The sequence below is a fragment of the Kitasatospora sp. NPDC127111 genome, assembly GCF_042677465.1.
Taxonomy (GTDB): domain Bacteria; phylum Actinomycetota; class Actinomycetes; order Streptomycetales; family Streptomycetaceae; genus Kitasatospora.
Window position 1 is genome coordinate 1 of sequence record NZ_JBHXTG010000035.1, and the last position, 57671, is coordinate 57671.

Genomic DNA, 57671 nt, shown 5'->3' on the forward strand with positions numbered 1-57671 from the left:
CGGCCGGTCCGACTTCCCACTCCCGCCCGCGGACTTGCCGCTGCGCTCCCCCGCCTCCCGCACGTTGCCAAGAGGTGACTTCGCGAAGTGCGGCGCGGGCCGGGCGAAACGTTTCCTCTTGCCGCACCGGGCCGCACGCTCCCCCCGCTGCCCGGTACTCGCTCACCTCGCACGTTGCGAACAGCACCTCGGCTCTGCGACGTGCACGCTTTGCGACGTGCACGAAACACCTGCACACCTGCGCCGCGCCCAGGCGGGCATCGGGCCCGAGCCCGAGCCCGAAGGACCCGCGCCGCGTGCATCGCGCGCTCGCGCTGCGCTGCGCCCGCGCCGATCCCCGTACCGCGCCCGCGCCCGGGCGTTGTCCCCCGCGCTGCGCCGTGCCCGCGCCGATCCCCGTACCGCGCCCACGCCGCGCGGGGGCGTTGTCCCCCGCGCGGCGTCGTTCGGGGTGCGGAGAGGGCGTCGGCGGCCGAGAGTCGGCAGGAAGGCGCCCCGCTGCCGAGCGGCGCGGGCGCGGCGGTGCCGGCGAGAGGAGCGGGATGGGCGCGAGCAGGCCGGCGCCCAGGACCGCCCTCCTCACCACGCTCTGCCGGGTGATCGCCCTCGTCGCGGCCGCCGTCGTCACCTGGACCACCCTGGGCGGGGCCGCCGCCGACCGGCCGGCCCTTCCCCTCCTCCTCGGCGCCTGGCCGTCCACCGCGACCCGGGCGGGTCTGGTGCTCGCCGCCCTCGCCGCCGTGGCCGTGACCGGCGCGCTGATCGCCCGTCACCCGCCCCCGGGCGTGCCCGCCCCCGCCGCCGTCGGCCCGCTCGCCGCGGCCGCCCTGCTGGTCGGCGCCGAGCTGCGCGGCCACCCCGTCGACGCCGTCCTCGGCCTCGCCACGACCACCCTCGTCCTGCTCGACGTCCTGCCGCGCAGCCCCGCCCGCCCGGCGGGTCTCGCGCTGGGCGCGGCGATCGCGCTCCACCCCGTCCTGCTCCTCTTCACCGCCGTTCTCCCGCGCCCCGGCCCGGACCGGCGCCGCCTCGCGGCCGCCCCCGTCCTGACCGCCCTCGGGGTGGCCGTCCTGCTGCACGGCGTCGTCCGGCTCGCCGACCCGGCACGCGCCGTCCGCTTCTGGCACCGGTTCGACGACCCCGCCGCCACCGGCGACCCCGGCAACCTGACCGCGCTCGGCGTCCTGCTCCGGCTCGGCCTGCACGGCCCGCCGCTGCTCGGCGTCTGGCTCGCGGTCGCGGTCACCGCCGCAGTGCTCGCCGTCAGGCGCTCCCACGCCTTCGGCCGCGACGGACAGCCCCTGCTCGCGGCCGGCGTGCTCGGCTGCGCGACCCTGGTCGCCGCCCCGGTCGCCGGGCCGGGGGACCTCGGCTGGCTGCTCCTCGCCGCCACCGGCCGGCTCGGCCGCCGCCCGGAGGACCGAGCGCTGTGGCCGGTGATCGCCGTCACGGTCACGTTCCTGCCCAGCACCATGCTCGACCCGGGCATCGAACCGGTCAGCGGCCTGCTGCTGCGCAAGGCCCCGATCCTGGTCGCCCTCGCCGCGGCCGCCGCGCTCGCCTTCCGCTCCCGCACCGACCCGCTCTGGCACCTGACCCGCGCCCCCGGCCCGGCCCCGTACCACCGGCCCGCGCTGCCCGGGATCCCGCTGCTGCCCGCGCCACTGCGGCCGGTCTCGCGCCCGAACCTGGTGCTGGAGCTGCTCCTCATCCAGGTCGGCTACGGCGTCTACACGTACATCCGCAACGCCGCCCCGGACCGCGTCGCCACCGCCGCCGCGCACGCCCGCAGCCTCTACCGGCTCGAACAGACGCTGCGGATCGACATCGAGCCGACCGTCAACGGCTGGGCGCTGCGGGCCCCCGGCTGGCTGCTGGACGCGGCGCAGCAGTACTACAAGGTGCTGCACTTCGCGGTGCCGCTGGGCGTGCTGGTCTGGCTCTACACCTGGCACCCGTCCCGCTACCGCACCGCCCGGACGGTCCTGTTCGCCGCCACCGGCCTGGCGCTGCTCGGGTTCTGGGGCTACCCGCTCGCGCCTCCCCGGCTGGTGCCCGGGCTCGGCCTGCGCGAGGACCCGTCCGGCATCCCGGGCGACGCCCCGCTCGGCGCCCTGACCGCGCTGACCAACCAGTACGCGGCGATGCCGTCGCTGCACATCGGCTGGGCCTGCTGGTGCGCCCTGGTGGTGATGACGACCGCCCGTCACCGCCGACTGCGCCCGCTGGCCGCCCTCTACCCGGCGGTCACCTTCGTCGTCGTGGTGGCCACCGCGAACCACTGGGTGCTGGACGCGGTCGGCGGCGTCGCCGTCCTGCTCGCCGGCTGCCTCACCCAGTACCTGCTCACCGCCCGTCTCCTCACCGACCCCGCCCCTCCCACCGCACCCGCCCACGCCCCACTCGGCGCCCTCACCGGGCAGGAGCGCCGCACACCCCGGGAGTAGGAAGTCGGCCGCTCCGACTTCCCACTCCGTTCCTGCCCGTAGCGCCGGTTGAGGTGCCGTGCGGGTCCTCGCCGGGCGGGAGTGTCGGGCGCTCTGGGAGTGGGGAGTCGGTGGGCCCGACTTCCTGCTCCGCGTTGCCCTGCGCGGTGCCCGCCCACGCCCCATTCGACGCCCTCGCTGGGCAGGAGTGCCGCACGCCCCGGGAGTGGGCAGTCGGTGGGTCCGACTTTCCACTCCGCGTTGCCCTTCGCGGTGCCCGCGTGGGTTCCGCTCGGTGCCGTCAGTCGGCGGGTCCGACTTCCTGCTCCGCGTTGCCCTCTGCGGTGCCGGCCCACGCCCCACTCGGTGCCCTCGCTGGGCAGGAGTGCCGCACGCCCCGGGAGTGGGAAGTCGGCCGGTCCGACTTTCCCCTCCCGTGGCTCCGGTCGAGGTGTCGTGCGGTGTCCTTGTCGGGCAGGAGCGCCGCACACCCCGGGAGTAGGAAGTCGGCCGCTCCGACTTCCCACTCCGTTCCTGCCCGTAGCGCCGGTTGAGCTGCAATTCGGGTCCTCGCCGGGCGGGAGTGCCGGGCGCTCTGGGAGTGGGAAGTCGGCGGGTCCGACTTCCTGCTCCGCGTTGCCCTGCGCGGTGCCCGCCCACGCCCCACTCGGCGCCCTCGCCGGGCAGGAGCGCCGCACACCCCGGGAGTGGGAAGTCGGTCGGTCCGACTTTCTACTCCGTGTTTCCGCTCGTGGCGCCGGTTGAGGTGTCGTGCGGGTCCTCGCCGGGCGGGAGTGCCGGGCGCTCTGGGAGTGGGGAGTCGGTGGGCCCGACTTCCCACTCCGCGTTGCCGCCGTGGCGCGGGTCGAGGTGTCGCTGGGTGTTCTTGTCAGGCGGGAGTGTCGGGCGCTCTGGGAGTGGGGAGTCGGTGGGCCCGACTTCCTGCTCCGCGTTGCCCTGCGCGGTGCCCGTCCACGCCCCATTCGGCGTCCTCACCGGGCAGGAGTGCCGCACACCCCGGGAGTGGGAAGTCGGCCGGTCCGACTTCCTGCTCCGCGTTGCCCTGCGCGGTGCCCGCCCACGCCCCACTCGGTGCCCTCGCTGGGCAGGAGTGCCGCACGCCCCGGGAGTGGGAAGTCGGCCGGTCCGACTTTCCCCTCCCGTGGCGCCGGTCGAGGTGCCGTGCGGTGTCCTTGTCGGGCAGGAGTGCTGGACGCGCCGGGAGTGGGAAGTCGGTGGGTCCGACTTCCCACTCCGCGTTGCCGCCCGTGTGGCACCGGTCGAGGTGCGGCTCGGTGTCCTCGCCGGTGGGAGGGCCACATGTTCTGGGAGTGGGAAGCCGGCCGGTCCGACTTCCCACTCCGCGTTCCGGCCCGCATCCCGCTCTGCCGGGCTCCGCCGGAGACCGCACGCACCCGGCCGCACCTCCCGCTCCCCGCGCTCGGGAGTGTCGCGGCACGCTGGCAGAATTGGCGTGTGATCGACGCAAGACGCCTGCGGACCCTGCGGGCCGTGGCGGACCACCGGACGGTGACCGCTGCGGCGGCCGCGCTGTACCTCACCCCCTCCGCGGTGTCCCAGCAACTGGCTGCGCTGGAGCAGGAGACCGGCCACCACCTGCTCGCCCGCGAGGGCCGGGGCGTGCGGCTGACCGCGGCCGGCGAGATCCTGCTCGGTCACGCCGACGCCGTCCTCGCCCAGCTGGAGCGGGCCGAGGCGGACCTCGCCGCCTACTCCGCGGGCGTCTCCGGCGAGGTCACCGTCGCGTCCTTCGCGACCGGGATCTCGCTCGTCCTCGCGCCCGCCATCGGCAGGCTCGCCGATCGCGCGCCCGGCGTCCGGCTCAAGGTGCTCGACGCGGAGGGGGACGCCAGCCTCCCGATGGTTCTGGACGGGCGCGCCGACCTGGCGGTGGCCGTCGAGTACCGGGGCGCGCCGCGGGCCGACGACGCCAGGCTGACCCGGGTGCCGCTGTACGCCGAACCGTTCGAGGCGGTGCTGCCGCTGGCCCACCCGCTGGCCGCGGGCGACGGCCCTATCGCCGTCGCCGACCTCGCCGACGAGCCCTGGATCGGCCCGTATCCGGGCAACCCCTGCCACGACGTCGTGCTGCTGGCCTGCGAGTACGCGGGCTTCCAGCCCCGCCTGGTGCACTCCTCGGACGACTTCCGCGCCGTCGTCGCGCTCGCCTCGGCCGGTGCCGGGGTGGCGCTGGTGCCGCGCTCCGCGCTGCTCGGCGTGGACCTGGCCCGGGTCGCGGTCCGTCCGGTGGACAGCGCGCTCGCCACCCGCCGGGTCTTCGCCGCGGTCCGGGCCGGCGCGGACGGCCACCCGCTGATCCGCCCGGTGCTGGACGTACTGGCCGAGGCCGCCGCGGCCACCGCCTGACGATCGGGGCCCGATGCCCGGGGTGCCGGCCGCCCCCCGGGGCTCCGTCTGCTGATTCGCCCGATGCTGGACGCTTTTGCCGAGGCCAGCGCGGGTACTGCCTGGCGGCTGGGGTTGTGATCCGGGGCACTGGGGCAGTCGGGCCGCCGCACCCGGGGCCCTGCCCGGTGCTGGACGTACTGGCCGAGGCCGCCGCGGCCACCGCCTGACGATCGGGGCCCGATGCTCGGGGTGCCGGCCGCCCCCGGGGCTCCGTCTGCTGATCCGCCCGGTGCTGGACGCTTTCGCCGTGGCCGCTGCGGGTACTGCCTGACGGCTGGGGTTGTGATCCGGGACGCCGGGGAAGCCGGGCGGCCGCACCCGGTGACCCGCCCGTGGTTGGGCGCCGTGGCCGAGGGTGCGGCCTGGCGAGGTCCGGGACTGGTGCACTGGGGCAGTGGGGCTGCCGTTCCCCGGGGGCCTTGCCCGGTGCTGGACGTACTGGCCGAGGCCGCCGCGGCCACCGCCTGACGATCGGGGCCCGATGCTCGGGGTGCCGGCCGCCCCCGGGGCTCCGTCCGCTGATTCGCCCGGTGCTGGACGCTCTCGCCGAGGGCCGCCGGGGGTACTGCCTGACGGCTGGGGCTGCGATCCGGGGCGCTGGGGAAGCCGGGCGGCCGCACCCGGGGCCTTGCTCGGTGCTGACGAGGTCCGGGACTGGTGCACTGGGGCAGTGGGGCTGCCGTCCCCCGGGGGCTCCGTCCGCTGATTCGCCCGGTGCTGGACGCTCTCGCCGAGGGCCGCCGGGGGTACTGCCTGACGGCTGGGGCTGCGATCCGGGGCGCCGGGGCAGTCGGGCCGCCGCACCCGAGGGGCGTGCCCGGTGTTGGGCGCCGTGGTCGAGGCTGGCGCGGGTGCGGTCTGGCGAGGTCCGGGACTGGTGCACTGGGGCAGTCGGGGCGCCGGACCGGGGCCTTGCCTGGTGATGGGCGCCTGGGCCGAGGCCGCCGTGGCCACCGCCGGACGTTCGGGCCCGATGGCCAGGGTTGTCGGCCGCCTCCGAGGCTCGGTCCGCTGGTTCGCCCGGTGCTGGGCGCCTTGGCCGAGGCCGCTGTGGGCATCGCCTGTCGGCCCGGCCCGCCAGTCGGGCCCGCCGACACCCCAGAGGCCCCGCCCGGTCCTGGAGCCCTCGCCGCGCCCCCCGCCCGCCTCCCGGCCCGCCGGCCGGGCGCCGGGCCCGCGGCCCGCCGCCCCCCGGGGACCGAACCCCCGTGCCGGGTCGGCGTCAAGGCCGTTGCACGGCCGTGGCATTGGCATTATCAGGGCAGGTACGCCCTCTTGCCGGTGCCGGGTGGGGCCGTCAGCATGAGGGCACCGCGATCGTGTGTCCCGAGGGGGGATCCTGTTGGCGTTCCATGAAGAAATGCCGTGGCCCCCGTGTGCCGAGGCACGGGTGCGTTGACCGGGACGGGCGGTGAGTTACCCCCGGTGTGCCCGTCCTGCGGGGCTCCCCGGCGGCCGGGGCTGCCGCAGCCGCTGGCGGCTGCGCTGCCGCTCACCCGGGCGCTCACCCCGCGGGAACGCGACGTCCTCGAGTTGCTGGGCCTCGGCTACGACAACCGGTCGATAGCCCGGGAACTGAATATCAGCGAACGCACGGTCAAGCGTTTCGTCACCGCCATTCTGGCAAAGCTGAGACTCCGGTCGAGACTGCAGGCCGGGCTGTTCGCGCTGTTTGTCGCGACGGCTCCGGCCGAGGAGGAATTCTGGCCCAAAGGTCTCATGGACGCCGCCCGGGCCGAAGGCCATGATGTTCTGGCACCCGACCCAGGCGAAACAGGAGGGGACCATGACATTTGACGCCCTCGCAGCCCTCCGGCAGGCGGGAAACCCGGTCGACCTGCTGACACCGGAACAGCGGGACGTGCTTTCCGGGCTCACCGAGGACGAAGTGGCCGTGCTCAATTCCGTCAAACAGCGGCTCGACGCCGTTTCGGACGCCGAGGTAGAAGGGCATTCCACCGCCATCAAGTTGGCGTGAGATGGTGGCCGTGAGATTCGGAATTCTCGGGCCGCTGCGCGTGACGGTGGACGGTTGTCCGGTGGACCCGGGATCGCGGAAACAGCAGATCCTGCTCGCGGCACTGCTCTCGCACGCGAATGCGCGGGTCTCGTTCGACGCCCTGGTCGAGGCGCTGTGGGACGACGCGCCGCCGCGGACCGCCCGCAAGAACCTCCAGGTGTACGTCTCCGCGCTGCGCCGGCTGGTCGGCGGCGAGCCCGGGTCCGCCGGGCCGGGCCCGCGGATCAGCCACCAGGCCGGCGGCTACGTCCTGCACGCGGCGGCCGGCGAGCTCGACGCGCTCTGCTTCGAGCAGCGGGCCAGGGCGGGCGCCCTGGGCGAGGCGCTGGAGCTGTGGCGGGGCCCGGCCCTGGACGGGTTCCGGGACGTGCCGCTGATCGGTGCCGCCGCCCAGCGGCTGGACCGGCGCCACCTGGGGGTGTTCGAGGACTGGGTGGAGGCGGAGCTCGCGGCCGGCGGCGGACCGGCCGCGATCGACCGGGTCACCGAGGTCGCCCAGCAGCACCCGCTCCGCGAGCGGCTGCGGATGCTGCAGATGACCGCGCTCTGCCGGGCGGGCCGGCGCTCCGAGGCGCTGGCGGTGTACGACGAGCTGCGCCAGTCCCTGGCCCACGAGCTCGGGCTCCCGCCCAGCCCGGCGCTGGCCCGGTTCTACCGGTCGCTGCTGTGCGACCAGCAGCCGCCGGCCGGGCCGCCGCCGGCGCCCGTCCGTCCGCGCCGCGAGGCCCCGCCGAACCTGCTGCCGGGCGACCCGCCGGCCTTCACCGGCCGGGTGGCCGCCGCCCGGCACCTGACGGACGCCCTGGTCCGGGGCGGCAACCGGCCGGCCGTGGTGACCGGCCCGCTCGGCGCGGGCAAGACCGCGCTCGCGGTGCACGTCGCGCACCGGCTCGGCGAGCGGTTCCCGGACGGCCGGCTGTTCGTCCGGCTGCGCGGCGAGGACGGGCGGCTGCGCCCGCTGGACGACGTGCTGCGCCAACTGCTGGCCGCCGCCTCGCCCGACGGGCCGCCGCTGCCGGCCCCGGCGGACCCGCAGTGGGCCTGGCAGCTCTGGTTGACCGGGCGCCGGGCCCTCGTCGTGGTGGACGACGCCCGGCGGGAGTGCGAGGTGCGGCCGCTGCTGCCGGAGGCCGGGGAGAGCGCCGTCGTGGTGACGGCCCGGCCCGGGCTGATCGGCCTGGAGGGCGCTCACCGGGTCCGGCTCGCGCCGTTCGCGGCGGAGGAGGCGGTGGATTTCCTGGGCCGGGTGATCGGCCGGGAGCGGGTCGACGCGGACCGCGAGTCCGCCGCCCGGATCGTCCGGGCGGCGGGCCTGCTGCCCCTCGGGGTCCGGCTGGCGGCCGACCGGCTGGCCTTCCTGCGCCACGTGCCGTTACGGGAGTACGGCGCGCGGATGGCGGGCAGCCGGGCGCTGCTGGACGAGCTGTGCGGTGACGACCTGGCGGTCCGCGCCCGGCTCGCCGACTCGATCGGTGACCTGCCCGAGGCGGCGCACTGGGCGGTGCCGCGGCTCGGCCGGCTCACCGAGCCGGTGTTCACCCTGCCGCAGGCCGCCGCCGTGCTGGGGGCCGACCCGGAGTCGGCGGTGCGGGTGCTGGAGCACCTGCTGGAGGCCAGCCTGCTCACCGTGCCGAACGTGGAGGGGCTCGCCCACACCGTGCGCTACGAGATGCCGGCGCTGCCCTTCGCCTACGCGCGGGAACTGGCGGCCCGCGCGGCCGACCGCGTCCCGGTGCCGAACCACTGACCGATCGTCATACCGGTATCAAACCGGCACCTAATCGGTGTCATACCGGGGATCCCTACCTTTCTTCTCGGACCGGCGTAGCGGACGCCGCGACCGCAGAGGAGGACAGCATGCCCGAGGACATCAACCCGGAGCCGGCGGAGACCGAGGACGAGGACGTCGACGTCGTCGCGCACGGGGTGCCCGCCGAGGAGGCGGTCGAGGACTGGTGCGTCGTCAACAACAGCTCGGCGCTCTGATCCCGGACGTCGAGGAGTGAGGACCGAGCGGGCCGCGTCACCCGGCCGCCGGCGCGGGTCGCCGGAGCCCGGGCGGCCCGCTCGGCGCCCCGACCGGCCCGTCCCGGAGGCCCCGTGAACATCCTGCTCTGCCCGCTCAGTGACGGCGGTTACCTCTATCCGGCGATCGCGGCCGGGCACGAGCTGCGGCGCCGGGGCCACCGGGTCGGCCTGCTCGGCCGCTCCTCGGCCGCCCCCGTCGCGGCCGAGGCCGGCCTGCCGTTCGCGGCGGCGGAGGACTTCGGCGGCCGGCGGGCCTTCTCCGCCACCTGGTGGGGCACCACCGGGGTGGCCCAGTACCGGGCGGTCGTACGCGCCGCCCGGCAGGCCCGGGCCGACCTGCTGGTCACCTCGGTGCTGTGCAACGGCGCGCTGCTCGCCGCCGAGACGCTGGACATCCCGGTGGCGGTGATCGGACTCTCCGTCCACCTGTGGGACTACCGCGGCGGCGGCGAGGGCGAGCCGCAGTTCGGCCGGACGAGGGAGAACCGCACCCGCGAGTGCCTGGACCTGTACGCCGCCACCCGGGAACAGGCCGGACTGGCCGGGCGGCCGTCCCGGTGGGCCCCGCACCGGTCCGGCGGCCCGCTGCTCGGCGAGGCGCTGCTGCTGCGCGGCGACCCCGGACTGGAGTACCCGGGCGCGGTGCTGCCCGAGCGGGTGCACCAGGTCGGACCGCTGACCTGGGAGCCCGCGGCCGACCGGGCCGAGCTCGCGGAGATCCGGGCGCACCTGGAGCGCTCCGGCAAACCCGTCGTCTACGTCCACCTGGGCCGCTTCTTCGGCGGCGGCACCCCGTGGCCCCGCCTCAACGCGGCCTTCACCGGCGGCCCGTTCCAGGCCGTCGTCGAGCAGGGACGGTCGACCGACCCGCGACCCGCTCCCGGGGCCGACGTCCTGCTCGTCCGCAAGCCGTGGCTGGGGCCGCTCGTCGACCTGGCCGGCCTGGTACTGACCAGCGGCACGTCCGCCCCGGTGCTCGCCGCCCTGCTGCGCGGCCGGGCCCTCGGCGTCTCGCCCAACGGCTCCGAGCAGCCGCTGCTCGCCGGTGCCCTGCTCCGGGCCGGCGTGGCCGTCCACGTCCCGCGAACGGCGGCGCCGGACCCGTCCGGCCCGATCGAGGCGGCCTGGCGCGACGACCTGCTGCGCGAGCGCGCCCGCCGGCTCGGCCGCCGGCTGGCTGCGGCGGACGGCGCCGCCCGCGCGGCCGAGGTCATCGAGCGGGTGGCCCGGCCGTCAGCAACCTCCACACAGAACCGGGAGAACCATGGGTACGCGATCAGCAGGCCTGGACACAGCGGTCGTGGCGGAACTGTCGACGGGGGCGCTGCACTGGATGCGCCTCCACTCGGGCTTTCTTGACTCGCCGTCGGGCCGCGAGCAGCTGCCGCTCACCCCCCGGGTCAAGGCCCTGCTGCAGCTCGCCCTGCTGCGCCGCTCCTGGGAACGGGCCGCGCCGGCGGACCCGGGCCTGGCGGAGGTCACCGGGACCGTCCGGCGCGTCTGGCGCGACCCGGGCTTCCCGCCCCAGCTCGCCGCCGAACCGCGCTACGCCTGGCAGTTCCGGCTCGCGTACGGCGCGCTGGCACCCGCCGGGCTCACCGACGGCCCGCACCGGGCGGTGCTCGCCGAGCTGGCGGCCGGTGGCTTCCCGACCCCGCGCCGGCAGTCGCCCTTCGGCAGCCTGGAGACCAGGTACTACGCCGACCTCGCCGGGCTCCCGCACCGCCTGCGCTCCTACCGGGAGCTGTACGAGGCCGGCCGGCTGGCCCGGCACGGTGCCGGGCGGCCGCTGGCCGAGCTGGACGTCTGCGACGTCACCCACACGGTCTTCCACCTGACCGACTTCGGCTTCCGCGCCCCCGGCCCGGGCGACCCGGACACCGACGTGCTGACCGGCGCGGCCCTGGAGCACGCCCGCGACCGGGTCTGCCGCCTCACCGAGGCGACCGTCCGCCGCGGGGAGTGGGACCTGACCGGCAAACTGGTCCTCGCTCAGCACTGCCTCGGCCTCGACCCGCTGCGCACGCCGTCGGGCGCGGCCGGGCTGCGGATGCTCGCCGACGTGCAGTCCCCCGGCGGCGCGATCCCCGGACGGGGCACCGAGGACCGGGCGGACGCCGCGGCGACCCCCGTGGAGTTCTTCCGCAAGGCCTACCAGTCGACCCTGGTGACCGCCCTCGCCACGCTGACCGTCCTGCACGGGCGCCCCGGCGGGGCGGACCGCGCCGAGGAGCGGTCGCCGGCCGTCCGGGGGGCGCGGTGACCGGGGCCCGGGTGGACGACCGCACCGAGCACGCGGCCGGCGCGCGCATCCTCCGCGGCGAGCGGAACTGGTGGTTCCTCGGCCCGGGCGGCGGGCTGGCCCGCCTGCGCGACGGACAGCTGACCGCCGAGGGGCGGCTGCTGCCCGCCACCGAACGCCGGCTGCGCGAGCACGGCCTGCTGACCGCCGCACTCCCGCGCAGCTTCTCGCTGACCGTGCTGACCAGCACGAACTGCAACCTCGGCTGCGGCTACTGCTTCCAGAACACCGGCCAGGACCCGGACGGCGGCAGCCGCCCGCCGCGGATCGCCCGGACCCGCCTGACCTCGAGGACCATCGACGCGATCCTCGACTTCACCGACCGGCGGATGGCCGCCGCCGGCGTCGAGGAGCTCCGCGTCCTGCTCTTCGGCGGGGAGCCCCTGCTCAACCCGCGCGGCTGCCTGGAACTGCTGGAACGCGCGGCCGACCACGGGTTGGCGTCCGCCTGGATGATCTCCAACGCCACGCTGCTCAGCCCGGCCCTGGCCGCCCGGCTGGCCGGCCTCCGGCTCCGCTCCGTCCAGGTCAGCTTCGACGGCGACCGCCCCGACCACGACCGGATCCGGATCCGGCGCGCCGACGGCGGCGGGACCTTCGACACGACCGTCCGCAACATCGTCCGGGCCTCCGCGGCCTCGCCGCTCCGGTGGATCCTGCGGGTGAACGTCTCCCGGGAGACCTACCGGGGGGTCGACGCGCTGATCGACCGGCTCGCCGCGGCGCTCGACCCCGCCCGCTGCACCCTCTACTTCGCCCAGGTGGGCGACGTGGGCATCGGCTACGGGAACGACCTCCCGCACAGCCGCGACCTGTCGGCCCGCTTCACCCGCTGGCAACGCCGCGCCCTCGATCTCGGCTTCACCGTCACCCGCCCGCAGGCCCACCGTCCGTGCGTCACCTGCGGCTACGGCGACGGCCGTTACGGCGCGGTGGTCAGCGCGGACGGCACGCTGTCGAGCTGCTGGGAGACCGCGGGCCGGGCCGACTGGGAGGTCGGCACGATCACCGGCGGCTACCTGCCCGACCCGGTCACCCGGGAACGCTGGGTCGGCTGCGAGGACCTGTACCGGCGCGCGGAGGACCGCCGCACGCTCGCGGACTTCCACGACACGGTGGACGCGGCCCTGCTCGACTACCTCGACGAGACGGGGCGCCTGTGACCACGCCCCCGGACACCACGCCCCCGGATACCGTGCTCCCGGACACCGCGCGCTCGGACGCCACGCCCCCGGACACCGCGGCCTCGGACGCCACCCCCCTGGACATCACGCCCCTGGCCGCCACGCCCCCGGGCACCGCGCCCCCGGGCACCGTGCCCCCGGGCACCGCGCCGTCGGACCTCCACCGGCTGTCCGCCGGCACCCTCGCCTGGCTGGAGCGCAACCTCGACCGCTTCGACCCGTACGCGCCGGGCCGGGGCCACTCGGAGCACGAGGCGCCGTACGCGCGCGCCAAGGCCGCGCTGGAGCTGGCGCTGCTCCGCCACTGCTGGGCCCGGCTGGGCGCCGGCGACGACCCCCGGCTCGGCCGGGTCACCGCGCTGGTCCGCACCCTCTGGCCGCACCCCGACTTCCCCCGGCTCGTCACCGCCGATCCCCGCTGCGCCGCCTACTACGGGCTGGTCTACGCCGCGCTGGCCCCCGACGGCATCGACGACCGGCCGTGCCGGGCCGTCCTCGCCCGGCTGGCCGCCGACGACCTGTCACCGCGGGGGAGATCGCCCTACCAGCGGCTGGAGCTGCGGTACTACGCCGACAAGGCCGGGGTGCGGCACACCGTCGAGCCGTACGAGGAGCTCATCGCGCGGAACGTCCTCGTCACGCTGCCCGCCGAGGCGGCGCGGCGCGCGGTGCCGGCCGGCGAGGCGCCGGTCACCGTCCCGGAGGCGTACGCCGTCACGCACTCGGCCTTCTACCTGAGCGACTTCGGCCGGACCGGCCCGGGGCTGCCCGCCGACGCCCGGGCGGACGCGGCCGAGCTGGTCAGCCGGCTGCTGGAGCACTGCGCCCGGCGCGACTGGTGGGACCTGGCCGCGGAACTCCTGATCACGCAGGTCTGCCTGGGCCTGGAGCCGCTGCGCACCCCCTGCGGCACGGCCGCCCTCGCCTGCCTGGCCCGGGCCCAGCAGGGCGACGGCGCGATCCCCGGGCGGTCCGCGGGCACCAGGGCGTCGGCGGCCGATCCGGCCGGGGCGTTCTTCGCGAAGGCCTATCACACCACCCTGGTGACCGCCCTGATGACGCTGCTCGTCACCTCGGCGGGTGCCGCATGAGACTCCGGCCGCCGACCCTCATCAACCGCGAGTACACCCGGCTCTGGTTCGGCCAGGCCGTCTCCACCGTCGGGGACGCCGTGTTCGGCACCACCCTCGTGCTCTGGGTGGCGACCGTGCTGGCCAAGGGGAAGCCGTGGGGGCCGCAGGCGGTCAGCGGGGTCGTGCTGGCGACCAGCGCCGCCGTGCTGTTCGTCGGCCCCCTCGCGGGCGTCTTCGTGGACCGCTGGGACAAACGCGCCACGATGCTCGGCACCGAGGTCATCCGCGGTGGGCTGGTGGCCGCGCTGACCGCCGTCTCCTTCCTGCCCGCCGAGGACCTGCCGGCCGGGGTCTGGCTCGGCCTGATCTACCTGACCGTGCTGGCCCTCAACGCGGCCGGCCAGTTCTTCACCCCGGCGCGGTTCGCGGTCGTCGCGGAGTTCGTCGGCGGCGAAGCCGACCGCGCGCGGGCGGCGGGCATCGCCCAGGCGACCGGGCAGACCGCCTGGATCGTCGGCCCGCCGATCGCCGCACCGCTGCTGTTCACCGTCGGCCTGCAGTGGGCGCTGCTGTTCAACGCGCTCTCCTACCTGGTGTCGTACGTCGCCATCCGCTCGGTCGACATCCGGCCTGCCCCGGCCCCGGCCGCCGACCCGGACCGGGCGGGCGACGAACGCCCCGGCCTGGTCAAGGAGTTCACGGCCGGCCTGCGGTTCTTCGGGCGCAGCCGGTTCCTGGTGGCGCTGCTGCTGCTCACCGTGATCGGCCAGCTCGGGGTGGGCGCCCTGTCCACCCTGAACGTCTTCTTCGCCACCGGGAACCTGCACGCCTCCGCCCAGTTGTACGGCTACCTCGGCATGGTGACGGGGATCGGCGGGATCGCCGGCGCGCTGGCGGCCGGCCGGGTGGTGGGGAGGATCGGCGCCCGGCGGACGACCTGGATCGGCCTGATGGTCAGCGGCGCCCTGCTGGTCCTGTACTCCCGGCAGACCGGATTCCCCGCCGCCGTGGCCGTGCTGTTCGTCTTCATCCTGCCGATCACCATGCTGAACACCGCGATGGCACCGCTGCTGCTGGCCGCGACCCCGCAGGAGTTCCGGGGTCGGGTGCTGGCCGTGTTCTACCCGGTCACCCGGCTGGCGGCGATGCTGACGGCGGTCCTGGCCGGCTGGCTCGCCGGCAGCGGCCTGCGGGACTTCACCGGCTCGGTGGCCGGGTTCCGGTTCGGCCCGATCGACACGATCTTCGCGGCCTCCGGGGTCGTCGTCGTGCTCGCGGGCGTCTGCGCGCGGTTCGCCCTCCCCGGCCCGGACGCCACACCGGACGCCACACCGGCCGCCGGGCCCGGTCCTGCCCGGCCGGACGTGGACGACCACCCCGGGGGCGACCACCCCGGGGGCGAGCCCGGGGGCGAAGGCGGCGGCGAGGACGGCGGACCGGGCCCCGGGGCCGAGCGCCCGGGGACGAACGGACGAGCAGGGAAGGGCATCCGGTGAACTGCCCCGCGTGCGGACGCCACGCCGCCGCCGCCGACCGGTTCTGCGCCGGCTGCGGCGCGCCGCTGACGGCCGGCGCCCCGCAGCGCGAGACGCGGCGCAAGGTGTCCATGCTGTTCCTCGACATCGTCGGCTCGACCGCCCTCGCCGAGCGGCTCGACCCGGAACCGCTGCGCCAGGTCATGGACCGGTACTTCGCCAGCTGCGGTGCCTGCATCGCCGAACACGGCGGCGCGGTCGAGAAGTTCATCGGCGATGCCATCCTGGCCGCCTTCGGCGCCACCGTCGCCCACGAGGACGACGCGGTCCGGGCGGTGCGCGCCGCCACCGGGGCGCTCGCCGCGCTGGCCGGCCTCACCGCCGAACTCGACGCCCGCTACCAGGTGAAACTGGAGGCGCGGGCCGGCATCTGCACCGGGGACGTCGTGGTGATCACCCGGGCCGGCGACGACTTCCGGGTCGTCGGGGACTCCGTCAACACCGCCAGCCGGCTGCAGACCGCCGCCCGGCCCGGCGAGGTGCTGCTCTGCGCCGACACCGCGGCCGTGGTGCGCTGGCAGGTCGGCATCGAGCCCGTCGCGCCGCTGCGGCTGAAGGGCAAGGCCCGGCCGGTGCCGGCCTGGCGGGTCACCGGCCCCGCACCGGCCGCCGACACCCCCGCACCGGTCACCCCGTTCATCGGCCGGGCGGACGAACTCGAGGAGCTGGCGCACAGCTTCCGGCGCGCCCGGCTGCGACGGCAGGTCTGCCTGGCCACCGTGCTCGGCGTGCCCGGCATCGGCAAGTCCCGCCTGGTCCGGGAGTTCCTGGCCGGCCTGCCCGACGGCGAGGTGACGGTACTGACCGGCCGCTGCTCGGCCTACGGCCGCGGGATCACCTACCGGCCGCTCGCCGAGATGCTCGGCTCGCTCCCCGGCGGCTGGCCCGCGCTCAGCCGGCTGCTGGCGCAGGACGCCGACGCGGCCGACGGAACGCCGGCGCCCGGCCTGGTCGCCCGCACCCTGGGCACCGTGGTGGACCAGGACGGCGGCACCGGCCAGGTCGGCGTCGAGGACATCGCCTGGGCGGTGCGGCAACTCCTCGAAGTCCTCGGCCGGTCCCGGTCCGTCGTCATGGTCTGGGACGACCTGCACCGTTCCGAGGAGACCCTGCTCGACCTCGTCGACGAGATCGCGACCTGGCTCCACGGCGTCCCCGTCCTGCTGCTCTGCGTCGCCCGTCCCGAGCTGCTGGACCTCCGCGGCGCCTGGGGCGGCGGCAAGCCGTGCGCGACGACCCTGGAACTCGGGCCGATGGACGCGGACCAGACCGCCGAACTGGTCGAGCAGTTGGCGCTGCGCGGCGACGTCCACCCACAGCGGCACCAGGAGGTGAACAGCCGGGTCGCCACCCTGTGCGACGGCAATCCGCTCTTCGCCGAGCAGCTCATGGACGTCTTCGCCGAAACCGCCCCCGGCACCCAGATCCCGCCCACCATCCAGGCGATCCTCGGCGCCCGGCTGGACCAACTGCCCGCGGCCGAACGCGGCTTGCTGGAGCTCGCGGCCGTGATCGGGCGCGAGTTCACCCGGGAGCTGCTGCGCGAGCTGGCCGCGGCGGACGGCCTCGGCGCCGCCGAGGCCGACGAGGCGATGGCGCGGCTGGCCCGGCGGCGCGTCCTGGAACGCGGCCCGGCCGGCACCTACCGCTTCGCCCAGGCCCTCCTGCGCGACACGGCCTACGAGTTCACCCCGAAGACCCGGCGCGAGCGCTGGCACGGCTACCTCGCCGAGCGGTTCGGCCGGGAGCGGCCGCAGGACGCGATGGCCGTGGTGTACCACGTCGAGGCGACGAGCCGGCTACGCCGCCAACTGCGACCGGGGGAGCGGCGGCTGCCACCGCTCGCCGGCCCGGCGGCGGACACCCTGATCGCCGAGGGGATGGCCGCGCTGGCCCGCAAGGACCTGCCCGCCGCCGTCCAACTGCTGGAGCGAGGGCGCGAGTTGCTGCCCGACGGCGACCCCCGGCACACCCCGCTCGCGCTGCACGTCTGCGACGCCGGGAGCTGGCTGCAGGACGAGCAGCGGTGCCGCGAGGCGCTCGCCGCCGCCGAGGCCGCGCTGCCGGGCGACCCCCGCAACACGGCCGTCTGCGCGGTCCAGCGCGGCATCGTCGCACTCCGGTTCGGCCTGGCCCCGGCCGGAGCCGTGGCCGCGGACGCCGCCGCGCTCACCGCGGAGCTGGAGCGCGACCCGGGGAACGACCTCGGCTGGTGCCGGCTCCACCAACTCACCGCCCACCTCGACCTCGCCGCCGAGCGCGCCGCCTCCGCCGAGGCCTCGCTGCGGCTCGCCCTGGCCCGCGCACAGTCCCTCGGCGACCGCTACGAGGAGGACCGACTGCTCTGCGCCGTCTGCGAGTCGGCGCAGTGGGCGCCGACCCCGGTGACCGCCGGGCTGGAGTTGTGCGCCCTGCTCGGCCACCGCTTCGCGGCCGGCCGGGCCCTGCTCATCCCGGTCCTGGTGACCCGGGCCCATCTGGAGGCGCTCGGCGGCGACCTCGACGGCGCCCGCCGCACGGTGGCCGACGCGCTCGCGTACTCCGGCGACGTGCACGTCGACCTGGCCGACGCGGTGGTGCTGGACGCCGCCGGCTTCGTGGAGTCGCTGGCCGGCGCCCACGAGGTGGCCGAGGCGCGCTACCGGCAGAGCCTGAGCGTGCTGCGCACCACCGAGCACGCCCCGGACACCCGGAACACCGAAGTCGCCATCGCCCGTGAGCTGTTCGCCCAGGGCCGGACCACCGCCGCCGCGTCCGCCCTGGACCGGCTCGACGGACTCGATGGGCTCGACGGGCCGGACGGGCCGGACGGGCCGGACGGGCCGGACGGGCCGGACGGGCTCGACCGGGACGGCGGTGAGGGCGGTGACGGCGGTCCGGCGCCGGGCCTGCGCGCCCGGCTGGGCGCGACCGCCCTCCGCGGCCGGATCGCCTCCGCCCACGGGCGGCACGAGGAGGCGGTGGCCGCCGCCCTCGTCGCCCGGTCCCTGGCCGACGGCTCCGACGACCTGTGCCTGACCGGAGAGACGCTGTTCGACCTGGCCGTCGTGCTCCGGGCCGCCGGGGCGGGCGGCCGGGCGAACGCGGCCGCGGCCGAGGCGCTGCGGAGGTTCGAGCAGAAGGGCGCCACGCTACCGGCCGGCCGGGTCCGCGCCTGGCTGGCCGCCGCGGAGCCCGTGGAGGAGGGCGGAGCCGATGACTGACCTCCCGCCGCCCGGGCGCCCGTCGCCCGGGCCCCCGCCGACCGGCCAGCGGCCGGTCGACCAGCCACCGGGCGGCCTGCCACCGACCGGCCCGCCGCCCTGGCGCAGGCCGCCGCGCGACCACTTCCCGGGCGTGCCCGCCTGGAGCCTGCCCGTCACCACGGTGCCGCAGGAGCCCTTCGACATCACCCCGCTCGCCCCGGTCACCCCGGAGTGGGCCTGGGGCGGCTCCGACGGCGCCGGCGTACGGGTCTGCGTGCTCGACAGCGGGGTGGAGGGCGACCACCCGCTCGTCGGCGGGCTCGACCGCGCGCTGGACGTGGTCCCCGGCGAGGACGGCGTCCTCGCCGTCACCCCGACCGAGCCCGTCGACACCTCGGGCCACGGCACGGCCTGCGCGAGCGTGATCCGCTCCCTCGCCCCCGCGGTCTCGCTCACCTCGGTACGCGTCCTGTCCAGCGGCCGGCACGGCAGCGGCGCCGCCCTGCTGACCGGACTGACCTGGGCGATCGAGGAGGGCTTCGACGTCATCAACATGAGCCTCTCGACCACCAAGCCGGACTTCCGCGAGGCCCTGCGCGACCTCGCGGACGCCGCCTACTTCCGGCGCTGCGTCATCGTCGCGTCCGCGCACAACATGCCGGTGCGCAGCTACCCGTGGCCGTTCGCCTCGGTCATCTCGGTGGCCAGCCACGACAGCCCCAACCCGATGACCTACTACTACAACCCGTCGCCGCCGGTGGAGTTCTACGCCCGGGGCGTCCGGGTACCGGTGGCCGGGCCCGGTGGCCGGCAGCTGCTCAGCACCGGGAACAGCTTCGCGACCCCGCACATCTCCGGCATCTGCGCGCTCATCCTCGGCAAGCACCGCGCGCTCACGCCGTTCCAGCTCAAGTCCGTCCTCTACCTGGCCGCCGAGAACGTGTCCGCCGAGAACGTGGCTGCCGAGAACACGGCTGCCGCGCCCGTGTCCGCCGAAGCCGCCGCGTCCGCCGTGAACGGAGCCGTACCCGAGGGAGGTGCGTGTGTCGACTGACCCGCCGAAGGCCGGCCCGCTGCAGATCGGCCCGCCGGAAAGGGGCGACCTGCCGCAGCGCAGACTGCTCCAGTCGATCGTGGAGGTGGCCCGCAGCGTCTTCGGCGCGGCCGCCGCCTCCGTGCTCCTGGTGGACGAGGCGAACGGGGACCTCGTCTTCGAGGCCGTCGCGGGCGAGGGCGAGCACCACCTGCTCGGGACGCGGTTCCCGGGCGGCACCGGGATCGCCGGCTGGGCGATGGTCTCCGGCCAGCCCGTGGTGATCGACGACGTCGCGCAGAACACCCGGTTCGCCCGGAAGGCCGCCGAGTCCACCGGCTACGTGCCGCGCAGCATCATGGCCGCCCCGCTCATCTGCGAGGGCGACTGCATCGGCGTGCTGGAGGTGCTGGACCACGACAGCCGGCAGCGCTGCGACCTCGGCGACATGGCCTCGCTCGGGCTGCTGGCGACCGAGATGGCGACGGTGCTGGAGCTGCTGCTCCGGCTCCGGTCCCGGGAGGCCGACCGCGCCGCCCGGCCCGGCGCCGCCCCCGGCCCGCAGGACGGCCCGCCGCTGCTGCAACGGGTGGCCGAGCGGCTCCCGCTGGCCTCCGACCACGTGGCCGCGACGGTGACCAAGCTGCTGGTGATGGCGGACGAACTGCTGGCCGGTGACGATGGCTGACACCCGCCCGGCCGACCCCGCGGCCTTCCTCGCCCAGCTCGCGCAACCCGCGCGGGTGCTCGACGTCCGGCCCCGGCCCGTGCCGTGCGTGCTGCTGCTCAGCCGGGCGTGCGACGGCGAGCTGGACGCCGTGCAGGACGGGCTCGCCGCCGAGGGCGTCCGCTCGGCCCGGCTCAACGCCGACGAACTGCTCGCCACCGACCTGCTCGTGGCCCCGGACGGCCGGGCGGCCCGGCTGAACGGCCGCTGGCTGACCCCCACGGTGACCTGGATCCGGCACTTCGCGGTGTCCGCCATCGACGCGCCCGCGGCCGCGACCGCCGAGGACCGGGCCCGCACCCGGTTCCTCCGCGAGTCCTGGCAGGCCGCGGCCGGTCAGCTGGCCGCCATCGCCGGGACGGCGATCCGCCCGCGCCGCCCCGGCCTGCTCGCCCAGCTGCAGCTCGCCCGGCGCCACCGGATCGTGGTGCCGCGCACCCTGCTGACCACCGACCCGTACCGCGCCGGGGAGGCGTTCGACTGTCCGCGGCTGGTCCTCAAGGCGGCGCACCACCACTTCGTGGAGTCCGCACCCGGGCGGCTGAACGGGGTCTTCCCGGTGGTCGTCGAGCGCTCCGGCCTCTGCGCCGCCCCGCCGCCCGCCGCCCCGCCGCCCGGTACCCCGCCGTCCGTCCGTCCGCCGTCCGACCCTCCGCACCCGCCCGTGATCGTGCAGGAGTACGTCGAGCACGAGCAGGAGCTGCGGGTCTACTACGTGGCCGGCCGGCTGCACACCTTCGAGGTGACCAAGACCGACCCCGCCGACCCCTGGCTCGCGCCCGACCGGGTCGGGATCCGCCCGGTGGACCCGCCACCGGCGGTGGCCTCCGCCACCCGGGCGCTGGCCGCCGCGATGTCGCTGCGCTACGGCGCCTTCGACTTCCTGCTCAGCGCCGGCACCCCCGTCTTCCTGGAGGTCAACCCCGACGGCGACTGGCACTGGGCCGAACAGCGCACCCGCACCACCCCGGTCACCACCGCCGTGACCACCATGCTCGCCACCCTGCACCGCCGCGCCCTCCCCACCCCACCCCCCTTCGACCTGCTGGCCTTCCTCACCGCCCCGAGGACTCCCGGGAGGGGCGGTCCGTCGCCCGATTAAGCTGGGCGGCGTGACCGGCCGGACCGCAGGAGATTCCATGACTGAGACCGAAGCCCTCGACGCCGCGCTCCCGGTCGGGGTGATCGGGCTCGGTGACATCGCGCAGAAGGCGTACCTGCCGGTCCTCACCGCCCTGCCGGGCCTCGACCTGCGTCTGATGACGCGTGACCGGGCCAAGCTCGACCGCCTCGGCGACGTCCACCGGATCGCGCCGGAGCACCGCTTCACCGACCTCGGCGAGCTGATCGGCGGCGGCATCCGGGCCGCCTTCGTGCACGCCGCCACCGATCAGCACGTGCCGATCGTCGAGCAGCTGCTCACGGCCGGCGTCGACGTCTACGTCGACAAGCCGCTCGACTACACGCTGGACGGCGCCCGCGGGCTGGTCGACCTCGCCGACCGCACCGGCCGGTCGCTGCTGGTGGGCTTCAACCGCCGCCACGCCCCCGGGTACGTCCACGCGCTGGAGCGGCCCCGGGACCTGATCGTGCTCCAGAAGAACCGCGAGGGACTCCCGGAGGCGGCCCGCAGCCTGGTCTTCGACGACTTCATCCACGTCGTCGACACCCTGCGCTTCCTCGCGCCCGGCGAGATCGAGCACGTGGACGTCCGCTCCCGCACCCGCGGCGGACTGGTCGAGCACGTCGTCCTCACCCTCGCCGGGGAGGGCTTCACGGCGCTGGGCATCATGAACCGGGTCTCCGGCTCCACCGAGGAGGTGCTGGAGGTCTCCGGCGCCGACTCCAAGCGGGAGGTGCACAACCTCGCCGAGATCATCGACCACCGCGGCCAGCCCACCACCCGCCGCCGCGGCGACTGGGTGCCCGTCGCCCGCCAGCGCGGCATCGAGCAGATCGTCCTCGCCTTCCTCGACGCCGTCCGCACCGGCAAGACGCTCGACGCCCACGACGCGCTGCGCACCCACGAGCTCTGCGAGCAGATCGTGGCCCGCATCGAGGCCGCCTGACGCCGCCTCGGACGCCGCCCCGGCCCGCTCGCGTTCCACCATGCGGGCGGGGCGTTCGGCGTGACGGTGGTGGGGAACGTACGATCAGCCAATGTCTGACATGACGGAAACCACGCCCGGCTGGCTCGGTCCCGAGGAGCTCGAAACCACCCGGGCCCGGATGCCGATCCTGTACGTCGAGGCGGTGCCGGTGCGGGTGGACGACGCCGGTGAGGTCGTCCAGATCGGGCTGCTGCTGCGGATCGGGCCGGACGGCACGGTCAGCCGCACGCTGGTCTCCGGCCGGGTGCTGCACCACGAGCGGATCCGCGACGCCCTGCTGCGCCACCTGGAGAAGGACCTCGGCCCGGTGGCGCTGCCGCGGATCCCGGCCTCGTTGCAGCCGTTCACCGTCGCCGAGTACTTCCCGACCCTGGGCATCACCGAGTTCCACGACCCCCGGCAGCACGCGGTGTCGCTCGCCTACATCATCCCGGTGGCCGGGGACTGCCGGCCGCGGCAGGACGCGCTCGACCTGGTCTGGTTCAGCCCGGAGGAGGCCGCGTCACCGTTGGTGCAGCAGGAGATGCCGGGCGGGCAGGGCGTGCTGCTCAAGCGGGCCCTCGCGCACGTCGGCTGCCTGTCCTGAACGCCGGCGACCCCGGCCGGCCGCCGACGTCCTGGGTGCTGCACGTCGACCTCGACCAGTTCATCGCCGCAGTCGAGGTCGCGCGCCGGCCGGAGCTGCGCGGCCGGCCGGTCGTGGTCGGCGGCACCGGTGACCCGACCGCGCGCGGGGTGGTCTCCACCGCCTCGTACGAGGCCCGCGCGTACGGGATCCACTCGGGCATGCCCCTACGGGTGGCGGCCAGGCGCTGCCCGGAGGCGGTGTTCCTGCCCGTGGACGCGCCGGCCTACCGGGAGGTCTCCGAGCGGTTCGTGGACGCCCTGCGCCGGTTCCCGGTCGTGGTGGAGGTGCTCGGCTGGGACGAGGCGTTCGTCGGCGCGGACACCGACGATCCGGAGGCGCTGGCCGCCGGCATCCGCGCGGCGGTGCGGGAGGCGACCGGGCTCGGTTGCTCGGTGGGCATCGGGGACAACCGGCTGCGTGCCAAGCTGGCCACCGGCTTCGCCAAGCCGACCGCCCCCGGCGGGGGCGCCGCCGGGCACTGCTTCCGGCTCACCCGCGAGAACTGGGCGGCCGTGATGGGCGGACTCCCGACGTCGGCGCTCTGGGGGATCGGCGGCAAGACCGCGCGCAAGCTGGCCGCGACCGGCATCGGGACGGTCGGCCAGCTGGCGGCGGCCGACCCGGCCCGGCTGGCCGAGCGGTTCGGCCCGACGATGGGGCCCTGGTTCCGGGCGCTCGCGCTCGGCGCCGGGGACGCCGAGGTCACCGCCGCCCCGCACGTCGCGCGTTCGCACAGCCGGGAGAGCACCTTCCAGCACGACCTGGTGGACCGCGCGGAGATCGGCCGTCAGGTCGCCGAGTTGGCCGGGCGGGTGGCCCGGGACGTGGCCGACGAGGGCCGCCCGGCCGTCCGCGTCACGGTGAAGGTCCGCTTCGCGCCGTTCCTGACGCACACCCACGGCCTCACCCTGCCGGCACCCACCGGCGATCCCGGCGAGATCACCCGCGCCGCCCTGACCCTGCTGGAGCGGTTCGACCTGGACCGCCCGGTCCGCCTGCTCGGGGTGCGCGCCGAGTTCGCCGATCAGGGCGCGTCCGACCCGCCCTGAGGCTTGCCGCCGGCGTTGCGGGGGAGGGGGCGTTCGCGGGGCGCATGCGGCGCGCCCCTGTTCCTGACGTGCAGTCAAGAAATCCTTGGGTTGCCGGTGGTGACGCCTCGACGGGCGCGGCGCGGGCGCGGCGCCGGTCCGGGAGCGGCCCGTCGCCGTCCTGCTCGGCCGGGCGGCGGCCTCGCCGCAGCAGCCCGTCCACCTGTCGGCCCCGGCCGACCCCCGGCCTCGCACGGCTCTGCGCGATCCCACGATCCCGCGGGACGATCCCGCCGACGGGCGCACGCTCGCCGAGCTGGGGCGGGAAGTCGGGGCGAACGCGCGGACGCCGTCCCGGCCCCGCACCGCCGACCTCCGGACGCCGTCCCGGCCCCGCACCGCCGACCTCGGGGCGGCCTTCCCGCAGTGGCGCACCCGACTCCGGCCCTACCGCGCCCCGGTGCTGCCGGCCGAGGACGTGCCGGTGACGGCGGTGGCCCAACGGTGCGGCTGGTCGTCGGCCCGTACGTTCATCGACGTCTTCCGCCGCGCCTTCGGCCGCACGTCGGGCGTCCACCGCGGGGCCGCGGAGGACGTTGCCGGGAGGTGTGGGGCCGGTCAGGCCAGGGTGAGGAAGAGCTTCTCCAGCTCGGCCTCGCTCATCGGCGGCTCGTCGCCGTCCGCGGCGGCCATGCACTGACGCATGCCGCTGGCGACGATCTTGAAGCCCGCCCGGTCCAGGGCCCGGGAGACGGCGGCGAGCTGGGTGACCACGTCCTTGCAGTCGCGCCCGGCCTCGATCATCGCGATCACGCCGGCGAGCTGCCCCTGAGCCCGGCGCAGCCGGTTCAGGACCGCGCCGACCGCGTCCTCGTCGACCTTCACAGCAGCCACCTCTCGGTCGGGGGTTCGCCTCCAGAGTACCCCAGGGGGTATGGGGGTATCTCCCCTCCGCACCCGCCGTGACCCGCCCGCCCTACGGCGCGTCGGCGGGGTCGGCGGCGCTGACCGGGACGTCGGGGTGGGTGAACCAGGAGCCCTGCACCACGCGTTGGACGATCATCAGCAGCACGCCGATGACCAGCGCGCCGATGCCGATCACGGTGACGCCGCCCGTCTCGCCGACGACCGGCAGGTCGATCGAGGTGGCCCCGTAGTCGGGGTCGGCGTAGACGTCGAAGGCCCCGTAGCAGAAGAAGTACAGCAGCATCAGACCGCCGGCCAGCGGGGCGACGCCCTTGAGAACCAGGTCGCGGACGCTGCGGGTGAGGACCCTGCGGTAGTACCAGACGCAGGCGAAGCCGGTCAGGCCGTAGTAGAAGGCGATGGCCAGGCCGACCGAGGCGATCGAGTCGGCGAGGACGTTGCCGCTGATCGCCGTGAGCAGCACGTAGAAGGCGATCGAGGCCACGCCCATGCCGATGGTCGACCAGGTCGGGGTGAGGTGCCGGGGGTGGACGCGGGCGAACCTGGCCGGGATGGCCTTGTGCGCGGCCATCGAGAAGGTGGTCCGGGCGGTCGGCAGGATGGTGGTCTGGGTGGAGGCCGCGGAGGAGGTCAGCACCATGAGGATCAGCAGCTTGGTGAGGAACCAGCCCAGCCCCGTGCTGCCGAAGACGGCGCCGCCCAGGGCGGACAGCACGTCCCCGGAGTTCTCCTCGTTGCCGAGCCCGATCCCCTCGGTGCCGATGCCCGCGAAGGCCTGCGCCGAGGTGGCGACCAGCGCGTAGATCAGCAGCAGCAGGACGGTGGAGATGACGGCGGCGCGGCCGGGGGTGCGGGCCGCGTCGGCGGTCTCCTCGTTGACCGATACGGCGGTGTCCCAGCCCCAGTAGATGAAGACGGCGGCCAGGATGCCGGCGGTGAAGGCGGTGGCGGAGGAGACCTCGAAGGGGTTGAACCAGGAGGCGGAGATCTGGATCGCGGTGTCCGGCGGGCTGTCGCCGTAGACCTTGACCAGCGCGGTGACCGACAGCAGCACCAGCATCACGACCTCGACGCAGAGCAGCCAGCGTTGCAGGGCCGCCGAGATCTCGATGCCGATGTAGCAGATCGCGGTCATCACGACGATCCAGAGCACCCCGGCCGCGGTCGTCCACGCCGTGCTCTCGGCGAGGCCGTTGAAGCCGAACAACCGGAAGCCGTACACGCCGGCGATCTGGGCCAGGTTGGCCATCACGATGACGTCGGCGGCGACGATCCCCCAGCCGCCCAACCAGCCGGTGCGCGGCCCGAACGCGCGGGCGCCCCAGGTGAAGGTGGTGCCGCAGTCCGGGTCGGAGGCGTTGAGCTCCTTGTAGGCGAAGGCGATCAGCAGCATCGGGATGAACGCCAGGACGGTGATGATCGGCGCCTGCAGGCCCACGCCCACCACGATGATGCCGAGCGTGGCGGCCAGGCTGTACGCGGGGGCGGTGGAGGCCAGGCCGATGGCGACCGAGGACACCAGGCCGAGGGCGCCGGTCTTCAGGCCCTTCTCGCCGGCCCGCGAACTGACCCCCGTGGGGGCCGCGGGCGGGGGAGGCGGGTGGCCTCCGGGGGGACCGTGCATCGATCACACCTCCCGATCCGGGTGCGTGGAGGGACGGGCGCGGGCCGGATCACCTCAGGTTACGTCCGGGGTCCGGCCGGGGCCTGCTTGGGAGAGGCCCCGGCCGGGCGTCCGGGTGACCGGGCGCGGGCGGGCACCCGGCCGGGTGTCCGGGCGTTCGGGCGTCCGGGCGCGGTCGGTCAGGCGTCCGGGTGTCCGGGTGCCGTGCTTCCGGGTGACCGGCCGGTCAGGTGGTCAGGTGGTCAGGTGGTCAGGTCGCGGTGCCGCAGTACTGCTGCTGCTTGCCGATCACCCGGTACACGCAGTCGGCCGTCTCCACCAGCCGCAGTACCGCCTCGCGGTTGCGGCTGGTCTCCCGTCCGATCACCTCGTCCGGCGGGTAGAAGCCGCTGCTGCCGTTCGGGCCGGGGTACATCTCGAAGGTGTACGCGAAGATCCGGTGCACGCCCCACAGCCAGTCGTCGATCGCGCCGTCGGTGATGTAGAGGTCGCTGGACTGTTCGGGCGTGTAGCCGTTGGTGCCGGCCATGCTCCGCCCGAGGGTGGCGAAGGCGGCGGCCTCGTCGGCGCTCATCCCGGTGGCCGTGTCGGCGGTGGTCCAGCCGAACGGCCAGAGCACCAGCTCGCTGTAGGTGTGGAAGTCGATGGCCGCGGTGATCTGCTGCTTGCCGCCGACCACCCGGCTGCGGACGAAGTCGGCGACCACCTTGGTCTCCTTGGCGGACTCGGGCGCGCCGCCCCGGTAGGTCTCGCTGGAGGTGGAGCCGGAGGAGCCGCCGCAGCAGCCCCACTTGTAGTCCCAGTTGCGGTTGAGGTCGGTGCCGACGTAGCGGCTGCCGGTGTTGGGCTGGCGGTCCTTGCGCCAGCTGCGGTAGCGGCCGGTGGCGATGTCGTACTCGCCGCCGTCCGGGTTGAGGTCGGGGATCACCCAGATCTCGCGGCTGTTGACGGCGTTCGCGATCCGGCTGTCGGTGGCGTACTTGTCGCCGAACTCGTGCAGCAGGTAGAGCGCCATCTCGACGGTGAGGTGCTCGCGCGCGTGCTGGTGGGCGGTGAACAGCACCTCGGGCTCGTTCTCGTCGGTGCCGACGTTGTCGCTGATCTTGACGGCGACGATCGGCCGGCCCTCGTACGAGGTGCCGATCACGCGCTTGCTCATGATGTCGGGGTGCGCGGCGACGACGGCGTCGATGTCGGCGGCGGCCTCGGCGTAGTTGTGGTAGCCGGAGTCGGCGGGCGGGAAGTCGTACAGCGGCGCCGCGGCCGTGCTCCCCCGGCCGTCCTCGCCGTACCGGGGGCCCGGCAGCGGGGTGGGGGACCAGCCGAGCGCGCGCAGCCGGGCGAGCTCGGCGGGGGTGGCGGTGACCACCACCGAGTCGGGCCGGACGGCGTCGACGGAGGCGCCGGTGGCGGCGACGGCGGTGCGCTCGGCGACGGTGCGGGGACCGTCGAGGCGGTACTGCCGGGCCGTGTCGGGCGTGTCGGCCGCGGCCTCGGCCGCGGCGACGGCGTCGCCGGTGACCGGCTGTGCGGCGACCCGGGTGGTGAGCGGGGAGGCGAGTGCGAGGGCCAGCAGCACGGCGGTGACCGCGGCGGGCTTCCCTCGGCGGGGCAGTCGCATGACTGTCCTCCTGTGGGGGGTCCGTAGGGACGGAACGGGGAGGAACTGCGGCGCGCGCCAGCATGATGGTCCGTCAGTGTCATGGGTTCGTCAATAAGCAGGCGCCAGCAACGCGGTGGTGACGGGGAATCCGGCCGGCCCGCCGCCCGCCCGGGACGGACGGCGGGACCACCGCCCGCCCCCGTCGCGGCCGGGACCGGATCACGTCCGGACCCGGCCGACGGCGCGCCCTATGCTGCGGGGGTCGGACGATCACGAGAAGGACGGGGGAGTGGCATGGACCACCGGATCGAGCGCATCGGGCCCGGGGACTGGGAGCGGATGCGGGAGGTGCGGCTCGCGCAGCTGCTGGACACGCCGATGGCGTTCATGGAGACCTACGAGACGGCGCTCGGGCACGACGAGGACGAGTGGCGCTCGCGGGTGGAGCGGGTGAGCGCGGCGGGCAGCGTCGGGTTCGCGGCCGTGGCGGCGGACGGCCGGTGGGTCGGGACGATGATCTCGCTGACGCCCGAGCCGGAGGAGGCCCTGCTGGTGGGCGTCTGGGTGGAGCCGGCGTACCGGGGCCGCGGGCTCGGGGTCACCGACGGCCTGCTGGACGCCGTCCTCGGCTGGGCGCGCGAGGAGGCCGGGGCGCGCCGGCTGGTGCTGCGGGTGCACGAGGACAACCCCAGGGCGACGGCCTTCTACCGCCGCCGGGGGTTCGCCTTCACCGGGCGGTCCGAGCCCTACGAGCTGGATCCGTCGAGCCTGCTGGTGGAGATGGCGCTCCCGTTGGGCTGATCACCCGGAGGGTCGTCCGGAGGGTCGTCCGGAGGATCCTCCCGTTCGCGGCGGGCCGCCCCGCAGGTGGCCAGGCTGCACCAGCGGCGGCGGCCGCTCGCGTCCAGGAAGAGCCAGCCGCAGTCGGCGCTCGGGCAGCGGCGGAGGGTGAGGCGGCGCGGGTCGGCGAGCAGCTCGGCGGCCGCGCGGGCGGCGGCGTACAGCGGCAGCCGCAGGCCGGCCGCCGGGGGCAGTCGCCAGTGGGCCAGGCCGTCCTCGCGTCGGACGAGGACGGCGCAGCGGGCGGCCTCCTGGACGACGGCGGCCACCGCGGCGAAGGCGCCGCCGTCCTGGGGGTCGGTCAGGCAGGCGTACAGGTCCGCCCGGAACGCGCGGGCCTCGGCCAGTACGGCGGCGGCCTCCTCGGGCCGTTCCCGCGCCTGCCGGAGCAGCCGCCCGACGAGCGGCTCGTCGGCCAGGTCGTGGTGGCCCGCCCAGACGGCGAGGGTGGGGTAGCCGCGCAGCCAGTCGGAGCCGGGGAGGTCCGTGGACCCCCAGCCGGCGTAGGTGTTGCAGAACTCCAGTGCCGGGTGCCCGCCCGCGCTCCACGGCAGCCACTCCTCGCCGACCCGCACCGCGTACAGCGGGGCCGGCGGGCGGTCCAGGCGGGGGTCGGCCCGGAGGATCCGGTCGTGCAGGGTGGCCAGCTCGGGGCCGGGCTCGATGCCGAGGGTGTCCACCAGCAGCTGCCGGGTGCTGCGGAAGAGGGCCAGTGCCTCGCTCTGCCGGCCGGCCCGGTAGAGGGCGGTCATCAGAGCCAGGACCAGCCGCTCGCGGGCCGGGAACTCGGCGGCGGGCCCGCTGAGTTCGGCGAGGACCTGGTCGTGCCGGCCCATCGCGAGCCGGAGGGCGGCCCGCTGTTCCAGGGCGGACAGCCGCAGCTCGGTGAGGCGTTCGCCGAGCCGTCCGCGCAGTGTGCCGTCGGCCACGTCGGCGAGCAGCGGTCCGCGCCAGAGCGCCAGCGCCCGGTCGTAGCAGCGCAGCCGCTCGCCGGGGTCGCCGCCGGCGGCCGCCCGGCCGAGCAGGTCGAGGAACTCCCGCACGTCGACGGTGTGCGGGCCGGGGGCGAGGGCGTATCCGTCGTGCCGGGTCTCGACCGTCACCCGGTACGGTCGCAGCCGGGCCCGCAGCCGCCCGATGTACGTGTGCACGGTGGCGCGGGCCGCGGCGGGCGGGCTTCCGTTCCAGAGCAGGTCGATCAGGCGGTCGGTGGTGACCACCCGGCCGTCCTCCAGCAGCAGCACCGCCAGCAGGCAGCGCTCCTGGCGGCGGCTGCCCAGCAGGACGCGCTCCCCCTCGTGGCCGGCCTCGAACGGGCCGAGCAGTCGGAACTCCATGGCGGGCAACCTTAGAACGGCGCGCCGGGACGGTCCCGTGGCGGGTGGTCAGAATCCGGTCAGGGGGTGGTGTGAGGCTGGTCCGGTCAAGGCCGACACCTCGTCAGGAGAAGTGATGATGCGACGCATTGTGCTGTGCACCGCGATGGCCGCCGCGACCCTGGTCGCCCTGGCGGCCGCCCCGGCCGGGGCCGCGACGGGCGGGGGCGCGAAGGGCGGGGGCGCGACGGCCGGGGTCGCGACCGGCGGGGCCGCCTCGGGCGAGGGCGGCGGAGGGTGGGAGCGGTGGCCCTCGGCGTCGTTCGACCTGCCCGCGGGGGCGCGCTGCGACTTCCCCGTGCACCTCGAACCCGTGGTGGACCAGGTGCTCCGGCGGGTGCTGGAGGCGGACGCCGACGGCACCGTGCGGCGGGCGGCGTTCAAGGGCGCCCTGGTCATGCGGCTCACCAACACGGTGACGGGCGCCTGGTACGACGCGGACGCCGGCGGCCGGTCCGTGGTCGACTACCGCCCGGACGGGTCGCAGACGTGGCGCGCCCACGGCCCGATCCTGCTCGGGTTCGCCGAGCACCGGGGCAACCTCCCCCGGGACCTCTACACCGTCGACGGCAGCTACACCGTGGACATCGACGCCACCGGCTACCGCACCCTGACCATGCGCCACGGCACGGCCGAGCCGCTCTGCCGGCTGGTCGGCTGAGGGCCTTCGTCGAAGGGCTACCGGCGGCGGCCGCCGGCGCTCTCACCGGCCCGCGGTGGTCACCCGCTCCGACGCCGTGTCGATCACCTCGTCCAGCACGTCACGGGAACGGACCAGGTCGGTGATCATGCGGTTGATGCGGTCGCGCTCCGCGGTGAGCTCGTCGACCAGCTCCGCGGTGGCGACTTCGTTCGGCCCGCCGTCCGCATCCCGCATGCAGGGCAGCAGTTGGGCGATCTTCCGGCTGTTCAGGCCGGCGGCGAAGAGCGTCTGGATGCGCACGACGCGGTCGACCGCCCAGTCGCCGTACTCCCGGTGGCCGCCGGGGGTGCGCTCCGCGCGCAGCAGGCCTTGCGTCTCGTAGTAGCGCAGGGAGCGCTCGCTCACCCCGCTGCGGCGGGCCAGTTCGCCGATCCGCATGACTCTCCTCGCCCGAGCACGACTTGAACCTGACACCGGTGTCAACTTCTACCATGCCGGAGCGATGAGCACACCGCCTACGGAGGAGGCAGCGATGAGTGAACTGACCGGCAAGGTGGCCCTGGTGACCGGGGGCAGCCGCGGGATCGGCGCGGCCGTCGCCAAGCGGCTGGCCGCCGCGGGGGCGGCGGTGGCGCTGACCTACGTCCAGGCGGCGGACCAGGCGGAGGAGGTCGCCAAGGAGATCGAGGCGGACGGCGGCACGGCCGTGGTCATCCGGGCCGACCTGACCGAGCCGACCGCCGCCGCCGAGGCCGTGGAGCGGACGGTGCGGGAGCTGGGCCGGCTCGACATCCTGGTGAACAACGCCGGCTTCCTCGCCCACGGGCCGCTCGCGGAGGTGTCCGCCGAGGAGCTGGACCGGGTGCTCGCCGTGGACGTCCGGTCGGTGTTCCTGGCCTCCCAGGCCGCCGCCCGGCACCTGGGCGAGGGCGGGCGGATCATCAGCATCGGCTCGTGCTTCAACGGCCGCGTGCCCGGCCCGGACTTCGTCCTGCAGGCGATGGCGAAGACCGCCCTCGTCGGGCTGACCAAGGGGCTGGCCCGCGAGCTGGGGCCGCGCGGGATCACCGCCACCGTCGTGGACCCGGGCCCGATCGACACCGACATGAACCCGGCCGACGGCGGGAGCGCCGACTTCCAGCGCTCCCTCACCGCCCTGGGCACGTACGGCGGGGCCGAGGACGTCGCCGCCGCGGTGGCCTTCCTGGCGGGCCCCGGCGGCCGCTACGTCACCGGCACCTCCCTCGCCGTGGACGGCGGCTACACCGCCTGACCCGGGCCGGCCCCCGTCCGCTCTCCGCCGCGGGGGAGCGGAGAGCGGGCGGGGGCCCGGAGAGCGTTCACCCATCCGAGATTGACGGCCCTTCGGTCCCGTTCGGATACTGGCCTCGGCTCGGTAGGCCGACAGGACGACGGAGCGCTGGGTCGTGGGCAACCGGTCAGGGGACCGGTGGTCGACATCTCACCGTTGCGTCGCCCGGCCTGCCGGGACACGAACGATTGTCTCGAGCACGGGATGGTGAGCGATGAAGATCGCCTTCATCGGCGATGTCCACGGGCGTGTGCTGCACGCGCTGGGCGCTGTGATGACGCTGCAGGCGCGGCGGGGGATCCGGCTGGACGCCGTGATCCAGGTCGGGGATCTGGGGGCCTACCCTTCCCCCGACCGGTTCGACGAAGCGAGCCGCAGGTTCCACGCGGACAATCCGGCGCAGGGCGACTTCTTCCGGCTGCTGGATCCGTCGGCGCGGGTGACCGCCGGTGTGCTCGCGGCCCTCCGGCAGGTGCCCCGGATCCTGTTCCTCAGCGGCAACCACGAGGACCACGAGTGGCTGGAGTCCCTGCACGACCGGGCCCGCGCCGAGGTCGTGCCCGTGGATCCCTTCGGCGCGTTCCACCACGCCGTCTGCGGTCACGTCACCGAGGTCGCGGGGGCGCGGGTGGCGTTCCTCGGTCTGATCGAGGCACCGGGGAAGATGGACTTCGACGACGACGCGTACGCGCGGCTGCTCGCCACCGAGCCCGGCAGCATCGACGTGCTCGTCACCCACGACGGCCCCTACGGCATGTCCCGCAGCCGGCGCGGGGACGTCCAGGGCTCGGCCAGGCTGTCCAGGCTGATCGAGCACCTCCAGCCGCGCCTGCACGTCGGCGGCCACTACCACCACGAGAACGGACCGCGCCGCTACGGCCGGACGGTGTCGCACGCGCTCGCCCAGCTGGTCGACCCCAAGCGGGACCGGTGGCAGCCCGAGCCGGTCAATCCGGAGCAGCGGATCACGGCCGGCAGCATCGGCGTACTCGACACCCGGACGTACGCGTTCGAATACGTCCACGACAGCTGGCTCGCCGACGTCAGCGGCGACGACCTCGACCTCACCAGGATCGCCGCGACGACCGGCCGCGATGAGGGCGCCCCGGCCTGAGGCGTGGCGAAGGGCGCGGAACGCCTCACGCGCCCGGCGGGTCAGGTCGGCGGGTCAGGTCCGCGGTTCGGGGAACCGCGTGCCGGTCAGGTCCGCGGGTTCGGGGAACCACGCGCCGGGCGCGACGGGCCGACGGGCGGAAGAGCCGGCCCGGACCGCGCGGAGGGCGGCCGCGGGGGCGCTGTTAGCCTGTTTCGCATGATCGCGAAGAGTGCGGGGCCGCGGACGGCCGGCTTACCGGCGCCGGACGGTCCGCAGCGTGCCCTCATCGTCGCGAGCTTCGTCAGCCGGGTGGGCAACGGGCTGTTCAACACCGCGTCGGTGCTCTACTTCACGCTGGTGGTGCACCTGCCCGCCGCACGGGTCGGCGTCGGCCTCACGATCGCCGGGCTGGTCGGGCTGCTGGCCGGGGTCCCGGCCGGGAACCTGGCCGACCGGTACGGGCCGCGCACGGTCTGGATGACGGCCGTCATGGTGCAGGCCGCGACGATGGCCGGGTTCGTCCTCATCCACGACTGGGTCACGTTCACGCTCATCGCCACCCTCGACCGGCTGGCGGCGACGGCGGGCGGCGCCGCGGGCGGCGCGCTCGTCGCCCGTGCCGGCGGTGAACGCCCGGCCGCCTTCCGGGCGAAGCTCCGCACGTTCGTCAACCTCGGCGTGGTCCTGGGCACCGTCGGCGCCGCCTTCGCCGTCTCGGCCGACACCCGCGCCGCCTACACCGTGCTCATCCTCGCCAACGCCGCCAGCTTCGCCTGCGCCGGCCTGATCGCCCTGGGCGGCGTCCCGAACTACCCGCCCCTGCCCCGGCCCGAGGAGCACCACCGCTGGGCCGTCCTGTCCGACCGGCCGTTCGTGTCCTTCGTCGCGCTCTACAGCGCGATGGGCCTGCAGTACCAGACCGTCTCCCTGCTGCTGCCGATCTGGCTCTCCGCCCACACCGACGCGCCCCGCTGGACCGTGGCGGCGGTCTACGCGGTCAACAGCGGGGTGTGCGTGCTGCTCCAGAGCAGGATCGGCTCGGGGGTGGAGACACCGCGCCAGGGCGGCCGGGCGTTCCGCCTCGCGGGGCTGCTCTTCCTGGTCAGTTGCCCCCTGATGGCCCTGACCGCGGACGTCCCGCCCTGGGTCGCCCCGGCGCTCGCCGTCCTCGCCGTCGTCGTGCACTCCCTCGGAGAGGTGTGGGAGTCCTCGGGCGGCTACGCGCTCGCCTTCGGTCTCGCCCCCGACCACGCCCAGGGGCAGTACCAGGGCCTCTTCGGCGTCGGCTTCGACGCCGGGCAGGCCCTGGCCCCGATGGTCCTCACGACAGCGGTCCTCGGGCTCGGACACGCGGGCTGGCTGCTGCTCGGGGTGTTCTTCGCGGCCGTGGGCGCGGCCGGCCCGCCGGTGGCCGCATGGGCCGAGCGCACCCGCCGCCCACCCCACGCCCCGGCCCCCGCAACCCCCGCCCACCCCGACGAGACCCCGGTTCCCGACACCGTCTAGTCCTCCGCGGGCGGTGGCGCGGTCCGGGCGGTAAGCCCCGCGGGGGCGGGGTTCGGCGCGAAAACAAGCAGGCATGCTTGCTTCTTTTGCGTGCCGGTGCCACGCTGCTCACCGACGCCAACCGGCAGGGCAGTTGGAGGGCACGCGTGCGTTCGGTACTGCGGATCGGCAATGCCTCGGGCTTCTACGGGGACCGCTTCTCGGCGGTCGAGGACATGCTCACGGGTGGGCCGCTGGACGTGCTGACCGGGGACTACCTGGCGGAGCTGACCATGCTGATCCTGGCGCGGGACCGGCTCGGGGACCCGGGGCTGGGCTACGCCAAGACCTTCCTGCGGCAGTTGGAGGAGTGCCTCGGGCTGGCGCTGGAGCGCGGGGTGCGGATCGTGGTCAACGCCGGCGGGCTCAATCCGGCCCGACTGGCGGAGGCCGTCCGCGCGTTGGCCGAGCGGCAGGGGCTCGGGCCGGCCGTGGCGCACGTCGAGGGGGACGACCTGCTGCCGCGCCGGGCCGAACTCGGCCTCCCGGAGGGGCTGCTGGCCGCCAACGCCTACCTCGGGGCGTTCGGGATCGCCGAGTGCCTGCGGGCGGGCGCGGACGTGGTGGTCACCGGCCGCGTGACCGACGCGGCCCTGGTGGCCGGCCCGGCCATCGCCCACTTCGGCTGGGACGAAGGGGAGTTGGACGCCCTGGCCGGCGCCGTGGTGGCCGGCCACGTGCTGGAGTGCGGGGCGCAGGCGACCGGCGGCAACTACGCGTTCTTCCAGGAGCACGACGTCGCGCGCCCGGGCTTCCCGCTGGCCGAGCTGCACGCGGACGGCTCCAGCGTCATCACCAAGCACCCGGGCACCGGCGGCGCCGTCACCACCGGCACCGTCACCGCCCAACTCCTGTACGAGACGGGCGGCCCGCGCTACCTCGGCCCCGACGTCACGGCCCGGCTGGACAGCGTCCGGCTGACCCAGGAGGGGCCGGACCGGGTCCGGATCGACGGGGTGCGCGGCGAGGCACCGCCGCCGACGCTGAAGGTCGGGCTGAACCGGCTCGGCGGCCACCGCAACGAGGTGGTCTTCGTGCTCACCGGGCTGGACATCGAGGCCAAGGCGGCCCTGGTGCGGCGGCAGTTCGCGGACGCGCTGCCACCGGAGCGCCGCCCGGCCGAACTGCGCTGGACGCTGGCCCGGACCGACCACCCGGACGCCGGTACCGAGGAGACCGCCTCCGCGCTGCTCCGGCTCACCGCCCGGGACCGCGACCCGGCCAAGGTCGGCCGGGAACTCGGGCGGGCGGCCGTGGAGTTGGGGCTCGCCGGCTACCCGGGGTTCCACCTCACCGCCCCGCCCGGGCCGGGCGCGCCGTACGGGGTGTTCACCGCCGCGCACGTCGACGCCGGGCTGGTCGAGCACACCGCCGTCCTGCCGGACGGCCGCCGGGTCGCCGTCCCGCCGTCGAAGGCGCGGGCCCGGGCCGGCCGGCGGCTCCCCGAGTCGGACGTCCCCGGGCCGGGGCTCCCCGGGCCGGGACCGACCGGACCGGGACCGACCGGACCGGGGCTCCCCGAGCCCGGACTCCCCGAGCCCGGACTCCCCGAGCCCGGACTCCCCGAGCCCGGACTCCCCGAGCCGCCGGCGCCCGCGGGGCCGACCCGGCGCGCCCCGCTCGGCCTGGTGGCCGGCGCCCGCAGCGGAGACAAGGGCGGCGACGCCAACCTCGGCGTCTGGGCCCGCGACGACGCCGGCTGGCGCTGGCTCGCGCACACCCTCACCACCGACCGCCTGCGCGAACTGCTGCCCGAAACCGCCGAGTTGCCCGTCACCCGGCACCTGCTCCCCAACCTGCGGGCGGTCAACTTCACCATCACCGGCCTGCTCGGCGAGGGGGTCGCCGCCCAGCACCGGTTCGACCCGCAGGCCAAGGCCCTGGGGGAGTGGCTGCGCTCCCGCCACCTCGACATACCGGAGGCGCTGCTGTGACCGTCCTGCCCACCCGCCTCGACCCGGCGGGCGCCGACTACGCCGAGTACCGCGCCGCGATGCTCGGCAAGCTGGAGGAGCTGGCCGGTGAGCACGCCAAGGCGCTGGCCGGCGGCGGCCCCAAGTACGTCGAACGGCACCGCGGCCGCGGCAAGCTGCTGCCCCGCGAGCGGATCGAGCTGCTGATCGACCCGGACTCGCCGTTCCTCGAACTCTCCCCGCTCGCCGCCTGGGGCAGCGACCACCCGGTCGGGGCCGCCCTGGTCACCGGCATCGGCGTGGTCGAGGGGGTCGAGTGCGTGATCACCGCCAACGACCCGACCGTGCGCGGCGGCGCCAGCAACCCGTGGACGCTGCGCAAGGCCCTGCGGGCCAACGAGATCGCGCTCGTCAACCGCCTCCCGCTGGTCAACCTGGTCGAGTCCGGCGGCGCCGACCTGCCCAGCCAGAAGGAGATCTTCATCCCCGGCGGGGCGCTCTTCCGCGACCTCACCCGGCTCTCCGCGGCCGGCGTCCCCACCGTGGCCGTGGTGTTCGGCAACTCGACGGCGGGCGGCGCGTACGTGCCGGGGATGTCCGACCACACCGTGATGGTGAAGGAGCGGGCGAAGGTGTTCCTCGGCGGGCCGCCGCTGGTGAAGATGGCCACCGGCGAGGAGTCCGACGACGAGTCGCTGGGCGGCGCCGAGATGCACGCCCGCACCTCCGGCCTGGCCGACCACTTCGCGGTGGACGAGCCGGACGCGCTGCGGCTGGCCCGGCGGATCGTCGCCCGGCTGAACCACCGCAAGCCCGGCCCCGGCCCCGACGCGCACGCCGAGCCGCCGAGGTACGACGAGGACGAGCTGCTCGGCATCGTCCCCGGTGACCTCAAGGTGCCGTTCGACCCGCGCGAGGTGATCGCCCGGATCGTGGACGGCTCGGACTTCGACGAGTTCAAGCCGCGCTACGGCGCCAGCCTCGCGACCGGCTGGGCCCGGCTGCACGGCTACCCGGTCGGCATCCTCGCCAACGCGCAGGGCGTGCTGTTCAGCCAGGAGTCCCAGAAGGCCGCCCAGTTCATCCAGTTGGCCAACCAGCGGGACATCCCGCTGCTGTTCCTGCACAACACCACCGGCTACATGGTCGGCCGGGACTACGAGCAGGGCGGCATCATCAAGCACGGCGCGATGATGATCAACGCCGTCGCCAACTCGCGGGTCCCGCACCTGTCCGTGCTGATGGGCGCCTCCTACGGGGCCGGTCATTACGGCATGTGCGGGCGGGCGTACGACCCGCGGTTCCTGTTCGCCTGGCCGAGCGCCAAGTCGGCGGTGATGGGGCCGCAGCAACTGGCCGGCGTGCTCTCCATCGTGGCCAGGCAGTCGGCCGCCGCGAAGGGGCAGCCCTACGACGAGGACGCGGACGCCGCGATCCGGGCGATGGTCGAGCAGCAGATCGAGGCCGAGTCGCTGCCGGTCTTCCTGTCCGGCCGGCTCTACGACGACGGCGTGATCGACCCGCGCGACACCCGGACCGTGCTCGGCCTCTGCCTCTCCGCGATCCACAACGCGCCGGTCGAGGGCGCGCGCGGCTACGGCGTCTTCCGAATGTGAGAGGGACCGAAGTGATCACCAATCTGCTGGTCGCCAACCGGGGTGAGATCGCCCGCCGGGTCTTCCGCACCTGCCGGAGCCTGGGCATCGCCACCACCGCCGTCCACTCCGACCCGGACGCCGACGCCCCGCACACCCGCGAGGCCGACCTCGCCGTCCGGCTGCCCGGCGCGGCGCCCGCCGACACCTACCTGCGCGGCGACCTCGTCATCGCCGCCGCGCTGGCCGCCGGCGCCGACGCCGTCCACCCGGGCTACGGCTTCCTCTCCGAGGACGCCGGGTTCGCGCAGGCCGTCCTGGACGCCGGCCTGACCTGGATCGGCCCGCCCCCGGCGGCCATCGCCGCGATGGGCTCCAAGACCGCCGCCAAGCGCCTGATGGCCGCCGCCGGCGTCCCGGTGCTGGCCGCCGTCACCGACCCGGTCGAGGCCGACCTGCCGCTGCTGGTCAAGGCGGCGGCCGGCGGCGGCGGACGCGGCATGCGGGTGGTGCACCGGCTGGCCGACCTGGCGGACGAGCTCGCCGCCGCCCGCGCCGAGGCGGCGAAGAACTTCGGCTCCGACGAGGTGTTCTGCGAGCGCTACCTGCCCACCGGCCGGCACGTCGAGGTCCAGCTCCTCGCCGACGCGCACGGCACGGTGTGGGCGGTCGGCGACCGCGACTGCTCGCTCCAGCGGCGGCACCAGAAGGTGATCGAGGAGGCGCCGGCGCCCGGCCTCGCCCCCGAGCTGCGCGGCCGGCTGCACGCCGCCGCGATCGCCGCCGCGCAGGCGATCGGCTACGTCGGCGCGGGCACGGCGGAGTTCCTGCTCGCGGAGGACGGCCGGTTCCACTTCCTGGAGATGAACACCCGCCTGCAGGTCGAGCATCCGGTGACCGAGGCGGTCACCGGGCTCGACCTGGTCGCCCTCCAACTCGCCGTCGCCGAGGGGGAGGCGCTGGCCGCGGCGCCGTCGGAGCCGGCCGGCTGCGCGATCGAGGCCCGGCTCTACGCGGAGGACCCGGCCCACGACTGGCGGCCGGCGACCGGCACCGTGCACCGGCTCGAACTCCGCTCGCCACACACCGAGTTCACCGGCCGCGGCCTGCGCCTGGACGCCGGGACCGGCAACGGCGACGAGGTCACCGTGCACTACGACGCCATGCTGGCGAAGGTGATCGCCTGGGCGCCGACCCGGCCCGCCGCCGCCCGGAAGCTGGCGGACGCGCTCGCCCGGGCCCGGATCCACGGACCCGTCACCAACCGGGAGTTGCTGGTCCGGTCGCTGCGCCACCCGGCCTTCCTGGCCGGGCACCTGCACACCGGCTTCCTCGCCGAACACGCCGCCGCACTGACCGCGCCGGACGAGCGGTCCACCGCCCTCGCCGCGCTGGCCGCCGCCCTCGCCGACGCGGCGGGCCGCCGGGGCGCGCTGCCGTCCGGCTGGCGCAACCTGCCCTCGCAGCCGCAGGTCAAGCGCTACCGGGCGGACGACGGCGCCGAGTTCGAGGTCCGCTACCGGCTCACCCGGGACGGGTTGCGGGCCGAGGACCACCCGGGCACGGCCCTGGTCTCCTCGACGCCGGAGCGGGTCGTCCTGCGGACCGGACCGGTCCGGCACACCTTCGAGGTCGCCCGCCACGGCGACCGGGTGCACGTCGACACCGCGGCCGGCGCCACCGTGCTCACCGCGCTGGAGCGCTTCCCCGACCCGGCCGCCCACACCGACCCCGGTGCCCTGCTCGCCCCGATGCCCGGCACCGTCGTCCGCACCGCCGCCACCGTCGGCGACACCGTCACCGCCGGGCAGCCGCTGCTCTGGCTGGAGGCGATGAAGATGGAGCACCGCGTCACCGCCCCCGCCGACGGCGTGCTCGCCGAACTCCGCGCCGCCCCGGGCCAGCAGGTCGAACTCGGCAGCCTGCTGGCCGTCGTCCAGCCCACGCCGTGACCCGGGGCGCCCCCGGCCGGCGTGCCCGGAGGCCCCCGGCCGACGGTGCCCCGGCCGACGGCGCCCCTCAGCCGACACCCCGCCCGGAAAGGACCACCGCATGTCCGCACCGCGCACCACCGCCCCCGGCAGCCCGCTGATCGAGACCCCCGAACGCCAGGCCCTGCGCACCGCCGTGGCCGGCCTCGGCCGGCGCTACGGCTCCGCGTACCACCTGGCCAAGGCCCGGGCCGGCGAGGCCCCCGAGGAGCTCTGGGCCGAGGCCGGCAAGGCCGGCTACCTCGGTGTCAACCTGCCCGTCGAGTACGGCGGCGGGGGCGGCGGCATCACCGACCTCGCCATCGTGCTGGAGGAACTCGGCACCGCCGGCTGCCCGTTGCTGCTGCTGATCGTCTCGCCGGCGATCTGCGGCACGGTCATCGCCCGCTACGGCACCGAGCAGCAGAAGCGGCAGTGGCTGCCCGGGCTCGCGGACGGCACCAGGAGGATGGCCTTCGGCATCACCGAACCCGACGCCGGCTCCAACTCCCACCGCATCTCCACCGTCGCCCGCCGGGACGGCGACGACTGGCTGCTCACCGGCCGCAAGGTGTTCGTGTCCGGCATCGACCACTGCGACGCCGTGCTGTTCGTCGCCCGCACCGAGGACGCTCGCACCGGCAAGCTCAGGCCCGCCCTGTTCGTCGTCCCGCGCCCGACCCCGGGCTTCGAGTTCCGGCCGATCCCGATGGAACTCGTCGCCCCGGAGAAGCAGTTCCAGGTCTTCCTGGACGACGTCCGGCTGCCCGCCGAGGCGCTGGTCGGCGACGAGAGCGCCGGGCTGCTGCAGCTCTTCGCCGGCCTCAACCCCGAGCGGATCATGACCGCCGCGTTCTCGCTCGGCCTCGCCCGCCAGGCGCTCGGCAAGGCCGTCGGCTACGCGAAGGAGCGCACCGTCTGGTCGACCCCGATCGGCGCGCACCAGGGCCTCGCCCACCCGCTCGCCCAGTGCGCGGTGGAGATCGAGCTCGCCCGGCTGATGACCCAGAAGGCCGGACTGCTCTACGACGCGGGCGACGACCTCGCGGCCGGCGAGGCCGCCAACATGGCCAAGTACGCGGCCGGCGAGGCCGCCGCCCGGACGGTCGACCAGGCCGTGCAGACCCTGGGCGGCAACGGCCTCACCCAGGAGTACGGCCTGGCAGCCCTGCTCGCCGCCACCCGGGTCGGCCGGGTGGCGCCGGTCAGCCGGGAGATGGTGCTCAACTACGTGGCCCAGCACACCCTCGGCCTGCCCAGGTCGTACTGACCGCGCGCGACGGACGGGCATGGCGCGACGGACGGGCACGGCGGGCGGGGGCGACGCAGTCCGGCGGACGAGCGGGCGCGGCGGACGACCCCGCGGACGAGCGGACCCGGCGGGCGAACCGGCTCAGCGGGCGAACCGGCTCAGCGGACGGAGGAGAGATGGGCGAACACCACCGTGTTGGACTCGTACCCGGTCCGCTTGTCGAACTTCCCGCCGCAGGTGATCACCCGCAGCTCGGCCCGGTCGGTGGCGCCGTACACCAGCGCGTCCGGAAAGTCCTTCTTGGCGAAGACCCGCACGTCGTCGATGGTGAACACCGCCGTGCGCCGGTCCTTGCGGACCACCTCGACGGTGTCGCCGCGGCGCAGCAGGCCGAGCCGGTAGAAGACGGCCGGCCCGGTGCGGTTGTCGGCGTGCCCGACGGCGAGCGCGTTGCCCCGCGCCCCCGGGGTCACGCCGTCCCGGTACCAGCCGGCCAGGTTGCGCTGGTCCATCGGCGGACTGGCCAGGTGGCCGGTGGCGTCCAGGCCGAGGCCCATCACCGGGGCGTCCACCTTGATCGACGGAATCCTGATCCGGGTGGGCTCCGAGGCGGGCAGCGGCGCGTGCGCCGGAGCGGGCGACGGTGCGGGCGCGGCGGGGGCCGGTGACGGCGGCCCGGCGGGCGGTGCCGCCGACGCCGGGACGCCCGCGGAGTACGCCGGGGGCAGCGGCGGCCCGCCGCCGTCCGTGCTGCCGTCCTGCACCAGCCACGCTCCGGCGGCCACCGCCACGGCGACGGCCCCGGCCGTCAGACGGCCGGGGCCGAGGCGCGCGTGGCGGCGCCGCGGGTCAGGACTGGGCATTGCGTCCGGCGCGCCGGCGCAGCGAGCGGATCCCGAACCAGGCCGCCCCGGCGATCAGCGCGGAGCCGCCGAGCACCTCCGCGGTGTTGGAGCCGGAGGTGCCGCCGCCGCCGGTGCCGACGCCGCCGTGCGGTCCGGGCTTCGGGGAGTGGCCGGGGGAGTGGCTGGGGGAGACGCCGGGCGAGGGCGAGGGGGACGGTGAGGTGGAGGGCGAGGGCGACTTGGTCGGCGACGGGGAGGAGGACGGCGAGGGCGAGTTGGACGGCGACGGCGAGGAGGTGGCGCACTGAACGTCGAACACCTTGTGCTTGGCGCTGCCGTTCTCACCGGCGAACGTCCAGTTCAGCCGGTAGTGCCCGTCCGGCAGGCTGTAGTCGGTGGTGCGGCCGTGTCCGTCGGTCAGCACGAGCGAACCGGCCAGGACCAGCGCGTTCCCGGTCGGCGGTTGCTGTTCGACGGTCCAGCTGACCAGCGTGACGGTGTCGAAGTTGAAGGCGTCGAAGTAGAACGTGCAGACCTTCGGGTCGTCGTTCTGGTTGTTCTCGTCGGTACTGCTGTCGTGCACCTTGACGTCGCCGTTGTCGCCCGGCGCGGCGAACGCGACCGGCGCCGCGCCGAAGGTCAGCGCGGCCGCCGCCGCGGTGGCGGCGAGCAGACGACGAGGGGACGGCAGAAGGGCAGTGCTTCTCACGGTGGGGTGCTCCAGGGTCGGGGGCCGCGCTCGGGGGCGGGCGGCCGTGCAGCCCACCGTCGGTCCGGCCGCCGGGCGCGGCAAGCGTGCCACGCGCGCTCCCCCGATCCTTCGTCACAATGGCGCAACGTTCCGCCACTGTCCGTATGCTCCTGTCCGCGCCCCCGGCCGGCCGGTCCGCCGGCGCCCCCATCGGCCACCCGATCGTGCGTCAACTACCAACCAGGAGGCACGCCTTGGTGTTCCACAGCGAGTTCCCGGAGGTCGCCGTCGTCGACCTGCCGATCCACGACGCGGTGCTCGGCGCGGCGGACCGGTACGGCGACCGGCCGGCCCTGATCGACGGCGTCACGGGGGAGACGGTCAGCCACGCCCAGCTCGGCACGGCGGTGCGCCGGGTGGCCGCCGGCCTCGCCGAGGCGGGCGTGCGCCGGGGTGACGTGGTGGCGCTGTTCAGCCCCAACACGATCGGCTACCCGATGGCCTTCTACGGCGCCACCCGGGCCGGCGCCACCGTCACCACCGTCTCCTCGCTGGCCACCGCCGGCGAGCTGGCCGGGCAGCTGGCCGACAGCGGCGCCCGCTGGCTGGTCACCGTCTCGCCGTTCCTGGACACCGCCCGGCAGGCCGCCGGGAAGCTCGCCGCCGAGGGCGAGCCGCTCGCCGAGATCATCGTGCTGGACGGCGCCGAGGGCCACCGCTCGCTGGCCGACCTGCTGGCCTCCACCGGCCCCGAGCCCGAGCCCGCCATCGACCCGGCCCGCGACATCGCCGTGCTGCCCTACTCCAGCGGGACCACCGGCCTGCCCAAGGGCGTGATGCTCACCCACCGTTCGATCGCCACCAACCTGGCCCAGACCGACGCCCTCTACCACCCCGCGGCGGGCGAACGGATCCTCGCCGTCCTGCCGTTCTTCCACATCTACGGCCTGGCCGCCCTGCTGAACCAGCCGCTGCGCTGCGGGGCCACCGTCGTCGTGCTGCCCCGCTTCGACCTGGAGCAGTTCTGCCGCACCATCGAGGAACAGCGCGTCCAGGCGCTGATCGTCGCCCCGCCGATCGCCCTCGCCCTCGCCAAGCACCCGGTCGTCGACCGCTTCGACCTCTCCTCGGTGGAGTACCTGCTGTGCGCCGCCGCCCCGCTGGACCACGAGCTCGCCGAGGCCTGCGCCCGCCGGCTCGGCCTGCCGCGGGTGCTCCAGGGCTACGGCATGACCGAGCTCTCGCCGGTCTCGCACGTCGTCTCGCCGACCGAGCCGGACCCCTCGCCGGGCTCCGTCGGCCGGATGGTGCCCTCCACCGAACTGCGGGTCGCCGCACTCGACGGCAGCGACCCCGACCTCGGCCCCGGCGAGCGGGGCGAGCTGCTGATCCGCGGCCCGCAGGTGATGAAGGGCTACTTCGGCCGGCCCTCCGACACCGCCGCCACCATCGACGCCGACGGCTGGCTGCACACCGGCGACGTCGGGTACGTGGACGAGCGCGGCTACCTGTTCATCGTCGACCGGGTGAAGGAGCTCATCAAGTACAAGGGGTACCAGGTCGCCCCCGCCGAGCTGGAGGCGCTGCTGCTCGGCCACCCCGGGATCGCCGACGCCGCCGTCATCGGCGTCACCGACGCCGAGGGCACCGAGCGGCCCAAGGCCTTCGTGGTCCGCGCGCCGGGCTCCGCGCTCACCGAGGAGGAGGTCACCGCCTTCGTGGCCGGCCAGGTCGCCCCCTACAAGAAGGTGCGCTCGGTGGAGTTCGTGGAAGCCGTCCCGAAGTCCCCGGCCGGCAAGATCCTCCGCCGCGAGCTGCGCGCCCGGGAGGCCGCCCGCTGAGCGGCGGGCGCCCGTCTGCGAGGATCGACCCCGCCGTGCCGCCGTACGAACAGGACCAGCCGCCGACGATGACCACGCACCCCGCCGCCCGCACCCCGCAGCAGGACCGCAGCCGCGCCACCCGGCAGCGGCTGCTGGCGGCGGCCGTCGACTGCCTCGCCGAGCTCGGCTGGAACGGCTCCACGGTGAGCGTCGTCGCCGAACGGGCCGGTGTCTCGCGCGGCGCCGCCCAGCACCACTTCCCGACCCGCGAGGACCTGTTCACCGCGGCCGTCGAGCACGTCACCGCCGAGCGGCTGGCCGCCGTCCGCGCCCACGCGGACGAGCTGCCGGCCGCCGGCCCGGCCCGCACCGAGGCGGTGGTCGGCATGATCGTGCGCCTCTACACCGGGCCGCTGTTCCGCGCCGCCCTGCACCTGTGGGTCGCCGCCGCCACCGAGGAGCCGCTGCGCGAGCGGATCATCGCGCTGGAGGGCCACGTCGGCCGCGAGGCCCACCGGGCCGCCGTCGAGTTCCTCGGCGCCGACGAGACCGTGCCCGGCGTCCGCGAGACCGTCCAGGCCACCCTGGACATGGCCCGCGGCCTCGGCCTGGCCAACCTGCTCACCGACGACAGCGCCAGACGATCCGGAGTGATCCGGCAGTGGGCGAGCGTTCTTGAGGGTACGCTGCGGCCGGAACGCCCATGACGCCCGTACACCAGGCGCGACCGGCAGATACCCCTGACCAAGGGGTCGCCGGGCGGCCGATGTCCGTGCAGTCTGGAGAAGAACCCCGGCCGGCACGGACCGCGAGGCTCCGCCCGGCCGGGAACGAGCCGAACCGGGGTGCTGCCTGATCATGCACGGACACGAGTGGGATGCGACCGACGCCGCCGGTCCCGCACCGGGCGGGAACCCCGTACGCCTGGACGGCCACCGCCTGGTCCCGCTCGCCACCGCGCTGCTCCAGGACGACGGCCTGATCCTGCACTGGAGCGAGGACGCCGAGGCGCTGCTCGGCTACTCCGCCGACGAGGCCGTCGGCAGCTACGCGGCCCGCCTGTTCACCGGCGAGGCCGACCGCCCCGAGGTGCTCGCCCTGTTCGAACGCATCATGGCCGGCAAGGGCTGGTCCGGCGTCTTCCCGGTCCGCCACCGCGACGGCCACCACGTCGAGCTGGAACTGCGCACCTATCCGATAGCCGGCCCCGGCGGCACCCTGCTGCTGCTCGCCACCGCCTCGGACACCGCGGCCCTGCACCGGGTCGAGGCGGACCTCGCCGTCCTCGACGGCATCTTCGGACAGTCCCCGATCGGCATGGCCGTCTACGACACCGACCTGCGCTACGTCCGGCTCAACGAGGCGCTGGCCCGGATGAACGGCGTCCCCGTCGAGGACCACCTGGGCCGCCGGATCAGCGCCGTCCTGCCCGGCATCAACGGCGCCGAGATAGAACAGACCATGAGACAGGTCCTGGTCACCGGCCGGCCCGTGGTCGACGCCCGCTCGCACGGCCGCGTCCCCGGCGACCCGCGCCGCGACCGCGCCTGGTCGGCCTCCTACTTCCGGCTGGAGGACTCCACCGGCCGGGTCTTCGGCGTCTGCTCCTCCATCATCGACGTCACCGAACGCTTCCAGGCCGAGGCCCGCGCCGCCCGCGCGCAGGAACGTCTCGCCACCATCGCCGAGGCCACCTCCCGGATCGGCACCACCCTCGACCTCCAGCGCACCGCCGAGGAACTGATCGAGGCCGTCGTCCCGCGCTTCGCCGACTTCGCCACCGTCGACCTGCTCGAACCCGTCCTGCGCGGCGCCGAACCCTCCGCCATCCCGGACGACCGCTCCGTCCAGCTGCGCGCCGTCGCCGTCGGCGAGTCCTACGAGTCCGGCCTCGCCCACGCCGTCGACACCGTCGGCGAGGTCAGCGAGTACGCGCCCGAGCGCAGCTACACCCAGTGCCTGCGCAGCGGCCGCCCGCTGCTGCGCGCCCACGTCGACCAGGAGGTGCTCCGCGGCCTGGTCGCCAGCGAGGACCGGGTCGCGCCCGGCATCGAGGCCGGCATCCACTCGTACCTGATGCTGCCGGTGACCGCCCGGGGCATGGTGCTCGGCGGCGCCGAGTTCATCCGGATGCGCAACCCCGAGCCGTTCACCGCCGCCGACGTCGCCCTCGCCGAGGAACTCGTCGCCCGCACCGCCCTCGCCATCGACAACGCCCGGCTCTACCGGCGCGAACGCGAGACCGCGCTGACCCTGCAGCGCAGCCTGCTGCCGCAGGAGATCCACCGCACCCTGGGCCTGGAGATCGCCTACCGCTACCTGCCCAGCAGCGTGGTCAGCGAGGTCGGCGGCGACTGGTTCGACGTCGTCCCGCTCTCCTGCGGCCGGGTCGCCCTGGTGGTCGGCGACGTGATGGGCCACGGCATCCGCGCCGCCGCCACCATGGGCCAGCTGCGCACCGTCGCCCGCACCCTCGCCACCCTGGACATGCCGCCCGAGCAGGTGCTCACCCGGCTGGACGAGACCGCCTCGGGAATCGGCGAGGGCCAGTTCGCGACCTGCATCTGCGCGGTCTACGACCCGCTGGAACGCACCGTCCAGGTCGCCTCGGCCGGCCACCTGCCCCCGGTCTCGGTCAGCCCCGACGGCACCGCCCGCAAGATCGACGTGCCGCCCGGCGTCCCGCTCGGCGTCGGCGGCGTCGCCTTCGAGTCGATCGAGTTCACCCTCCCCGAGGGCGGCCTGGTCGCCCTCTACACCGACGGCCTGGTCGAGCGGCGCGGCCAGGACATCGACGACGGCATCGACCTGATGGCCCGCACCCTGGCCGGCCCCGGCCGCACCCTGGAGCAGAGCTGCGACGCCGTCCTCGGCGCGCTGGTCACCGACGGCACCGACGACGACATCGCCATGATCATGGCCCGGGTGCTGCCGCTGCCCTCCGACCGGATCGCCGACCTCCCGCTCACCGGCGGCGGGCGCCTCCCCGGCAAGGCCCGCCGCTTCACCCGCGCCACCCTGGACGCCTGGGGCCTGGCCGCCCTCTCCGACTACGCCGAGCTGCTGGTCAGCGAACTGGTCACGAACGCCCTGCTGCACGCCGACGCGCCGCGCCGGCTGCGGCTCTTCCGCGACCGCGTCCTCACCGTCGAGGTCGCCGACGCCGGCGGCCAGACGCCCCAGCTGCGCCCCTTCGCGGAACAGGACGAGGGCGGCCGCGGCATGTTCCTGGTCAGCGAGCTCGCCCAGCGCTGGGGCAGTCGGCTGACCAGGGACGGCAAGGTCGTCTGGGCCGAGCTGGAGCTCCCCTTCGGCACCGTCTGACCGCCGTCCCCCGCCGCCGCTCCCGGGGGCGCTCCCCGGACGCACCGGTCCCCGTGTCCGGGGCGGGACGCGGGGACCGGGTGCGGAACGGTGCGGGCCGCCGTTACGCGCTCGCCCGCTGCGGCCGCCGCTTCGGCTGGTCCGACTGGTCCGACTGGTCCGGCCGGTCCGGCTGGTCCGCCGCTCCCCGGGGCAGCCCGCGCAGCAGGCGCCACGCCAGCACCGAGGCGGCCAGCAGCAGGACGCCCGCCAGGACCGCCGCGACGTTCATGCCGTGCACGAAGGAGTCGCGGGCACTCGCCAGCAGCGGCTCGGCCAGCGGCCGCGGCAGTTCGCCGGCGGCCTCGACCGCGCCGCCCAGCGACTCGCCGGCCCGGGCGGCCGCGGCCGGGTCCGTCCCGGCCGGGACGGCCAGCCCGCCCGCGTACAGCGAGCCGACCACCGAGCCGACCAGGGCGATGCCGAGCGCGGTGCCCAGCTCGTACGCGGTCTCGGACACGGCCGAGGCGGCGCCGGCCTTGTCGGCGGGGGCGGCGGTCAGCACCAGGTCGGCGCCGAGCGTGTAGACCACGCCCTCGGCGGTGCCGACGATCAGGAAGGCGGCGGCCAGCACCAGGTAGGTGGTGTCCTGCTGGATCCAGCCGATCAGCCCGATGCCGGCGCCCATGGCGAGCAGGCCGGCCGTCAGCGCGGCCCGGGCGCCGGTGCGCCGCACCAGCCGGGCGGTCAGCAGCCCGCCGACCACCGCGCCGGCGAAGGCCGGCAGCTCGGCCAGGCCCGCCTTGAGCGGCTCGTAGCCGCGGACCAGCTGCAGGTACTGCGAGGTCACGAAGACCACGCCGGAGAGCCCGACCAGCGCGGTGAGCGAGGCCAGCACGGCCGCGGTGAACCGCCGGTCGGCGAAGAGCCGGACGTCCAGCAGCGGGGTGGGCAGGCGCAGTTGGCGGCGGACGAAGACGGTCAGCGCGGCGGCGCCCAGCACGCCCGCGACCGGCACGTCCCAGCGGACCACGCCGTGGGCGGCGGCCTCCTTGATCGCGTAGACCACGCCGATCACACCGGCCAGGGACAGCGCCACGCTCAGCACGTCCCAGCGGCCCGGCTCGGGGTCGCGGGACTCGGGGAGCAGCCAGCGGCCGAGGGCGAGCAGCAGCACCACGACCGGGATGTTCAGCAGGAACACCGAGCCCCACCAGAAGTGCTCCAGCAGCACCCCGCCGACCACCGGGCCGAGGGCGGCGCCGGCGGTGGCGGCCGCGCCCCAGATGCCGATCGCGGTGGCCCGCTCGCGGTCGTCCGGGAACAGGCTGCGGATCAGCGACAGGGTGGACGGCATGATGGTCGCCCCGGCCACGCCGAGCAGCGCGCGGGCCAGGATCAGCCAGCCGGCGCTCGGGGCGTAGGCGGCCAGCAGGGAGGCGGCGCCGAACGCGGTGGCGCCGCTCAGCAGCAGCCGCCTGCGGCCGATCCGGTCGCTGAGCGAGCCCATGCTGACCAGCAGGCCGGCGAGCACGAAGGAGTACGCGTCGCCGATCCAGAGCAGCTGGGTGCCGCTGGGGCGCAGCGTCTCGCTGATCGACGGTATGGCGAGGGAGAGGACGGTCGCGTCGACGGCGACCAGGGTGACCGCCAGGACGAGGACGGCGAGGCCGGTCCAGCGCTGGCGGGGGCTGGTGTGGACGGTACTGCTCATGGGGTATCGGTTTCCGGCCCCGGTTCCGGGGGCCTGTGGTCCGAGTTGCTGTGGATGGGGTGGGACGTGGTGGTGCTACGGGCGTCGCAGCGCGCCGCCGAGGAAGAGCTCGGCGAGGGAGAAGGCGGCGTCGCGCGGGGCGAGCCGGCCGTCCTGGATGGCCCAGCCGATGCCGGCCACCAGGTCGAAGAAGGCCTCGCTCAGCCAGGCGGCGGACAGCTCGACCCGGAAGACGCCCTCCTGCTGGCCGCGGAGGAACAGCGCGTGCAGCCGGACGATCTGCCGCTCCCAGAGGTCGTTGATCTCGTCGTCCTCGTAGAGCTGGTTCTCGCCGGCCAGGAAGGCGCAGAGGGCGGCGTCGGGGACGGTCGCGTCGACCAGGCGGCGCAGCGCGGTGTGGGCGTCGCCCTCCTCGATGGCGGCGGTGTCGAGGGCGGCGCCGAACCGGTGGAGTCCGAGCATGCCGACCTCGCGGATCAGCGCGTCGCGGCCCGGGAAGAGCCGGTGCAGGGTGGCGCGGCTGATGCCGGCGGCGCGGGCGATCTCGTCGAGGTGGGCGGTCGGGCGGCGGGAGAGCACGCCGACGGCGGCTTCGAGGACGGAGTCACGGTCGGTGGCCATGGGACGAGCATACTCCGAATGAGACATCGGCGTCTCATTTTATGTTTCCGTGCCGCAGATGAGGCGTGGTCGTCCGTGGTCGTCTGCGGCCCGTGGGTACCGGAAAGGCGGCCTGACCGGGCACCGGAGGGAGGCCGCAGGCGGGCGCGGGCAGCAAAAAACCGGGGACGGCGGTCGCCGTCCCCGGTCGCGGGTGCGCTGCGGTCAGCTCTGGTTGTAGAAGCCGGTGTCGTCCAGCGGGCGGTCGATCACCATCACCTCGACGTCGGCCGGCGTCAGCAGGAACACCCGGCGGGCGATCCGCTCGATGCCGCCGCGGGTGCCGAAGATCAGCCCGGAGGCGAAGTCGACCATCCGCTTGGCCTCGGCCTCCTCCATCTCGGTGAGGTCCATGACCACGGGCGTGCTGGCCCGGATGTGCTCGCCGACCGTGCGGGCCGCCTCGAAGCCCGTCGGCCGCAGGGAGACGATCTTCGTGGGAGCGGGGGAGGACGACACCGTCTCCTGCTCGATCCACTCGTCGTCGTACACCGCGGCCGGGTAGTTCCCGGAGGGCATCAGCCACCCGTTGTGGTGCTCGTCGCGAAGTGCTCCCATGCCGCGCCTCCCTGCCTCGTTCCGTACAGGTCCCCCGGTGCGCGTGTCCTTTTGACACGTCATCCACTCGTCGGAACTGTCCGAGTATCGCACTGATCACCGGTCCCGTGCCCGCTCGCGACCCCCGTACGAGTCGTGCCGCGCCGGAAACCCGGGCGAACCCGGGCAACTGTTGCGACGCAGCGGAACGGCGGACGGTTGCGCGCGTAGACCATATCGGTCGCGGTCACCCCTTAATTGACCTTCTGTCAACAATGTGGGAACGATTTCACTCGCCGGTCGAGCCGTCCACCAGCTCCCGCAGCAGATCGGCGTGTCCGTTGTGCCGGGCGTACTCCTCGACCATGTGCACCAGGATCCAGCGCAGCGTCACCGGCTCGCCCCGGCGGTCGCGCTTGCCGACGGTGTCCAGCGGCAGGCCGGCGCAGGCCTGCCGGGCGGCCTCGATCTGGTGCTGCCAGGTCGCGAAGTCCGCCTCGGCGTCGGCGGTGTCGACCAGGTCGAAGTCACCGTCGGGGTGCTCCTCGCTCCAGTAGAGCCCGGCGGGCCCGGTCTCCTCCCCGAGCAGGATGACGCGGAACCAGAAGCGCTCCACCTCGGCCATGTGCCGGACCAGGCCGAGCAGCGAGAGCGAGGACGGCGGGACGGAGCGCAGCCGCAGCTGGTCGGCGGTCAGGCCTTCGCACTTGCGGGCCAGGGTGGCGCGGTGGAAGTCCAGCCAGGCGGTCAGCATGGCCGTCTCGTCCGCGGTGAACGGGGGATCGGTCCGGACGGTGTCGGTGATCACAGGGCTCGTCATGGCCGCCATCCTGGCGCAGCCGGACGGCGGAAGCGACCGAATACTCGGGGGCGCGGTGCGGCAGGGCGGGGCGCTCCGGTGCGGCGCGCGCGTCGCGCCGGCGGCTCGCTTCGCGGCGCAGGGGCGCTCAGGCGGCGGCCGAGCGCCGCCGGACCGCGGCCCGCCAGAGCGAGACGAGGCTCAGCACGCCGAGCACGGCGATCCCCCCGGCCGACACCAGGAAGGCCGCCGATCCCGGTTCGCCCGCGCTGGCCGCCGCCGTCACGTAGACCGCGGTGGTCGGGACGACGCCCAGCGCGGTCGCGGTGAGGAACGGCAGGAACCGCACGCCGGAGAAGGCCGCGCCGTAGTTGCCGGCCTGGAACGGCAGGCCGGGCAGCAGTCGCAGCAGCAGCACGCTGCGGAACCCCTGCTCGGTGAACCGGCGGTCCAGGGAGGTCAGCATCCGCCCGCGCAGGTACGGGCGGAGCGCGTCGCGCCCGAGCAGCCGGCCGAGCGCGAAGGCCATCGCCGCGCCGAGCGTGGTGCCCAGGACGGCCAGCAGCACGCCCTGCTGGATGCCGAGCAGCAGCCCGGCCGCCGCGTTCAGCGCCGGGCGGGGCATGAAGGCGAGCGTCCCGACCGCGTAGACCAGGGTGAACGCGGGCGCCAGCCAGTACCCCGGCACCCCGGCCGGGAGCCCGCCGGAGAGCAGTGCCGCCGGGCTCCACAGCAGCAGCGAACCGGCCGCCGCCGCGAGGATCACCACCAGCAGGGCGAACCGCGGCCACGCCGAACGCCCCGGCCGGGCGGACGGCGGCGATGCGGGCGACGGCTGCTGGGCTGTGGGCGATGCGGCTTCGGGCACCGCCCGAGCCTAACCGGTGGGCCGCCGGACCCCCACGCGGGCCCGCACCGGGGCCGGCCCCGCCGCGGACCGGGCCGGGCGGTCAGGGAAGCGCTCCTCAGTGGAAGGACAGGCGCTGGTTGGCGGCGCCGGTCGGGTACCACTGGATGGCCGGGGCGCCGTTGCCGCTGCCCCCGCCGCTGACGTCGAGGACGAGGTCGCTCTTGAAGTTGATCGCGGCCAGCCTCCCGCCGTCGACGTTGACGGCGCCCCAGCGCTGGTTGTCGCCGCCGTCGCAGGTCCACTGGTCGGCCGGGGTGCCCGCCGCGGTGCTCAGGCCCGGGATCTCCAGGCACTTGCCGCTGTGCAGGTTGACGGCGAAGCCGTTGGAGAAGCGCCACTTCTGGTTCTCGCCGCCGGTGCAGCTCCACTGCCGGACGGGCGCGCCGTCGTCGGTGCGCCAGTCGGCGACCTCCAGGCACTTGCCGCTGGACTGGACCCGGATCTCGACGTCGGAGCCGGTGCTGATCGGGGTGTAGTCGGCGGCCGAGGCGGGCGCGGTGCCGGCCAGAGCGCCGGTCGCGGCGAAGGCCAGGACGGCGAAGGCCGAGCCGAGGCGGTGCTTGACGGTGCTGTTCATGGTTCCCCCCTGGGAATGGCGTTCTTCCGGTGGTTGCGGCCGGCCCGCCCGGTCGGTCCTCCGGCCGGCGCGTGGTGCGCGTCGTGACCGGGGCGGTTCCGTCGCTTTCGAACTGATGGACGTGCGGGGCCCGGGAGGGTTGCAGGTGGATCCGAAAAGGATTCAGAGCACCCGTGGAGCACCGGATTCGGCGGGTCGCCCACCCCGCCCGGCGGCGCCGGTGTTCCCCGTCGGAGCCGCCGGCACCCGTGCGGTCCCGGCGATGCGCAGCGCGCCCGCGCTCAGCACCAGGGCGAAGGCGAGGGCGGTGACCAGAGCGAAGGAGACGGTGAGCGAGGTGGCCTGGGCGAGGGCGCCGATGATCGCGGGAGCGACCAGGCCGGAGGTGTAGGTGACGGTCGCCACGCCGGCGATGGCCTGGCTGGAGTTGGTGCCGAGCCGGCCGGCCGCCGCGAAGGCGAGCGGCACGATCACCGCGATGCCGATGCCGATCAGCGCGAAGCCGGGGATGGCCAGTGCCGGGCTGTCGGCGGCCACCACCAGCAGGCCCCCGGCGGTGGCGACCGCGCCGCCGAGCCGGGTGGCCCGGACGGCGCCGAGCCGGCGGATCGCCGCGTCGCCGGCCAGCCGGCTGACCGCCATGGTGAGCGAGAACGCCGTGTACGAGGCGGCGGCCAGGGTGGCCGAGGAGCCGGTGACGTCCTTGAGGTAGACGCCGCTCCAGTCCATCGACGCGCCCTCGGCGAACACCGCGCAGAAGCCGACCAGCCCGATCACCAGTGAGCTGCGCGGCGGCAGCGCGAACCGCGGCGGTGCCTCGGCCTCCTCCGCCGCCTTCAGCTCGGGCAGCCCGTGGCAGACCGGCTGGGCGAGGGCGGTGAGCACCAGCGCCGTGACGATCAGCTGGATCCGGGCGTCCAGGTCCTGGTGGGCGGCGAGGATGCCGACGCCGGAGGCGAGCAGCCCGCCGACGCTCCACATGCCGTGCAGCCCGGACATGATCGAGCGGCCGAGCCGCTGCTCGATCTCGACGCCCTGCGCGTTCATCACCACGTCCGCCATGCCGGCCGTCGCGCCGTAGCCGAACAGGGCGGCGCACAGCAGCGGCAGCGAGGGGGCGAGGGCGGGCAGGACCAGGGCCAGGCACCAGACGGTGAGGAGTCCGCGCACCGCCGCCCGCCCGCCGTAGCGGTGGACGAACCGGCCCGCCAGCGGCATCGCGAGGAAGGAGCCGATGGCGGGCATCACCAGGGCCAGGCCGAGCTGGCCGGGGGAGAGGTCGAGGCGCTCCTGGAGCCAGGGGATCCGGGTGACGAAGGTGCCGCCGACGGCGCCGTGCACGGCGAACACCAGGGCGATGGACGTTCTGGCCCGGCGGGGCCGCCGCAGGCCCTCGGCGCCCGGTGGATCGAGAAGTGGTCCGGCGGTCGGTGTGTCGGTCATCCGGTCTTCCATCCGGTCGTCCCTCCCGGCCCCCGCCGCGGTGCGACGGTGCCCTGTGGGTGGTTCCTGTCGATAGGTGCCCAGCGGGGCGTCGTTCGTCCGCCCGCGCTGCGTTCGATAAATTATCAGGAAGGGACCCTGATAGAAACACTCTGGAAGGATGACATCCCATGACCACCGCGCGTACGGCCACGCCGAGCACCGCCCGGGCGATCAACGACCGGCTGGCGCTCAACCTGCTGCTCGAACACGGACCACTGACCGCCACCGAGCTGCGCGGCCTCACCGGCCTGTCCCGGCCCACCGTCGCCGACCTGCTGGAACGCCTCCAGCGCGGCGGCCTGGTCGCCGTCGTCGGCGAGCGCGGCGAACAGCGGCGCGGCCCGAACGCCCGGCTCTACGCACTGGTCGCCTCCCGGGCCCACCTCGGCGCGGTCGACGTCCGCTCCGGTGGCGTCAGCCTGGTCGTCGCGGACCTCGCCGGGCACACCCTGGCCACCGCCGAGCTCGCGGTCGAGGGCCGCGGCGACGACCGCACGGCGGCCCGGATCGTCCGGGCCCTGCTCGACACCGCCCGGCAGGCCGGCGTCGAACGCCTGCACACCGTCGCCGTCGGCGCCCCCGGGCTGGTCGACCCCGCCACCGGCCGGCTCCACAGCACCGGTGCCCTACCCGGCTGGCACGCCGAACTGCTCGCCGCCCTGCGCGCGCTGCCCGAGACCGACGTGATCCTGGAGAACGAGGTCAACCTGGCCGGCCGGGCCGAGTACCGGGTCGGCGCCGCCCAGGGACAGGACACCTTCGTCCTGATCTGGCTCGGCCACAGCGTCGGCGCCGCCGTGATCATCGACGGCCGGCTGCGCCGCGGCGCCTCCGGCGGCACCGGCGAGATCTGCTTCCTGCCCGTCCCCGGCACCGACCAGCTGCCCACCGCCACCGGCTGCGAGGGCGGCTTCCACAGCCTGGTCGGCAGCGCCGCGATCTGCGAGCTGGCCCGCGCCCACGGACTGCCCGTCCCGCCCGGCGACGCCGCGGCGGACGACGGCGCCCCCGCCGCCGAGGCGGCCGTCCGCGCCGCGCTCGGCGCGCTCGCCGACGGCGGACCGGGCGGGCCGTTCCTGGACGAGCTGGCCGGACGGATCGCGGTCGGCGCCGCCGCCGTCTGCGTCGTGCTCGACCCGGGCTGCGTCGTCCTCGGCGGCGAGATCGGCCGGGCCGGCGGCACCGAACTCGCCCGCCGGGTCGAGCAGCGGCTCGCCGTGCTCAGCCCGCTGCGCACCGAGGTGCGGGCCGGGACGGCCGGCGGCGGCGCGGTGCTCGCCGGCGCCGTCCTCACCGCCGGCGACGCCGTCCGGCGGGACCTCTTCGGCGAGCCGTAGAGCCGACGCCGTCGGGCGGGACGTCGTCGGCGGGCCGCGGAGCCCGTCCGGCGGATCCTGCCGGGCGCGAGGTGCCGGACGCGCCCCGGCCGCGTCGACCGGGTGTGCGTCGGTGCCGCTCCGCTTGGCCGGGCGGGTGCCCGGTGCGGCAGGATGGCGGGCGGGGCCGGGGCGGTGTCACGCCGCCCGCCGGGCCGCGGCGTGACCGAACCACCGAACCACCGAACCTCTGCATCACTGAACCTCCGAACCGTCGTCAGGAGTCGTAGATGAGCCAGTCCGGGGCGCCGGTCAACCCGTACCGGATCGGTGAGGCGGCGGCCATGCTCGGCGTGAGCGCCGACACCATGCGGCGCTGGGTGGACGCCGGCCGGGTCGCCGCCGAGCGCGACGAGCACGGTCACCGGATCATCCCCGGCGCCCAGCTGGCCGCCTTCGCCCGGGAGCTGGCCCGTCCGGAGAACGCCGACGCCGAGGGGCGGCCGTCCTCCGCCCGCAACCGGTTCCCGGGCATCGTCACCGACGTGGTGCTCGGTGACGTGGCCGCCCAGGTGGAGATCCAGGCCGGGCCGTTCCGGGTGGTGTCGCTGATCAGCCGGGAGTCGGCCGAGGAACTCAACCTGGTGCCCGGCGCGCCCGCGACGGCGGTCATCAAGTCGACCAATGTGATGATCGAACGGCGCTGAGTCGCGTCGACCGCCGCTGAACCGCGTCGAACGGCGCCCAGCCGCGACGTACCGCGCCGAACCGCACCGCAGAGACCCGCCGACGAGAGGACCGCCGCCCGATGCCCCACCCTCCGCTGCCGTCCACCCAGAGCGCCGTGTTCGCGGTCGAGGCGATGGCCGCCCGGCACGGGCGCGAAGTCCGCGCCGGCCACGACATCGGCCGTGACCAGACCTTCGCCGGATTGGTCGGCGCCGACGGCGGTGGTGGCGGCGGTGGCGGCGAGTTCGACGCCGTACCGCACGAGGCGCTGCTGGAGATCGGCGGCCGGCCCGAGACCACCGTCCGGCTCTTCGTCCACGACGGGGCGGTGGTCACCGTCGACGGCATCGCCTTCGACGTGCCGCGGGACAGCGTGCCCGCCTTCCTCGACTCGGTGTGGAGCGGACTCGTCCACGTCAAGCAGCGGACCTTCCCGCCCGCGTGCACGCTGATCGTCACCGTCCCCGGCGAGCCCGGCTACCGCGAGGCCGTCACCCGGCTCCACCTGACCCCGTGGCTCGCGGGGCTGATGCGCTGACCACCGCGGCCGCTCCGCCGACCGCCGCCCCGAGCACCGTCCGAGCACTACCCCGACCGCCGCCCCGACCAAGGCCCCGAGGACCGCCGCCCCCGTGAACGCATCCGCCGAGAACGCATCCGCCGAGAACGCATCCGCCGAGAACGCATCCGCCGAGAACGCACCGAAGGCCGCCGACCGCCGCCCGGTGCTCGCCGTCGCCCACCGCGGCGACCCCTACCGGTACCGCGAGAACACCCTGCCCTCGATCGAGTCCGCGCTCACCGCCGGAGCCGACGCCGTCGAGGTCGACGTCCGGCTCACCCGCGACGGCGTGCCCGTCCTGCTCCACGACGCGA

At 75.3% G+C, this 57671-nt stretch carries 48 protein-coding genes (1 of these 48 running past the window's edge); 34 read left to right on the forward strand and 14 right to left on the reverse strand.

Annotated elements, in window-relative coordinates:
* The first annotated feature begins 542 nt into the window (after window positions 1–542).
* The 18 genes from ACFVHB_RS21390 (at window position 543) to ACFVHB_RS21475 (ending at window position 23731) form a co-directional block, all read left to right on the forward strand.
* The gene (locus ACFVHB_RS21390) at window positions 543–2447 is read left to right on the forward strand and encodes a phosphatase PAP2 family protein (protein WP_380324370.1); all 1905 of its coding nucleotides are present in this window, start codon (window positions 543–545) and stop codon (window positions 2445–2447) included.
* A 1455-nt stretch (window positions 2448–3902) separates the two neighbouring features.
* The gene (locus ACFVHB_RS21395) at window positions 3903–4814 is read left to right on the forward strand and encodes a LysR family transcriptional regulator (protein ID WP_380324373.1); all 912 of its coding nucleotides are present in this window, start codon (window positions 3903–3905) and stop codon (window positions 4812–4814) included.
* A 1437-nt stretch (window positions 4815–6251) separates the two neighbouring features.
* Window positions 6252–6653, forward strand: coding sequence for a response regulator transcription factor (locus ACFVHB_RS21400; protein ID WP_380324376.1), 402 nt, complete (start codon window positions 6252–6254; stop codon window positions 6651–6653).
* Complete coding sequence (locus tag ACFVHB_RS21405) at window positions 6643–6834, forward strand: aroma-sacti cluster domain-containing protein (RefSeq protein WP_380324379.1); 192 nt, start codon at window positions 6643–6645, stop codon at window positions 6832–6834. Before ACFVHB_RS21400 ends, ACFVHB_RS21405 begins: the two co-directional genes overlap by 11 nt.
* Before the next feature lie 10 nt (window positions 6835–6844).
* Window positions 6845–8623, forward strand: coding sequence for a BTAD domain-containing putative transcriptional regulator (locus ACFVHB_RS21410; protein ID WP_380324382.1), 1779 nt, complete (start codon window positions 6845–6847; stop codon window positions 8621–8623).
* 110 nt (window positions 8624–8733) lie between these two features.
* Window positions 8734–8862 carry a hypothetical protein gene (locus ACFVHB_RS21415; RefSeq protein ID WP_360196059.1) on the forward strand — a complete coding sequence of 43 codons (129 nt, stop codon included), beginning with the start codon at window positions 8734–8736 and terminating at the stop codon, window positions 8860–8862.
* A gap of 114 nt (window positions 8863–8976) precedes the next feature.
* Window positions 8977–10263, forward strand: a complete 1287-nt coding sequence (locus tag ACFVHB_RS21420) for a glycosyltransferase (protein ID WP_380324385.1) — start codon at window positions 8977–8979, stop codon at window positions 10261–10263.
* Window positions 10205–11167 (forward strand): DUF6895 family protein, encoded by a 963-nt coding sequence (locus ACFVHB_RS21425; protein WP_380324388.1) that lies wholly within the window; start codon window positions 10205–10207, stop codon window positions 11165–11167. The genes ACFVHB_RS21420 and ACFVHB_RS21425 overlap by 59 nt, the downstream gene beginning before the upstream one ends.
* A gap of 11 nt (window positions 11168–11178) precedes the next feature.
* On the forward strand, window positions 11179–12369 hold the full coding sequence (locus ACFVHB_RS21430; protein ID WP_380324391.1) for a radical SAM protein: 1191 nt from the start codon (window positions 11179–11181) through the stop codon (window positions 12367–12369).
* Window positions 12366–13481, forward strand: a complete 1116-nt coding sequence (locus ACFVHB_RS21435; protein ID WP_380324394.1) for a DUF6895 family protein — start codon at window positions 12366–12368, stop codon at window positions 13479–13481. The genes ACFVHB_RS21430 and ACFVHB_RS21435 overlap by 4 nt, the downstream gene beginning before the upstream one ends.
* The gene (locus tag ACFVHB_RS21440) at window positions 13478–14959 is read left to right on the forward strand and encodes an MFS transporter (RefSeq protein ID WP_380324397.1); all 1482 of its coding nucleotides are present in this window, start codon (window positions 13478–13480) and stop codon (window positions 14957–14959) included. The genes ACFVHB_RS21435 and ACFVHB_RS21440 overlap by 4 nt, the downstream gene beginning before the upstream one ends.
* Window positions 14956–18201, forward strand: a complete 3246-nt coding sequence (locus tag ACFVHB_RS21445; protein ID WP_380324400.1) for an AAA family ATPase — start codon at window positions 14956–14958, stop codon at window positions 18199–18201. Before ACFVHB_RS21440 ends, ACFVHB_RS21445 begins: the two co-directional genes overlap by 4 nt.
* Entirely contained in the window at window positions 18194–19237 is a 1044-nt protein-coding gene (locus ACFVHB_RS21450) for a S8 family serine peptidase (protein WP_380324403.1), read from the forward strand. The genes ACFVHB_RS21445 and ACFVHB_RS21450 overlap by 8 nt, the downstream gene beginning before the upstream one ends.
* Window positions 19227–19904, forward strand: a complete 678-nt coding sequence (locus ACFVHB_RS21455) for a GAF domain-containing protein (protein WP_380324406.1) — start codon at window positions 19227–19229, stop codon at window positions 19902–19904. The genes ACFVHB_RS21450 and ACFVHB_RS21455 overlap by 11 nt, the downstream gene beginning before the upstream one ends.
* The gene (locus ACFVHB_RS21460; protein WP_380324409.1) at window positions 19897–21045 is read left to right on the forward strand and encodes a hypothetical protein; all 1149 of its coding nucleotides are present in this window, start codon (window positions 19897–19899) and stop codon (window positions 21043–21045) included. The genes ACFVHB_RS21455 and ACFVHB_RS21460 overlap by 8 nt, the downstream gene beginning before the upstream one ends.
* Before the next feature lie 37 nt (window positions 21046–21082).
* Window positions 21083–22012, forward strand: coding sequence for a Gfo/Idh/MocA family protein (locus tag ACFVHB_RS21465; RefSeq protein ID WP_380324412.1), 930 nt, complete (start codon window positions 21083–21085; stop codon window positions 22010–22012).
* A 100-nt stretch (window positions 22013–22112) separates the two neighbouring features.
* Window positions 22113–22640, forward strand: coding sequence for an NUDIX hydrolase family protein (locus ACFVHB_RS21470; RefSeq protein WP_380324541.1), 528 nt, complete (start codon window positions 22113–22115; stop codon window positions 22638–22640).
* A 35-nt stretch (window positions 22641–22675) separates the two neighbouring features.
* The gene (locus tag ACFVHB_RS21475; protein ID WP_380324415.1) at window positions 22676–23731 is read left to right on the forward strand and encodes a DNA polymerase IV; all 1056 of its coding nucleotides are present in this window, start codon (window positions 22676–22678) and stop codon (window positions 23729–23731) included.
* Window positions 23732–24328: 597 nt separating this feature from the next.
* Here the strand turns inward: ACFVHB_RS21475 and ACFVHB_RS21480 are convergent.
* The 3 genes from ACFVHB_RS21480 to ACFVHB_RS21490 form a co-directional block, all read right to left on the reverse strand.
* A complete protein-coding gene (locus ACFVHB_RS21480) occupies window positions 24329–24595 on the reverse strand; it encodes a metal-sensitive transcriptional regulator (RefSeq protein WP_380324418.1) in 267 nt (88 codons plus the stop codon).
* Window positions 24596–24686: 91 nt separating this feature from the next.
* Window positions 24687–26261, reverse strand: coding sequence for an APC family permease (locus ACFVHB_RS21485; protein WP_380324421.1), 1575 nt, complete (start codon window positions 26259–26261; stop codon window positions 24687–24689).
* A gap of 250 nt (window positions 26262–26511) precedes the next feature.
* On the reverse strand, window positions 26512–27882 hold the full coding sequence (locus tag ACFVHB_RS21490) for a M14 family metallopeptidase (protein WP_380324424.1): 1371 nt from the start codon (window positions 27880–27882) through the stop codon (window positions 26512–26514).
* Window positions 27883–28158: 276 nt separating this feature from the next.
* On the opposite strand from ACFVHB_RS21490, the gene ACFVHB_RS21495 reads away from it, so the two are divergent.
* Window positions 28159–28665 (forward strand): GNAT family N-acetyltransferase, encoded by a 507-nt coding sequence (locus ACFVHB_RS21495; protein WP_380324427.1) that lies wholly within the window; start codon window positions 28159–28161, stop codon window positions 28663–28665.
* Here the strand turns inward: ACFVHB_RS21495 and ACFVHB_RS21500 are convergent.
* Window positions 28611–30041 (reverse strand): BTAD domain-containing putative transcriptional regulator, encoded by a 1431-nt coding sequence (locus ACFVHB_RS21500; RefSeq protein ID WP_380324430.1) that lies wholly within the window; start codon window positions 30039–30041, stop codon window positions 28611–28613. The genes ACFVHB_RS21495 and ACFVHB_RS21500 overlap by 55 nt on opposite strands.
* Before the next feature lie 115 nt (window positions 30042–30156).
* On the opposite strand from ACFVHB_RS21500, the gene ACFVHB_RS21505 reads away from it, so the two are divergent.
* On the forward strand, window positions 30157–30741 hold the full coding sequence (locus tag ACFVHB_RS21505; protein WP_380324433.1) for a hypothetical protein: 585 nt from the start codon (window positions 30157–30159) through the stop codon (window positions 30739–30741).
* Window positions 30742–30783: 42 nt separating this feature from the next.
* On the opposite strand, the gene ACFVHB_RS21510 is transcribed toward ACFVHB_RS21505, so the two are convergent.
* On the reverse strand, window positions 30784–31161 hold the full coding sequence (locus ACFVHB_RS21510) for a MerR family transcriptional regulator (protein ID WP_380324435.1): 378 nt from the start codon (window positions 31159–31161) through the stop codon (window positions 30784–30786).
* Window positions 31162–31255: 94 nt separating this feature from the next.
* On the opposite strand from ACFVHB_RS21510, the gene ACFVHB_RS21515 reads away from it, so the two are divergent.
* From ACFVHB_RS21515 to ACFVHB_RS21545, 7 genes are all read left to right on the forward strand, one after another.
* Window positions 31256–31996 (forward strand): SDR family oxidoreductase, encoded by a 741-nt coding sequence (locus ACFVHB_RS21515; RefSeq protein ID WP_380324438.1) that lies wholly within the window; start codon window positions 31256–31258, stop codon window positions 31994–31996.
* A gap of 253 nt (window positions 31997–32249) precedes the next feature.
* The gene (locus ACFVHB_RS21520; RefSeq protein WP_380324441.1) at window positions 32250–33149 is read left to right on the forward strand and encodes a metallophosphoesterase; all 900 of its coding nucleotides are present in this window, start codon (window positions 32250–32252) and stop codon (window positions 33147–33149) included.
* Between the two features lie 198 nt (window positions 33150–33347).
* Window positions 33348–34637, forward strand: coding sequence for an MFS transporter (locus ACFVHB_RS21525; protein WP_380324444.1), 1290 nt, complete (start codon window positions 33348–33350; stop codon window positions 34635–34637).
* A 146-nt stretch (window positions 34638–34783) separates the two neighbouring features.
* Entirely contained in the window at window positions 34784–36610 is a 1827-nt protein-coding gene (locus ACFVHB_RS21530; RefSeq protein ID WP_380324447.1) for an acyclic terpene utilization AtuA family protein, read from the forward strand.
* A complete protein-coding gene (locus ACFVHB_RS21535) occupies window positions 36607–38205 on the forward strand; it encodes an acyl-CoA carboxylase subunit beta (protein ID WP_380324449.1) in 1599 nt (532 codons plus the stop codon). The genes ACFVHB_RS21530 and ACFVHB_RS21535 overlap by 4 nt, the downstream gene beginning before the upstream one ends.
* Before the next feature lie 11 nt (window positions 38206–38216).
* Window positions 38217–40136, forward strand: coding sequence for an acetyl/propionyl/methylcrotonyl-CoA carboxylase subunit alpha (locus ACFVHB_RS21540; RefSeq protein ID WP_380324452.1), 1920 nt, complete (start codon window positions 38217–38219; stop codon window positions 40134–40136).
* Between the two features lie 100 nt (window positions 40137–40236).
* Window positions 40237–41424, forward strand: a complete 1188-nt coding sequence (locus tag ACFVHB_RS21545) for an acyl-CoA dehydrogenase family protein (protein ID WP_380324455.1) — start codon at window positions 40237–40239, stop codon at window positions 41422–41424.
* A 140-nt stretch (window positions 41425–41564) separates the two neighbouring features.
* Here ACFVHB_RS21545 and ACFVHB_RS21550 read toward each other — a convergent pair whose 3' ends face one another.
* Both ACFVHB_RS21550 and ACFVHB_RS21555 read right to left on the reverse strand, forming a co-directional pair.
* Window positions 41565–42269 carry a class F sortase gene (locus ACFVHB_RS21550; protein WP_380324458.1) on the reverse strand — a complete coding sequence of 235 codons (705 nt, stop codon included), beginning with the start codon at window positions 42267–42269 and terminating at the stop codon, window positions 41565–41567.
* Window positions 42256–42960, reverse strand: coding sequence for a hypothetical protein (locus ACFVHB_RS21555; RefSeq protein WP_380324461.1), 705 nt, complete (start codon window positions 42958–42960; stop codon window positions 42256–42258). Before ACFVHB_RS21555 ends, ACFVHB_RS21550 begins: the two co-directional genes overlap by 14 nt.
* Before the next feature lie 236 nt (window positions 42961–43196).
* Here ACFVHB_RS21555 and ACFVHB_RS21560 point away from each other — a divergent pair, with 236 nt between their 5' ends.
* From ACFVHB_RS21560 to ACFVHB_RS21570, 3 genes are all read left to right on the forward strand, one after another.
* The gene (locus tag ACFVHB_RS21560) at window positions 43197–44783 is read left to right on the forward strand and encodes a 4-coumarate--CoA ligase family protein (RefSeq protein ID WP_380324464.1); all 1587 of its coding nucleotides are present in this window, start codon (window positions 43197–43199) and stop codon (window positions 44781–44783) included.
* A 68-nt stretch (window positions 44784–44851) separates the two neighbouring features.
* Window positions 44852–45472: a TetR/AcrR family transcriptional regulator gene (locus ACFVHB_RS21565; RefSeq protein WP_380324544.1), complete on the forward strand. Its 621-nt coding sequence runs from the start codon at window positions 44852–44854 to the stop codon at window positions 45470–45472.
* A gap of 151 nt (window positions 45473–45623) precedes the next feature.
* Window positions 45624–48089 carry a SpoIIE family protein phosphatase gene (locus tag ACFVHB_RS21570; RefSeq protein WP_380324467.1) on the forward strand — a complete coding sequence of 822 codons (2466 nt, stop codon included), beginning with the start codon at window positions 45624–45626 and terminating at the stop codon, window positions 48087–48089.
* Window positions 48090–48192: 103 nt separating this feature from the next.
* On the opposite strand, the gene ACFVHB_RS21575 is transcribed toward ACFVHB_RS21570, so the two are convergent.
* The 7 genes from ACFVHB_RS21575 to ACFVHB_RS21605 form a co-directional block, all read right to left on the reverse strand.
* The gene (locus ACFVHB_RS21575; RefSeq protein WP_380324470.1) at window positions 48193–49782 is read right to left on the reverse strand and encodes an MFS transporter; all 1590 of its coding nucleotides are present in this window, start codon (window positions 49780–49782) and stop codon (window positions 48193–48195) included.
* Window positions 49783–49857: 75 nt separating this feature from the next.
* Window positions 49858–50403: a TetR/AcrR family transcriptional regulator gene (locus ACFVHB_RS21580; RefSeq protein WP_380324473.1), complete on the reverse strand. Its 546-nt coding sequence runs from the start codon at window positions 50401–50403 to the stop codon at window positions 49858–49860.
* A 204-nt stretch (window positions 50404–50607) separates the two neighbouring features.
* The gene (locus tag ACFVHB_RS21585; protein WP_209414169.1) at window positions 50608–51000 is read right to left on the reverse strand and encodes a cell division protein SepF; all 393 of its coding nucleotides are present in this window, start codon (window positions 50998–51000) and stop codon (window positions 50608–50610) included.
* A gap of 268 nt (window positions 51001–51268) precedes the next feature.
* Complete coding sequence (locus ACFVHB_RS21590) at window positions 51269–51808, reverse strand: DinB family protein (RefSeq protein WP_380324476.1); 540 nt, start codon at window positions 51806–51808, stop codon at window positions 51269–51271.
* Between the two features lie 118 nt (window positions 51809–51926).
* The gene (locus tag ACFVHB_RS21595; protein ID WP_380324479.1) at window positions 51927–52646 is read right to left on the reverse strand and encodes a TVP38/TMEM64 family protein; all 720 of its coding nucleotides are present in this window, start codon (window positions 52644–52646) and stop codon (window positions 51927–51929) included.
* Window positions 52647–52743: 97 nt separating this feature from the next.
* The gene (locus ACFVHB_RS21600; RefSeq protein WP_380324482.1) at window positions 52744–53265 is read right to left on the reverse strand and encodes an RICIN domain-containing protein; all 522 of its coding nucleotides are present in this window, start codon (window positions 53263–53265) and stop codon (window positions 52744–52746) included.
* Window positions 53266–53427: 162 nt separating this feature from the next.
* Complete coding sequence (locus tag ACFVHB_RS21605; protein WP_380324485.1) at window positions 53428–54708, reverse strand: MFS transporter; 1281 nt, start codon at window positions 54706–54708, stop codon at window positions 53428–53430.
* Between the two features lie 170 nt (window positions 54709–54878).
* Between ACFVHB_RS21605 and ACFVHB_RS21610 the strand changes: the two genes are divergently transcribed.
* The 4 genes from ACFVHB_RS21610 to ACFVHB_RS21625 all read left to right on the forward strand — a co-directional run.
* On the forward strand, window positions 54879–56087 hold the full coding sequence (locus ACFVHB_RS21610; RefSeq protein ID WP_380324488.1) for an ROK family transcriptional regulator: 1209 nt from the start codon (window positions 54879–54881) through the stop codon (window positions 56085–56087).
* 269 nt (window positions 56088–56356) lie between these two features.
* Entirely contained in the window at window positions 56357–56773 is a 417-nt protein-coding gene (locus tag ACFVHB_RS21615; protein ID WP_380324491.1) for a molybdopterin-binding protein, read from the forward strand.
* Window positions 56774–56874: 101 nt separating this feature from the next.
* Window positions 56875–57333, forward strand: coding sequence for a hypothetical protein (locus ACFVHB_RS21620; protein ID WP_380324494.1), 459 nt, complete (start codon window positions 56875–56877; stop codon window positions 57331–57333).
* A 187-nt stretch (window positions 57334–57520) separates the two neighbouring features.
* Window positions 57521–57671, forward strand: partial view of a glycerophosphodiester phosphodiesterase gene (locus ACFVHB_RS21625; protein WP_380324547.1) — the beginning only. Its footprint extends 536 nt past the window's final position; 151 of the gene's 687 nt are visible here — the first part of the coding sequence; it begins with the start codon at window positions 57521–57523; its stop codon lies beyond the right edge, outside the window.

Excerpts from the sequence above, each read along its gene's own strand:
- ACFVHB_RS21580 (WP_380324473.1), bottom strand. The coding sequence starts at position 50,403 with ATGGCCACCGACCGTGACTCCGTCCTCGAAGCCGCCGTCGGCGTGCTC.
- ACFVHB_RS21590 (WP_380324476.1), bottom strand. The coding sequence starts at position 51,808 with ATGGCGGCCATGACGAGCCCTGTGATCACCGACACCGTCCGGACCGAT.
- ACFVHB_RS21405 (WP_380324379.1), top strand. The coding sequence starts at position 6,643 with ATGACATTTGACGCCCTCGCAGCCCTCCGGCAGGCGGGAAACCCGGTC.
- ACFVHB_RS21605 (WP_380324485.1), bottom strand. The coding sequence starts at position 54,708 with ATGACCGACACACCGACCGCCGGACCACTTCTCGATCCACCGGGCGCC.
- ACFVHB_RS21565 (WP_380324544.1), top strand. The coding sequence starts at position 44,852 with ATGACCACGCACCCCGCCGCCCGCACCCCGCAGCAGGACCGCAGCCGC.
- ACFVHB_RS21550 (WP_380324458.1), bottom strand. The coding sequence starts at position 42,269 with ATGCCCAGTCCTGACCCGCGGCGCCGCCACGCGCGCCTCGGCCCCGGC.
- ACFVHB_RS21505 (WP_380324433.1), top strand. The coding sequence starts at position 30,157 with ATGATGCGACGCATTGTGCTGTGCACCGCGATGGCCGCCGCGACCCTG.
- ACFVHB_RS21485 (WP_380324421.1), bottom strand. The coding sequence starts at position 26,261 with ATGCACGGTCCCCCCGGAGGCCACCCGCCTCCCCCGCCCGCGGCCCCC.
- ACFVHB_RS21545 (WP_380324455.1), top strand. The coding sequence starts at position 40,237 with ATGTCCGCACCGCGCACCACCGCCCCCGGCAGCCCGCTGATCGAGACC.
- ACFVHB_RS21510 (WP_380324435.1), bottom strand. The coding sequence starts at position 31,161 with ATGCGGATCGGCGAACTGGCCCGCCGCAGCGGGGTGAGCGAGCGCTCC.
- ACFVHB_RS21585 (WP_209414169.1), bottom strand. The coding sequence starts at position 51,000 with ATGGGAGCACTTCGCGACGAGCACCACAACGGGTGGCTGATGCCCTCC.
- ACFVHB_RS21465 (WP_380324412.1), top strand. The coding sequence starts at position 21,083 with ATGACTGAGACCGAAGCCCTCGACGCCGCGCTCCCGGTCGGGGTGATC.
- ACFVHB_RS21615 (WP_380324491.1), top strand. The coding sequence starts at position 56,357 with ATGAGCCAGTCCGGGGCGCCGGTCAACCCGTACCGGATCGGTGAGGCG.
- ACFVHB_RS21500 (WP_380324430.1), bottom strand. The coding sequence starts at position 30,041 with ATGGAGTTCCGACTGCTCGGCCCGTTCGAGGCCGGCCACGAGGGGGAG.
- ACFVHB_RS21575 (WP_380324470.1), bottom strand. The coding sequence starts at position 49,782 with ATGAGCAGTACCGTCCACACCAGCCCCCGCCAGCGCTGGACCGGCCTC.
- ACFVHB_RS21415 (WP_360196059.1), top strand. The coding sequence starts at position 8,734 with ATGCCCGAGGACATCAACCCGGAGCCGGCGGAGACCGAGGACGAGGAC.
- ACFVHB_RS21470 (WP_380324541.1), top strand. The coding sequence starts at position 22,113 with ATGACGGAAACCACGCCCGGCTGGCTCGGTCCCGAGGAGCTCGAAACC.
- ACFVHB_RS21490 (WP_380324424.1), bottom strand. The coding sequence starts at position 27,882 with ATGCGACTGCCCCGCCGAGGGAAGCCCGCCGCGGTCACCGCCGTGCTG.
- ACFVHB_RS21520 (WP_380324441.1), top strand. The coding sequence starts at position 32,250 with ATGAAGATCGCCTTCATCGGCGATGTCCACGGGCGTGTGCTGCACGCG.
- ACFVHB_RS21570 (WP_380324467.1), top strand. The coding sequence starts at position 45,624 with ATGCACGGACACGAGTGGGATGCGACCGACGCCGCCGGTCCCGCACCG.
- ACFVHB_RS21620 (WP_380324494.1), top strand. The coding sequence starts at position 56,875 with ATGCCCCACCCTCCGCTGCCGTCCACCCAGAGCGCCGTGTTCGCGGTC.
- ACFVHB_RS21515 (WP_380324438.1), top strand. The coding sequence starts at position 31,256 with ATGAGTGAACTGACCGGCAAGGTGGCCCTGGTGACCGGGGGCAGCCGC.
- ACFVHB_RS21600 (WP_380324482.1), bottom strand. The coding sequence starts at position 53,265 with ATGAACAGCACCGTCAAGCACCGCCTCGGCTCGGCCTTCGCCGTCCTG.
- ACFVHB_RS21525 (WP_380324444.1), top strand. The coding sequence starts at position 33,348 with ATGATCGCGAAGAGTGCGGGGCCGCGGACGGCCGGCTTACCGGCGCCG.
- ACFVHB_RS21450 (WP_380324403.1), top strand. The coding sequence starts at position 18,194 with ATGACTGACCTCCCGCCGCCCGGGCGCCCGTCGCCCGGGCCCCCGCCG.
- ACFVHB_RS21610 (WP_380324488.1), top strand. The coding sequence starts at position 54,879 with ATGACCACCGCGCGTACGGCCACGCCGAGCACCGCCCGGGCGATCAAC.
- ACFVHB_RS21460 (WP_380324409.1), top strand. The coding sequence starts at position 19,897 with ATGGCTGACACCCGCCCGGCCGACCCCGCGGCCTTCCTCGCCCAGCTC.
- ACFVHB_RS21495 (WP_380324427.1), top strand. The coding sequence starts at position 28,159 with ATGGACCACCGGATCGAGCGCATCGGGCCCGGGGACTGGGAGCGGATG.
- ACFVHB_RS21440 (WP_380324397.1), top strand. The coding sequence starts at position 13,478 with ATGAGACTCCGGCCGCCGACCCTCATCAACCGCGAGTACACCCGGCTC.
- ACFVHB_RS21390 (WP_380324370.1), top strand. The coding sequence starts at position 543 with ATGGGCGCGAGCAGGCCGGCGCCCAGGACCGCCCTCCTCACCACGCTC.